Annotated in this window: 59 protein-coding genes; 36 read left to right on the top strand and 23 right to left on the bottom strand. The window is 45.1% G+C overall.

All coding sequences use genetic code 11. The features are described 5' to 3' along the window. Both E8M12_RS16355 and E8M12_RS05140 read left to right on the top strand, forming a co-directional pair. The coding region (locus E8M12_RS16355; protein WP_211244983.1) for a hypothetical protein at nt 1-194 on the top strand (194 nt) is incomplete at its 5' end. A gap of 193 nt (nt 195-387) precedes the next feature. Beyond that, a complete protein-coding gene (locus E8M12_RS05140) occupies nt 388-936 on the top strand; it encodes a gamma carbonic anhydrase family protein (RefSeq protein WP_136735016.1) in 549 nt (182 codons plus the stop codon). 18 nt (nt 937-954) lie between these two features. On the opposite strand, the gene E8M12_RS05135 is transcribed toward E8M12_RS05140, so the two are convergent. The 3 genes from E8M12_RS05135 to E8M12_RS05125 form a co-directional block, all read right to left on the bottom strand. Continuing rightward, on the bottom strand, nt 955-1194 hold the full coding sequence (locus E8M12_RS05135; protein ID WP_136735015.1) for a hypothetical protein: 240 nt from the start codon (nt 1192-1194) through the stop codon (nt 955-957). After that, nucleotides 1195-2022 (bottom strand): shikimate dehydrogenase, encoded by an 828-nt coding sequence (gene aroE / locus E8M12_RS05130; protein ID WP_136735014.1) that lies wholly within the window; start codon nt 2020-2022, stop codon nt 1195-1197. Nucleotides 2023-2140: 118 nt separating this feature from the next. After that, nucleotides 2141-2836, bottom strand: coding sequence for an OmpW/AlkL family protein (locus E8M12_RS05125; RefSeq protein WP_136735013.1), 696 nt, complete (start codon nt 2834-2836; stop codon nt 2141-2143). 280 nt (nt 2837-3116) lie between these two features. Between E8M12_RS05125 and E8M12_RS05120 the strand changes: the two genes are divergently transcribed. Genes E8M12_RS05120 through E8M12_RS05110 form a run of 3 tightly spaced genes read left to right on the top strand, consistent with a single transcriptional unit; the run spans nt 3117 to nt 6250 of the window. Continuing rightward, nucleotides 3117-3845, top strand: a complete 729-nt coding sequence (locus E8M12_RS05120; RefSeq protein WP_136735025.1) for a glycosyltransferase family 2 protein — start codon at nt 3117-3119, stop codon at nt 3843-3845. Then, the gene (locus E8M12_RS05115; RefSeq protein WP_136735012.1) at nt 3838-4542 is read left to right on the top strand and encodes a TVP38/TMEM64 family protein; all 705 of its coding nucleotides are present in this window, start codon (nt 3838-3840) and stop codon (nt 4540-4542) included. The genes E8M12_RS05120 and E8M12_RS05115 overlap by 8 nt, the downstream gene beginning before the upstream one ends. Continuing rightward, nucleotides 4502-6250: an ArnT family glycosyltransferase gene (locus E8M12_RS05110; protein ID WP_169303042.1), complete on the top strand. Its 1749-nt coding sequence runs from the start codon at nt 4502-4504 to the stop codon at nt 6248-6250. Before E8M12_RS05115 ends, E8M12_RS05110 begins: the two co-directional genes overlap by 41 nt. Here E8M12_RS05110 and hemF read toward each other — a convergent pair. Both hemF and tsaC read right to left on the bottom strand, forming a co-directional pair. Then, on the bottom strand, nt 6247-7161 hold the full coding sequence (gene hemF, locus E8M12_RS05105) for an oxygen-dependent coproporphyrinogen oxidase (protein WP_136735010.1): 915 nt from the start codon (nt 7159-7161) through the stop codon (nt 6247-6249). The genes E8M12_RS05110 and hemF overlap by 4 nt on opposite strands. Further along, the gene (gene tsaC, locus E8M12_RS05100) at nt 7158-7709 is read right to left on the bottom strand and encodes an L-threonylcarbamoyladenylate synthase type 1 TsaC (protein ID WP_136735009.1); all 552 of its coding nucleotides are present in this window, start codon (nt 7707-7709) and stop codon (nt 7158-7160) included. The genes hemF and tsaC overlap by 4 nt, the downstream gene beginning before the upstream one ends. Nucleotides 7710-7939: 230 nt before the next feature. Between tsaC and purE the strand changes: the two genes are divergently transcribed. After that, a complete protein-coding gene (purE, locus tag E8M12_RS05095; protein WP_136735008.1) occupies nt 7940-8425 on the top strand; it encodes a 5-(carboxyamino)imidazole ribonucleotide mutase in 486 nt (161 codons plus the stop codon). A 6-nt stretch (nt 8426-8431) separates the two neighbouring features. Further along, nucleotides 8432-9574, top strand: coding sequence for a 5-(carboxyamino)imidazole ribonucleotide synthase (locus E8M12_RS05090; protein WP_136735007.1), 1143 nt, complete (start codon nt 8432-8434; stop codon nt 9572-9574). A 69-nt stretch (nt 9575-9643) separates the two neighbouring features. On the opposite strand, the gene E8M12_RS05085 is transcribed toward E8M12_RS05090, so the two are convergent. Further along, a complete protein-coding gene (locus E8M12_RS05085) occupies nt 9644-10087 on the bottom strand; it encodes an energy transducer TonB (protein WP_136735006.1) in 444 nt (147 codons plus the stop codon). 223 nt (nt 10088-10310) lie between these two features. Here E8M12_RS05085 and E8M12_RS05080 point away from each other — a divergent pair, with 223 nt between their 5' ends. Together E8M12_RS05080 and E8M12_RS05075 are read left to right on the top strand one after the other, a co-directional pair. Beyond that, the gene (locus E8M12_RS05080; RefSeq protein ID WP_136735005.1) at nt 10311-10553 is read left to right on the top strand and encodes a hypothetical protein; all 243 of its coding nucleotides are present in this window, start codon (nt 10311-10313) and stop codon (nt 10551-10553) included. A gap of 203 nt (nt 10554-10756) precedes the next feature. Beyond that, a complete protein-coding gene (locus E8M12_RS05075; RefSeq protein WP_136735004.1) occupies nt 10757-11227 on the top strand; it encodes a hypothetical protein in 471 nt (156 codons plus the stop codon). A 485-nt stretch (nt 11228-11712) separates the two neighbouring features. On the opposite strand, the gene E8M12_RS05070 is transcribed toward E8M12_RS05075, so the two are convergent. The 3 genes from E8M12_RS05070 to dprA all read right to left on the bottom strand — a co-directional run bounded on the left by E8M12_RS05070 (nt 11713) and on the right by dprA (nt 13947). Continuing rightward, a complete protein-coding gene (locus E8M12_RS05070) occupies nt 11713-12264 on the bottom strand; it encodes a topoisomerase DNA-binding C4 zinc finger domain-containing protein (protein WP_136735003.1) in 552 nt (183 codons plus the stop codon). 105 nt (nt 12265-12369) lie between these two features. Next, nucleotides 12370-12843, bottom strand: coding sequence for a DUF494 family protein (locus E8M12_RS05065; RefSeq protein ID WP_136735002.1), 474 nt, complete (start codon nt 12841-12843; stop codon nt 12370-12372). Nucleotides 12844-12852: 9 nt separating this feature from the next. After that, nucleotides 12853-13947, bottom strand: coding sequence for a DNA-processing protein DprA (dprA, locus tag E8M12_RS05060; protein ID WP_136735001.1), 1095 nt, complete (start codon nt 13945-13947; stop codon nt 12853-12855). A 49-nt stretch (nt 13948-13996) separates the two neighbouring features. On the opposite strand from dprA, the gene E8M12_RS05055 reads away from it, so the two are divergent. Further along, entirely contained in the window at nt 13997-14251 is a 255-nt protein-coding gene (locus E8M12_RS05055) for a hypothetical protein (RefSeq protein ID WP_136735000.1), read from the top strand. A 1-nt stretch (nt 14252) separates the two neighbouring features. Here the strand turns inward: E8M12_RS05055 and E8M12_RS16530 are convergent, their stop codons facing one another. Both E8M12_RS16530 and E8M12_RS05050 read right to left on the bottom strand, forming a co-directional pair. Continuing rightward, nucleotides 14253-14381 (bottom strand): hypothetical protein, encoded by a 129-nt coding sequence (locus tag E8M12_RS16530; protein WP_281277704.1) that lies wholly within the window; start codon nt 14379-14381, stop codon nt 14253-14255. A gap of 50 nt (nt 14382-14431) precedes the next feature. After that, nucleotides 14432-15493, bottom strand: coding sequence for a LysM peptidoglycan-binding domain-containing protein (locus E8M12_RS05050; RefSeq protein WP_169303041.1), 1062 nt, complete (start codon nt 15491-15493; stop codon nt 14432-14434). 453 nt (nt 15494-15946) lie between these two features. On the opposite strand from E8M12_RS05050, the gene def reads away from it, so the two are divergent. From def to trkA, 4 genes are read left to right on the top strand one after another with little or no spacing between them, the layout of a single operon-like run. After that, nucleotides 15947-16462 carry a peptide deformylase gene (def, locus tag E8M12_RS05045; protein ID WP_136734998.1) on the top strand — a complete coding sequence of 172 codons (516 nt, stop codon included), beginning with the start codon at nt 15947-15949 and terminating at the stop codon, nt 16460-16462. Nucleotides 16463-16495: 33 nt separating this feature from the next. Continuing rightward, nucleotides 16496-17467, top strand: a complete 972-nt coding sequence (gene fmt / locus E8M12_RS05040) for a methionyl-tRNA formyltransferase (protein WP_136734997.1) — start codon at nt 16496-16498, stop codon at nt 17465-17467. Then, entirely contained in the window at nt 17468-18805 is a 1338-nt protein-coding gene (rsmB, locus tag E8M12_RS05035; protein ID WP_136734996.1) for a 16S rRNA (cytosine(967)-C(5))-methyltransferase RsmB, read from the top strand. A 22-nt stretch (nt 18806-18827) separates the two neighbouring features. Continuing rightward, entirely contained in the window at nt 18828-20204 is a 1377-nt protein-coding gene (gene trkA, locus E8M12_RS05030) for a Trk system potassium transporter TrkA (protein WP_136734995.1), read from the top strand. An 82-nt stretch (nt 20205-20286) separates the two neighbouring features. Here the strand turns inward: trkA and E8M12_RS05025 are convergent, their stop codons facing one another. The 4 genes from E8M12_RS05025 to E8M12_RS05010 all read right to left on the bottom strand — a co-directional run bounded on the left by E8M12_RS05025 (nt 20287) and on the right by E8M12_RS05010 (nt 25907). Further along, entirely contained in the window at nt 20287-21738 is a 1452-nt protein-coding gene (locus E8M12_RS05025; RefSeq protein WP_136734994.1) for a TrkH family potassium uptake protein, read from the bottom strand. Between the two features lie 112 nt (nt 21739-21850). Further along, complete coding sequence (locus E8M12_RS05020; protein ID WP_169303040.1) at nt 21851-22474, bottom strand: YigZ family protein; 624 nt, start codon at nt 22472-22474, stop codon at nt 21851-21853. 84 nt (nt 22475-22558) lie between these two features. Next, nucleotides 22559-23878, bottom strand: a complete 1320-nt coding sequence (pepQ, locus tag E8M12_RS05015) for a Xaa-Pro dipeptidase (protein ID WP_136734992.1) — start codon at nt 23876-23878, stop codon at nt 22559-22561. Nucleotides 23879-23957: 79 nt separating this feature from the next. Next, a complete protein-coding gene (locus E8M12_RS05010; RefSeq protein WP_169303039.1) occupies nt 23958-25907 on the bottom strand; it encodes a transglycosylase SLT domain-containing protein in 1950 nt (649 codons plus the stop codon). 215 nt (nt 25908-26122) lie between these two features. Here E8M12_RS05010 and tusA point away from each other — a divergent pair, with 215 nt between their 5' ends. Next, nucleotides 26123-26368, top strand: coding sequence for a sulfurtransferase TusA (gene tusA / locus E8M12_RS05005; protein ID WP_136734990.1), 246 nt, complete (start codon nt 26123-26125; stop codon nt 26366-26368). A gap of 71 nt (nt 26369-26439) precedes the next feature. On the opposite strand, the gene glyS is transcribed toward tusA, so the two are convergent. The 6 genes from glyS to dnaA all read right to left on the bottom strand — a co-directional run bounded on the left by glyS (nt 26440) and on the right by dnaA (nt 35787). Beyond that, nucleotides 26440-28506: a glycine--tRNA ligase subunit beta gene (glyS, locus tag E8M12_RS05000; RefSeq protein WP_136734989.1), complete on the bottom strand. Its 2067-nt coding sequence runs from the start codon at nt 28504-28506 to the stop codon at nt 26440-26442. 1 nt (nt 28507) lies between these two features. Next, nucleotides 28508-29434 (bottom strand): glycine--tRNA ligase subunit alpha, encoded by a 927-nt coding sequence (glyQ, locus tag E8M12_RS04995; RefSeq protein ID WP_136734988.1) that lies wholly within the window; start codon nt 29432-29434, stop codon nt 28508-28510. Nucleotides 29435-29709: 275 nt separating this feature from the next. Beyond that, complete coding sequence (gene gyrB, locus E8M12_RS04990; protein ID WP_136734987.1) at nt 29710-32145, bottom strand: DNA topoisomerase (ATP-hydrolyzing) subunit B; 2436 nt, start codon at nt 32143-32145, stop codon at nt 29710-29712. A gap of 81 nt (nt 32146-32226) precedes the next feature. Further along, nucleotides 32227-33306: a DNA replication/repair protein RecF gene (gene recF / locus E8M12_RS04985; RefSeq protein ID WP_136734986.1), complete on the bottom strand. Its 1080-nt coding sequence runs from the start codon at nt 33304-33306 to the stop codon at nt 32227-32229. Continuing rightward, nucleotides 33306-34409 (bottom strand): DNA polymerase III subunit beta, encoded by a 1104-nt coding sequence (dnaN, locus tag E8M12_RS04980; protein ID WP_136734985.1) that lies wholly within the window; start codon nt 34407-34409, stop codon nt 33306-33308. Before dnaN ends, recF begins: the two co-directional genes overlap by 1 nt. Nucleotides 34410-34422: 13 nt before the next feature. Beyond that, nucleotides 34423-35787 (bottom strand): chromosomal replication initiator protein DnaA, encoded by a 1365-nt coding sequence (gene dnaA / locus E8M12_RS04975; RefSeq protein ID WP_136734984.1) that lies wholly within the window; start codon nt 35785-35787, stop codon nt 34423-34425. A 595-nt stretch (nt 35788-36382) separates the two neighbouring features. Between dnaA and rpmH the strand changes: the two genes are divergently transcribed. From rpmH to E8M12_RS04880, 19 genes are all read left to right on the top strand, one after another. After that, complete coding sequence (gene rpmH, locus E8M12_RS04970; RefSeq protein WP_068547039.1) at nt 36383-36517, top strand: 50S ribosomal protein L34; 135 nt, start codon at nt 36383-36385, stop codon at nt 36515-36517. 27 nt (nt 36518-36544) lie between these two features. Next, nucleotides 36545-36901 carry a ribonuclease P protein component gene (gene rnpA / locus E8M12_RS04965; RefSeq protein WP_136734983.1) on the top strand — a complete coding sequence of 119 codons (357 nt, stop codon included), beginning with the start codon at nt 36545-36547 and terminating at the stop codon, nt 36899-36901. Beyond that, complete coding sequence (gene yidD, locus E8M12_RS04960; protein WP_136734982.1) at nt 36868-37116, top strand: membrane protein insertion efficiency factor YidD; 249 nt, start codon at nt 36868-36870, stop codon at nt 37114-37116. Before rnpA ends, yidD begins: the two co-directional genes overlap by 34 nt. A gap of 6 nt (nt 37117-37122) precedes the next feature. Beyond that, a complete protein-coding gene (yidC, locus tag E8M12_RS04955; protein ID WP_136734981.1) occupies nt 37123-38769 on the top strand; it encodes a membrane protein insertase YidC in 1647 nt (548 codons plus the stop codon). A gap of 168 nt (nt 38770-38937) precedes the next feature. Next, a complete protein-coding gene (mnmE, locus tag E8M12_RS04950; RefSeq protein WP_136734980.1) occupies nt 38938-40317 on the top strand; it encodes a tRNA uridine-5-carboxymethylaminomethyl(34) synthesis GTPase MnmE in 1380 nt (459 codons plus the stop codon). Nucleotides 40318-40876: 559 nt separating this feature from the next. Then, on the top strand, nt 40877-41320 hold the full coding sequence (locus tag E8M12_RS04945; RefSeq protein WP_136734979.1) for a flavodoxin domain-containing protein: 444 nt from the start codon (nt 40877-40879) through the stop codon (nt 41318-41320). Nucleotides 41321-41742: 422 nt separating this feature from the next. After that, nucleotides 41743-43632 carry a tRNA uridine-5-carboxymethylaminomethyl(34) synthesis enzyme MnmG gene (gene mnmG / locus E8M12_RS04940; RefSeq protein WP_136734978.1) on the top strand — a complete coding sequence of 630 codons (1890 nt, stop codon included), beginning with the start codon at nt 41743-41745 and terminating at the stop codon, nt 43630-43632. Nucleotides 43633-43704: 72 nt separating this feature from the next. Further along, a complete protein-coding gene (gene rsmG, locus E8M12_RS04935) occupies nt 43705-44340 on the top strand; it encodes a 16S rRNA (guanine(527)-N(7))-methyltransferase RsmG (RefSeq protein WP_136734977.1) in 636 nt (211 codons plus the stop codon). 29 nt (nt 44341-44369) lie between these two features. Next, a complete protein-coding gene (locus tag E8M12_RS04930) occupies nt 44370-45158 on the top strand; it encodes a ParA family protein (protein WP_136734976.1) in 789 nt (262 codons plus the stop codon). A 12-nt stretch (nt 45159-45170) separates the two neighbouring features. Further along, on the top strand, nt 45171-46055 hold the full coding sequence (locus E8M12_RS04925) for a ParB/RepB/Spo0J family partition protein (protein ID WP_136734975.1): 885 nt from the start codon (nt 45171-45173) through the stop codon (nt 46053-46055). Nucleotides 46056-46224: 169 nt separating this feature from the next. Beyond that, complete coding sequence (locus tag E8M12_RS04920) at nt 46225-46629, top strand: ATP synthase subunit I (protein WP_136734974.1); 405 nt, start codon at nt 46225-46227, stop codon at nt 46627-46629. Between the two features lie 3 nt (nt 46630-46632). Further along, nucleotides 46633-47460 (top strand): F0F1 ATP synthase subunit A, encoded by an 828-nt coding sequence (atpB, locus tag E8M12_RS04915; RefSeq protein ID WP_136734973.1) that lies wholly within the window; start codon nt 46633-46635, stop codon nt 47458-47460. 123 nt (nt 47461-47583) lie between these two features. Further along, nucleotides 47584-47805, top strand: coding sequence for a F0F1 ATP synthase subunit C (gene atpE, locus E8M12_RS04910; protein WP_089153031.1), 222 nt, complete (start codon nt 47584-47586; stop codon nt 47803-47805). 47 nt (nt 47806-47852) lie between these two features. Beyond that, nucleotides 47853-48323 (top strand): F0F1 ATP synthase subunit B, encoded by a 471-nt coding sequence (gene atpF, locus E8M12_RS04905; protein ID WP_136734972.1) that lies wholly within the window; start codon nt 47853-47855, stop codon nt 48321-48323. A 14-nt stretch (nt 48324-48337) separates the two neighbouring features. After that, nucleotides 48338-48871, top strand: a complete 534-nt coding sequence (atpH, locus tag E8M12_RS04900; protein WP_136734971.1) for a F0F1 ATP synthase subunit delta — start codon at nt 48338-48340, stop codon at nt 48869-48871. 14 nt (nt 48872-48885) lie between these two features. Next, nucleotides 48886-50427, top strand: a complete 1542-nt coding sequence (gene atpA, locus E8M12_RS04895; RefSeq protein WP_136734970.1) for a F0F1 ATP synthase subunit alpha — start codon at nt 48886-48888, stop codon at nt 50425-50427. A gap of 24 nt (nt 50428-50451) precedes the next feature. Next, entirely contained in the window at nt 50452-51312 is an 861-nt protein-coding gene (gene atpG / locus E8M12_RS04890; RefSeq protein ID WP_136734969.1) for a F0F1 ATP synthase subunit gamma, read from the top strand. Nucleotides 51313-51345: 33 nt separating this feature from the next. Then, on the top strand, nt 51346-52731 hold the full coding sequence (gene atpD, locus E8M12_RS04885) for a F0F1 ATP synthase subunit beta (protein WP_136734968.1): 1386 nt from the start codon (nt 51346-51348) through the stop codon (nt 52729-52731). A 17-nt stretch (nt 52732-52748) separates the two neighbouring features. Then, nucleotides 52749-53177, top strand: coding sequence for a F0F1 ATP synthase subunit epsilon (locus E8M12_RS04880; RefSeq protein WP_136734967.1), 429 nt, complete (start codon nt 52749-52751; stop codon nt 53175-53177). Between the two features lie 285 nt (nt 53178-53462). Here the strand turns inward: E8M12_RS04880 and E8M12_RS04875 are convergent, their stop codons facing one another. Next, on the bottom strand, nt 53463-54362 hold the full coding sequence (locus E8M12_RS04875) for a pepsin/retropepsin-like aspartic protease family protein (protein WP_136734966.1): 900 nt from the start codon (nt 54360-54362) through the stop codon (nt 53463-53465). A 163-nt stretch (nt 54363-54525) separates the two neighbouring features. After that, the gene (locus E8M12_RS04870; protein WP_136734965.1) at nt 54526-55425 is read right to left on the bottom strand and encodes an aspartyl protease family protein; all 900 of its coding nucleotides are present in this window, start codon (nt 55423-55425) and stop codon (nt 54526-54528) included. Between the two features lie 114 nt (nt 55426-55539). On the opposite strand from E8M12_RS04870, the gene glmU reads away from it, so the two are divergent. Next, nucleotides 55540-56898, top strand: coding sequence for a bifunctional UDP-N-acetylglucosamine diphosphorylase/glucosamine-1-phosphate N-acetyltransferase GlmU (gene glmU, locus E8M12_RS04865; RefSeq protein ID WP_136734964.1), 1359 nt, complete (start codon nt 55540-55542; stop codon nt 56896-56898). Between the two features lie 25 nt (nt 56899-56923). Then, nucleotides 56924-57172 carry a hypothetical protein gene (locus E8M12_RS04860; RefSeq protein WP_136734963.1) on the top strand — a complete coding sequence of 83 codons (249 nt, stop codon included), beginning with the start codon at nt 56924-56926 and terminating at the stop codon, nt 57170-57172. The last annotated feature ends 140 nt before the right edge of the window (nt 57173-57312 follow it).

The following is a 57312-nucleotide window of genomic DNA, read 5'->3' as shown; positions in this document are numbered from 1 at the left end:
TTTCAAATCTTGCCGTTTCGGTTTCGATTAACCGCTCACTTTGGAGTGGTTATCTTATCAAAACACTTCGTTGGGTTACCCCGTGGAAGTGGATGCGCATTTTAGGGATTTTCCGGAAGCCGTCAACTGTTTTTTTGAAAAAAAACGAAAAACCTGTTTGTTTGCACAATTTCCATACAGACCATATATATTAAGCGTTTTGATAAATAGCGCTAATTGCCATCACGCCGTTAGATATTCAAAGGACTCCTCACATAGAATCAATAACTTAATGGGGATTTTTAAGTTTCTGGGGTGAAAATGGTGATTTAGTTAACAATTTTTTTAACGTTTTACCCTTTATTTGTTAAATTTATACTCAAATCGTTAAATAAAGTAATTAACCTTATGCAAGCTAAACATCCTTCAACCCGCTCATACAAGACCATCAGTCCTTTATTAGGAGAAAATGTTTATATTGATTCTTCAAGTGTAATCGTTGGTGATATTCAAATTGGAGAAGACAGCAGTATTTGGCCTCTCGTTGCGGCACGAGGTGATGTCAATATCATACGTATCGGCAAACGTACCAATGTTCAGGACGGTACGGTTTTACACGTGACTCGAAAAACGCCGAACAATCCCGAAGGTCACCCACTTATTATCGGCGACGATGTAACCATAGGCCACAAAGCTATGTTGCATGGGTGCCAACTGGGAAATCGAATCCTGGTCGGCATGGGTACAATAATTATGGATGGCGCCAAAGTTGAAGATGATGTGATTATTGGCGCAGGCACATTGGTACCACCTAACAAGGTTTTGCAATCCGGTTGGCTTTACTTTGGTAACCCGATGAAAAAAGCCAGAGAGTTAAATGATGCTGAAATCCAGTTTTTGGCAAAATCCGCCGAGAACTACGTGCTATTAAAGGACGAATACCTCGCTGAGTCTTAATCTGAATAAAACGAAACGTTAATAACTCAAGCTGATCTCGGTGACATCATCGAGATCATTATCTTCCGTCCACTCTTCCACCAGTGCTTCCAAATCAAACTTTAACTCCTGGCTAATAGCACCAGGTTTCGGCAGTACATTCGGTTTGAACTTAACAACAATAACAACCTTTCGACCGGATGCCATGCCACTAAATCTAACCAGAGATTGATCAACAAGCACCTCAAAATCATCATTGAACAAAAGAGATTGGTTCATTTATTTACCCTGAATCAGCAAACGTCTCAGCTCTTCAATTACCGGTTCAATATCTGGCATCGCTGAGAACCAGATAGAAAAGCTTTTTGCCGCCTGCCCTACTAACATACCCAGACCATCAATGCATTGTCCGGCTCCATGGTCATGACACCAAACCAGAAAACCAGTAGGTTCAGCCTGATATACCATGTCATAGCAAATCGTTTTGGTGCCAATAATGGATGAATTCACATCTGGGCGCTGCCGGGCAAGACCCGCTGATGTTGCATTAATAATGACATCGAAACTACCAGCTAGTAGTTCATCAAACCCACAGGCGTGAATCCTTGGATCGCTAAAATAGTTTTGCAGATTATGAGCTTTCGATGCAGTACGATTGGCAATAGTCAAAGATTTAGGGGTTTCATTTAATAATGCAGGAATCACTCCCCTTGCAGCGCCGCCGGCACCTAACAACAAAATTTTTGCATCGATTAATTGCACCTGTTGTCGGTGTAAGTCTGCCACTAACCCAAAACCATCGGTATTATCACCGCAAATTTTATCCCCTTCTAAAAACAGCGTATTCACCGCGCCACTATCTTTAGCCGTTACAGATAACCGGTCACATAGTTGCCAGGCTTGCTCTTTAAAAGGTGCGGTTACATTCGCTCCTTCACCGCCAGCAGCAACAAACGCTTTAAAAGCATCAGCGAACCCATCCTCAGGAGCAAGCTTAGCCTGATAATCAATTTCGATATCTAGCTGGCTTGCAAATCGTTGATGTATCCAGGGGGAGCGCGACTGACTAATCGGATTGCCAAAGACGCAATATTGCCGGGGATTCATAATGTTACTTTATCGTTGAAACAGATTTCGATCATCCTATCGAATCCCGAAATCGATTGAAATAAAAAAAGCAGCGACGAGGCGCTGCTTTGCGTTGTTAAACATTTGTTGGTACAAATTAAAATTTATAACCAAGCATTATCGAATACACCATCGGATCAACACCAACGTCAGCAGAGCCGGCTATTTCTCCAATATTAAATGTCGCATCAGTTTCAATATCAATGTATCGGGCGGATGCATTAATCAGCCAGCTTTCAGAAAAATAAAAATCCAGGCCGACCTGAGCAGAATATCCCCAGGAATCGTCCAGTTCCAGGTCATTAAAACCCAAAGAACTGGGGCCTGATTTAAAACTTTCCTCAAAGAAAGTGGTGTAGTTTAGTCCTAGTCCTACATAGGGCTGGAAACTGCCTGCTGTGCTGAAATAGTAAAGGACACTTAATGTTGGTGGTAAGTGTTTAACTGACGCAAGTGTCGCTCCATCAACTGGAACACCAAAAATACCAGGGGCAATACCCGACGGGTCATTAATAATAACATCGTGCTCAAATGGTGTCGCCGCCAGCAATTCAAATGCCCAATTAGGGCTGAAAAAATACGCAAAGTTTAGGCCCAGCTGAGTATTATCGTCTACCGACACAGATAATGGAGTATCTCCGCCTAACGCTTCGACGTAAACACCGGAACTTCCACTATCAGGATCAACATTCGTAGCACCTGCACGAATGACCCAATCGCCAGCTTCATTAGCATGTACCATTGGGGTTAACAGAGCGGTCAGTACCGCCATTGTTACGATTTGCTTTTTCATACGTCTCTCCCTCAGAGAACAAATCACAAAATCGCCATTGTATGTATCATCTGGCTTCAGGCGTTCAAACTGAAGCTCCCTGCAATGGCACTACAAGTTTAGTCGATCAGTGTTGGCCTGCTTGTTGATTTGAATCAAACCTCAGGTGAATAATTCAGGATAAACGGCAAATTTCTAATCATTGTCTATAGTTAGGTTCGTTACATGGGTGGCGATATGGGTTCCAACAGGCACGTCACCACCTACCCTTTTCAGAGCTTTAAGATTACAACGCATGACTATTGAAATCTCGGTGGTAGTACCTGCAAAAAACGAACAAGAAAATATCCAACCGCTTGTCGAAGAGATCAATCAAGCACTATCGGGCAGGTATAAATACGAAATCATCTATGTTGACGATGGTAGTGAAGATGAAACCTATCAACGGCTAGTGCAATTGCGAAATAAACAGGACAATATCCGCATTATTCGCCATCGGCAAAGTGTTGGTCAAAGTACGGCGGTACGAAATGGTGTAAAGCAGAGTCAGGGTAGCCTGGTAGCGACATTAGATGCCGATGGTCAGAACGATCCTGCTGACTTGCCCGCAATGATAGACATTGCTATGCAACAGTCTCAATACAGTCACTTTTGCGTCGCGGGTTATCGCAAAAACCGGATTGGAGATAACTCCTGGAAACGCTGGCAATCAAAAGTAGCGAACAATATTCGGCAAGCCTTTCTCGATGACGATAGCCCGGATACAGGTTGCGGTATTAAGGTTATTCCCAGGGCGACATTTATGTCGCTACCCTACTTCGATCATATGCATCGTTTTTTACCTGCACTTATTAAACGTCGTGGCGGCCATATTGAAGTGGTAGAAGTAAACCATCGCAAACGATATTCCGGCCAGTCTAATTACTCGTTTAGAAATCGCGCATTTGTGGGATTGGTGGATTTACTTGGGGTGCTGTGGTTGAAGAGCCGCTACAAGCGAGCAGAAATAATCGAGACCAAACATGATTAGTGCGTTATCAACACCGGTCAAAAAGCATCTGTTGAAGGCCATACTGAGTTTCGCTTTGTTCCTGTCAATTGCGCTGATACTGCAAAATTATCTGTTCGAGGATATGTTTTCGACACCTTTTTGGCGACAACTGTCACCATCATCAATATCAGTACAAGTTGCTTTTATCGCCGTAGCAGCCATCACTACGATGTTCGGGTTTCCGCGCCAGGCAATAGCATTCGTCGCCGGCTACGGCCTGGGCTTCTGGCATGGAACTTTAATTGCTACATTTGCAACCCTGCTTGGAAGTGTACTTTGTTTTAGCTTTGCCACCAGGCTTTCAACGCATTATCAACTCGCCACTAGCTCAAAGCTGGTGAAGCGATTAAGTGCATTCCTCGCTAGCAATGTCTTTCAAAAGACCCTGATTGTTCGTCTATTCCCATTCGGCAGTAATCTTTTAACTAACCTTGCCGCCGGCATAAGCCAGGTCAATAAAGTCGCCTTTTTTAGTGCCACTCTTATAGGCTACTTACCGCAAATGATAATTTTCAGCCTAAGCGGCAGTGGTATAAACATGCAATCACAATGGCAATTGCTCCTGAGCGGGCTTTTGCTGTGCATCAGCCTGGGGCTTGGTGTTTGGCTATACCGTAAAGAACAGAAGCAAAAGAGTGAAAACCCATTCATTAGCCCTGGTCACGATGAACACTAATATTAAAGAAACAAGGGATTTAACAAATCAGCTACTGCTGCTTTTTTCCGGAATATTGGTTATTTCCCTGTTAGTCGGATTGTATCTTCCAGGGATCGACATCATTCCACTCTATCACGAAGAAACCCGTCGAGCCCTGGTCGCCCGCGAAATGCTCGCCAATTCAAGTTGGTTTACACCAACCATCAATCAGCAGGCATACTGGGCTAAGCCGCCCTTGTTCAACTGGTCCATTATAGCCGCCAGCCTATTAACTGACGGACACATAGATGAATTCGTAGCGCGACTGCCATCAATGGTATTCGCATTTATGATGGCATTGGCTTTATGGCTATTCAGCCGCCAAATTTTTGATCTTCGTATAAGAGCCTGGCTGGTTCTGATGTTTTTATTGACCCCGGAGTTGATCCGCAAAGCAACATCGGCAGAACTCGATACCGTTTTTATGGTCCTCGTTAACCTGTCATTATTCAGTTGGTTTTATTTCTGGCATAAGCAGCAGACAGCCCGAGCCTGGTATATGTCCATGACCTTTGTGGGACTTGCATATTTATGTAAGCGCGAAGCAGCTTTGCTGTGCTATTTCCTCACCGTAGTTGGCTATCTAACCTATTGTAAAAGCTGGTCAAAGGTAAATAAAAAAGAACTTTTTGGCGCCTTGTTGATTCCCTTCGTATGTGCCGCGATGTGGTGGATTCCGATGTTAGCAAAGTTCGGATGGCAGGCTTCTGTTGAGTTAAACCAGGCTGAAATTGCTGCCCGCCAATCCCAAGGCACTGCCTTGCAATATCTCAGCGGTGTCCTGTCATATCCAGTCAAAGTTTGGTTGGCGCTACTTCCCGCTGGCCTGCTCTTGCCATTGCTCATTTCTGGTCGCTATCGCCAACAACTCAATTCCAGATATACCAATCTCTACCCTTATTGCCTGATAGCGCTTATCAGCAATTTAATTCCCATCATGTTGATAGGCGACAGCAATGTGCGTTATTACCTGCCCATGTTTGTGCCGGCATTACTATTGACGGCGATGATTCTGCAAATAGCATACCACTCAGAACAGGACAACGTTGTTCAACACTGGCATGACAGATATTTGCAAACCCTGGGCAACACAGTGCCGATGCTGACTTACGGGGTAATAGCTTTGGCTTGCCTGCTACTGGCATTCATGGCGCCAGTATCGTCTAACAGCAACATCGGGTTAATGATCATTTTTATCTTTACGCTGTTTATCATTCTCGGACAATACCGAAGACCGCAAAGCTACAACACCAGTGATCACAGCAATGCTTTCGTGTTCTTTTCCGTGACCCTGGTACTATTATTGCGACTATTTGATATTAGCTACAGCATGCCCTACCGGTTAAAAAGCTTGTCTGAATATCGTGATATAGACGCTACCTTGAAGCAAATAAATCAGGAAGTTAAAAACAAAGCACAAGCAACAGGATCAGCCAAGCCCGTGCAGGTTTACGGCGATTACCGACTGCCACACGCCCTGTATTTTTATGATAACAAGAGTTTAATTCGCGCTACTGACTGTATCTCCTTCGACGAAAGCGAAGAGGCGACCTGGCTCTTCATCCAGCCCAGCGATGAACCAATAACAATAAAATCGGGCGATACTCTGCTTGCACAGTTTCCATTCTTCAAAAAGCACCGCCTGCACCTAATCAACACATCTCAACCCGGACTATATTGTCGTTAAAGCTCGTTAAGCCAGTCTCGAGGGGTTAAATAGGCCTGGAGTTTAGCCTCCTGAGTGTCGGACTCAGGCTGATAGTTATATTGCCATCTGGCTAACGGTGGCATCGACATCAGAATAGACTCTGTACGACCTCCGCTTTGCAAGCCAAATAAGGTACCGCGGTCAAAAACTAGATTAAACTCTACATAGCGTCCACGTCGATATAACTGGAACTGTCGATGCGTATCATCATACGGGTGATTCTTACGGCGCTCGATAATTGGCACGTAAGCATCAATAAACCCTTGCCCAACAGCCTGGATATAAGATAAACACTGCGCAAAGTCCCACTCATTCAGGTCATCAAAGAATAAGCCTCCGACACCACGGGTTTCATTACGGTGTTTCAGGTAAAAATAATCATCGCACCAATGTTTATGTTTGTCGTACACGTCATCACCAAATGGCTGACATAAATCATGGGCCACCTGATGCCAGTGTTTAACGTCCTCATCAAAAGGATAAAATGGAGTGAGATCGAAGCCGCCGCCGAACCACCAAACCGGTGCCTCTCCCTCTTTTTCCGCGATAAAGAACCTGACATTGGCATGTGACGTTGGGATAAATGGATTTTTAGGATGAATCACCAGGGAAACTCCACAGGCACGCCAGGTACGACCGGCAAGTTCCGGGCGATGTGCGGTAGCCGATGGAGGTAGCTTATTACCGCTTACTAAAGAGTAGTTAACCCCGCCTTGTTCAATAACGGCACCATCGGTTAACACCCGGGTGCGGCCACCGCCACCCTCCTCACGCTGCCATTTGTCTTCGACAAATTTACCTGAACCATCAGCTTGTTCCAGTTGCTGACAAATACGATCCTGAAGATCTGTTAAAAAATCAACTACGGGTTGAATATCTACCTGACTCATTGGCGAAAAGTTTCTCCGGTTAACGCATCGATGATTGTTGATGGTTTGGTAAAACCTAAGGTTTCACCCTTGATGATAAAATCTACCTGCTCACCCAGTCCCTGTTCGACCTGCTGCCAGGTTGTCGCTGGCGGCTGCCCTGTCAGGTTAGCACTGGTTGAGACGATGGGTTTGCCCGTTGCCTGACAAAGGGCGACCACATCGGGCTGACTGGTTACGCGTACCGCAATCGAGGTAAACTGGCCAGTCAACAACTCGGATAACCCCGGCTTTGCCGGCAGGACCTGGGTAATGCCATCGGGCCAGCGAGATAATACGCTAAACCGCTTATCCTGAGGAATCGCGTTATCATCAACATAGGGTAAGAGTTGCGAATAATTACCGGCCAACAAAATCAGCCCTTTTTCCTGAGGCCTTTGCTTCAAAGCCAATAGCTTTTTGATTGCCTGAGAATTGTCAGGGTCGCACCCCAGACCAAAAACCGCCTCAGTTGGATAAGCTATGATGCCGCCGTCAGCAAACACACTTGCAGCCGTTAATTGAGTCACACTTTTTCCTGAACACTTGTTAATAACTGACAATTTTAACAAGTCTTAAGCCCGACAAACAAACTTTGTGTCATGTTTTCGCAACAATTTCATCATCATTAGCCGATTAGCGGAGCGGAACGTTTTGGTATTGAGCTAAACCCGGGTATAATTGCCGCTTATTTTTCCAGCCTTATGGTACCCCCTTGGGGCTGAATCTTTTCATCATCGAAGATATATAGGCACGTAACATGAAAGTGGGCATTATCATGGGGTCAAAATCCGATTGGCCAACAATGAAACATGCAGCAGAAATGCTGGATTCTTTAAACGTTAGTTATGAAACCAAAGTGGTTTCAGCACACCGTACGCCTCACTTACTTGCCGAGTATGCGGAATCTGCCAAAGAACGCGGAATTAAAGTCATTATTGCCGGTGCCGGTGGTGCCGCTCATTTACCTGGCATGACCGCTGCCTTTACACCGCTTCCGGTACTTGGTGTGCCAGTCCAGTCAAAAGCCTTATCCGGTCAGGACTCGTTACTGTCTATCGTACAAATGCCAAAAGGTATCGCTGTTGGTACATTGGCGATTGGAACAGCGGGCGCAGCCAATGCCGGCCTGCTAGCGGCACAAATTCTTGGTACCCATGATGAAAAAATTATGACTGCCATTGAAGAATTCAGACGTGTACAGACACAAACCATCCTCGATAACCCGGATCCACAGGAGTCTTAATCGCTGATGAACGTTTTAGTGTTAGGTGCAGGCCAACTGGCACGAATGATGGCGCTGGCGAGTAAACCGTTAAATGTTGCGATTCGAGCCTATGATGTTGGCAGCAAGACGGTTGTCGATCCATTAGCGCCACAGTTAACCTTTGGTGATTTGGACCAAGGTATCGAATTTGCCGACGTAATCACCGCTGAATTTGAACATATTGACCATCAGACGCTGGCAGTATGCGAAGCCTCAGGCAAATTACGTCCTTCCAGCCAGGCAATCAAAACCGGCGGAGACCGTCGACTAGAGAAAGCTTTACTGGATAAAGCCGGCGTTGCCAATGCACCTTATAAGGTCATTGAACACAAAGAAGACCTGCTTTTAGCGATTGAAGAACTAAACGTACCTTTGGTTTTGAAAAGTGCTTTAGAAGGCTACGATGGAAAAGGCCAGTGGCGAATCAAGGCGGATAGCAATGTCGATTTGATTTGGGATGATATTGCATCATTTCTAGAACAAGCTAAAGGCCGTGTTCCTCAGGGAATCATCGCTGAGCAAATGATTCCTTTTGATCGCGAAGTTTCTATGGTCGGTGTCCGTGATATTCACGGCAACACCTTTGCTTACCCGTTAACCGAAAACCACCACAGCAATGGCGTTCTTAGTGTATCCCTGGCAACCGGTGAGCATCAGGGCCTGCAACAGCAAGCCGCTAATGCCTTTGCCAAAGTAGCCGATGCTTTAGATTATGTTGGTGTTTTGGCCATTGAGTTTTTCCAGGTCGGCGACAAATTACTGGTTAATGAGATCGCGCCACGGGTCCATAACTCTGGTCACTGGACGCAACAAGGCGCTGACACCTGTCAGTTTGCGAACCATATTCGTGCCGTCTGCGGATTACCTGTGGGAAGCACAGATTTAGTTCGCCCGACGGCCATGATAAATATTCTTGGCGTCGATTCGGTTCCCGTTGAAGTCCTGTCTGTTACAGGCACACAACTGCACTGGTACGGTAAAACGAAACGACCAGGTCGTAAGATGGGTCACATTAATGTTTGTGGTGCAGATAAAGCCGAGTTGTTAGCAAGATTGACAAAAATTACTGAGATATTGCCGGAGGATGACTTTCAGGGAGTTAAACAGTACGTCAACGACATTAGCTAAATAAAAAAGCGCCTTCCGGCGCTTTTTTATTGTCTATCGATCTGGTTTGCGTAGCAATGTAAAGTGAAACTAATTGCCTCTAACTTGAATTTTTTCAACATTGCTAAAGTTTGAGGTAGCTGGATTGTCAGTAAGAGCAAACTCTATGGCTACATAGTTATTACGAACTTTTTTGGCAGGTTTGGTGTAAACCCACCTTTGGACCCCTAAGATTGCACTCGCGTCAAACAACCCGTCTTGGTCTGACGCTGCAACTTGAATATCCGACACATTACCATCTTTCTCGATACTAAAGCTTATTAATACAGTGCCCTCAATACCATTTTTTACTGCATACTTGGGGTAATCTGGTAACGCCCTTTTAATGACTGATACTTCCGCATTGTTATCTGGAGCAGGTGTGGCCCCAATACTCTGGAAAGTCATTAACCCTAATGCGAGTAGTATCGTGGCAGGGAGAAAGTTCGTGATTTTTGCGAATCCATTTAGGAAACCTCTTAATCGTAGTCTCATGTATATTCCTTGTGATTACGTACGGTTTCAATTCCGACTTGATGTTTTCCTGTAAAGTTAACACTATCAGATAGTTATTGTTGATGCACGATGGTTTTAGAGGTATAAAAATGAATATATTTTGCAAGATTGCGACGGTAAGCCAGTTCCGGTAATTTCAACAAGTAGCCTCGTTTTGTAACGAGAGTTCAGCGGTCGAGGGATAGTAAGAAAAGGAAGCTTTATGCCAATAAAAAAATGGCTTTTTCAATATCTCATTGCGTTACCTGTAATTGCCCTTTTGCTATCAACTATTCAATACTTGAAAGGGAGAACAATAGAGTATTCAGTAGAGTTTGGTATTTTATGGGCTGTAATTTCAATCGGTATTTTCGCTGTAACGCGTGCATATAATTACAGAAAAAACATTCAATGTGATTTATGCAACGATTTACCCACCGATAAACGCACAAATGGTGATATGTAAACAAAACTCGAGCATCATGTCGTTCATAAAATCACAGGGACAAATACTCATTGGCTATTCCTTGAGCCAGCTAACCGCACGTTTGCGCCGGTCACAGTTATAGCTTAAGTTATTGATTGATAAGTGCAGTGGCCAACGGCCGTTGCGAGCGATCTACAGTCATTTATTCCAACTTCAAAGTATCTAAAATAGCGATTCAATTTATGAGATATATTCAAATTGTACTTTTAACGGTTTTGCTATTTTCGACCAAAGTTCATTCGGACAGTTGTTACACATTGCCTGACAACGACTTATTCAAAGCAAGATCAATTTACCGTATCGTTTCAGGCATAAATAGTAACCAAAACGAGACCGTCGCTGTTTTCGGGTATTTCTCAATAAAAGATAGAAAGATTATGCTCTATACCGATATGGCTTCGAAAAATAGCCAAGTCGAAGAAAATGCAGTACAGATATTGGTAGATGCGAATTTACTTGAGCAGGCCCAGGCATTTGATGGAGATTATGCAAGAGTATCCGGTAGACTTTTAAATTTTGAGGGAAAGCCTGCGATCGATGATGTATTTTTCTTGGATTTTGTAGGCAATAGATCATTTGTGTTCAATGAAGTAAATGGCTCAACTGAACTAAAGGTGTACCCTTTGTGCAAAACTGACATTGAAACCAAATAAAAATTAGTGGGCATAGAGCGCAGGAACCAAACCTTTATTTGATGGGTTAAGCTGTACTAGCCCAAACTCCTCTTATATTAGAAATTGCTAACGGGTTGTTCCTGGCACAATTCGGTCATTCAAGGTTGGCCAAGATTCCCTGTAGTATCAGGGAATGACACAAGGGCTTTTGCTTTTTGCTCGGAACAGCGTGTGCTCGGAGCTGATGACATCAGCGTGCTCGGAGTGGCATTTTCTGTCACGTACTCGGAGTATCGTTTACGATACGTACTGAGGGAGCTTTAACTCCCGTTACTGGCACATCAGAGACGTTCGGCTCTCGACCTAGATACCGTGTAGTATCACGGTATGACTCAAGGATTTTTGCTTTTACTAGGAACAGCGTGTACTCGGAGCTGATGGCATCAGCGTGCTCGAAGTGGCGTTTTCTGCCACGTTCTCGGAGGATCGTTTACGATACGTACTGAGGGCGCTTTAGCTCCCGCCTACTGAAACTTACCGCACTTTTTATTTGCGCACTGTAGCTTTTCGCCAGCAGCCATATTTCGCTTCAGCAACAGTGGGAAGCCACATTCTTTGCAATCCTGGGCAACAGGCGGATGATTGATGGCATATTTGCATTTAGGATATGTATCGCAAGCATAAAAGGTTTTGCCATAGCGGCTACTTTTTTCACGCAAATGCCCCTTCTTACAACTTGGACACTGCACATCCAGGGTTTCTTCCGGTTCGTGTTCGATATGATCGCAGGCGGGAAAGTTACTGCAGCCGATAAACAGACCATACCTTCCCTGCTTCACAGCCAAAGAGCCGCCGCATTTTGGGCATTCGCTTCCCGGTAGGATTTGCTCTTCAAACTTAGTAACTTCCTTTACCGGGCGAGTGTAATCACATGTGGGATACTGACTGCAGCCCCAGAAACTTCCAGCTTTAGAGTGTTTGATTTGTAATGACGCATTGCAGATTGGACAGGTTTCATTGGCTTGTTGCAAGGCGTGCTCGTGCAAAGAGAACAATGACTGATCGGATTTTGACATAACACCAAGCCCCTAATAGATTCAGGGGCGTATTATGACATAGTTTGTGATTTGTCCAAATCACTAAACGTAAGTAATGGAAATTACGATTGCTTTAAAAACCGCTTAGTGCAAAGGCCCTTCACACTCATCGAAGATTAAATCTTCCATTTGCGAGTAGGCAGATTCTTTGCCCGGCACATTAAACAACACCATTAATACCACCCACTTCAAATCGTCGATATTGAAATCTTTGGTGTCCAGTTCAAGCACCCGATCAATGACCATCTCACGAGTGGCGAAATCGAGCACATTAACGTTTTCCAAAAACATCAAAAAGCCCCGGCATTCAGTGTCCAGAAAGGTGGTTTCCTGAGACGTATATATACGAACCGATTGCTGAGGACGCTTAGTTAAAAAGTTATAAGCATCTGTATTTTGCAGATTGGCGAGTTTCTCTAACCAGGAAAGAGCTTTGTAGATTTCATCCTGGTGAAACCCAGCGCGCGTCAATTCATCGGTCAGGACATCATGATCGACCATTACCTCGGCTTCACTATGAATATAGTTCTCAAAAAGGTACATAAGAATATCGAACATAACTATCCCCTATTTTTGTTTTAGGTAGCCACCTGGCACCGCAGTTACCAGCCCTCTTAGCTCCAGAATGGTAAGCCGTGTTAACACTTCTTCTACGGGAAGTTTACAACGGGAAGCTACGACATCTGCGGAGGTAACTTCATAGTCCACACTAGCTAACAATGGGTCGAGAAACAAGCTTTGAGGTTCGTTTTTTTTGATTTTTTTAGATTTTTCTGGCACTTGTAAATTTGTGGTTAATGTGGGTAAATTTGCGGTTATATCATCAACACTGTCAACAAGATGAGCGCCCTGCTTTATCAGTTGATGACAACCTTTTGAATTCACGTTGTTAATTGACCCAGGAATCGCAAAAACTTCTCGGTTTTGTTCCATCGCCAGACGCGCAGAAATCAAACTACCACTCTTTAACGCCGCTTCAACCACTAAAGTGCCAAGGCTAAGGCCGGTGATAATACGATTGCGTTTAGGAAAGTTTGCTGCCCGAGGTGGTGTTTGCAAAAAATATTCAGAAACAATGACGCCGCCATTGCTCAGGATTTCATTACTAAGCTGGTCATTACGCCTGGGATAGGTTTGATCGAGTCCGGTGGCTACGACAGCGATGGTTTTACCTTTAACTTGTAAGGTACCGCGATGTGCTGCGCTATCAATACCGACCGCCAGACCCGACGTTATGGTCAGCCCCTTATCGGACAAGTTAGCAGCAAAGTCATTGGCAACATCCAATGCAGCATAACTGGCCATTCTTGGCCCAACAATAGCCAACTGCATCGAGCTAAGTAACGAGCAGTCACCACGAACGAACAGCAGTAAAGGTGGGTCAGCGATTTCTCTAAGTAACGGCGGGTAATGCCGATGTGAGATTGGGATACAGTGAATATCAAGAGCCTGGCATTGATGGTAATACTGCTCAGCGTCCGCTAGAGAAGCACTAATAAGCGAGCTTACTTGTAGGGAGGTCAGGCCGAGAGACTTAAGTGCCTGCGCATCCATATGCAGCAGAGATTCAGGCGATGCACATCTGAGTAATTGAAGTTTTTGTCGATGTGAGATACCCCTGAGCCTTGTAAAAGCCAGCCAATATAATATGTCTTGAGTCATACTACGCCTCCCTGTATTTGAAAGACGATGATATCAGGAACCGATTACGATGGTATCGAGTCAGTGTGTCCGTAAAAGCTCCGTACTTGCGACCAATCCTGGCAATACCCATCCTGTGATTGAGGGTACCTATATCCCTAAACGCACCTTCCCTCTAATCGATAGAATGTTGTCGGCAATTGAATCGATTGTCAGTTCCAGACACAATCGATATACCATCGTCCATGACGGCATCCATGCATTTTTGATATACACGCCTGCCCTGGCGATATCAGGGCATACATACATCCTTGCACACCCATGAATCAATCCATCCTGTGATTCAGGGTACTTACTTCCATGTAAGCAATAAACCCTCCCTTGCTACCATCCATGGTGCGGGAGGATAAGTACATCCATGTACATACCCGTACCGCATCCTGCTCTCCGGGCATACATACATCCTGGTAATAAAAAAAGGCCGATTGGCCCTTTTTCTAAACTGCTATGGGGCAGTTACGGTATCACTAATTCGCACCGATTTCTTCGTGGCTAGCACTACGGCAAAACTAGTTTTGTCCTGAACCTTAAAGACCATAAGCTGGCCAATGTTTTCGATTGGCATCTCATAGCGGTCTTCTGAATCATCGCCTTTTGTCAGGCGATACCAGCGTGAAGCATCCTCTTCGTAGATTGGACCATCTTCAGTATCGAGGACATCTGGACTCTGACGGTTTATCGCATAAATCTCACCCTGCTGAATATTAGCGTTGGCGCCTTTATTCAATAGGACGATCTCCAGCTTACCGAACTCACGAACATTATTGTGATTTCTGATAAACATCGCCTGCACATCTTTACCTTCAGCAAGACGCATTTGGTAGAATGCCGGTAATAGTTGTTCGGTGTTCACTTCAAGAATAACATCGCCAGCGCGGATTTCACGTCGAGAGTTTTCCAACATCAAAGACGCAGGGATACGATTGGCCATATTGCCGTCTCTTAAGCCTTTCGCGGTACCAGCCAAAATGGCGTAATAGCCTAAATGATCACCGGTCTCCGGATCCAATATCGGCTCGCCCTGCTTGTAAATCGCATAGCTCTTGCCTGCCTGCAAATCTCCTTTCGCGTACAGGATTGCGCCTTCCACATGAGATTTGTACTTTTCATCTGCGCCCATAACGGTGGCAGCATCAGCAAGGATGTCCTTAGTCAGCACGTTAGAATAATTCAGTAACGGCGCTAGCTCTTCCAGCGGTAATATCGTGATCGGATTGGCATCCTTCATTTTCTTACGGATTTGCGGTGACCATTTATATTCAGGTTTACCACTGGATTGGGCATTATCTTTTACCAATACAGGCTGTCCCTGATCATCAAACGTCAAACGCAACTTGTCTCCCGGATAAATTAAGTGGGGGTTATTAATTTCCGGGTTCCAACGCCATAATTTTGGCCATAACCATGGCTCTTCCAGGTACATCGCTGAGATATCCCAAAGGGTGTCCCCTTTTTTAACCACATAGGTTTGTGGCGCATCATCTTTAAGACTTAGCTGATCAGCCAAAACCATTGCGGAGGTCAGAATGCAGAAAGTGGTTATTAGTATTTTTTTTAGCATTTAGTTGGTTCCATATATAAGCAAAGCAAGTCGGCAGACTTACCAAGTTCCCCTACAAGTTGCAGACCACCTTGCTATGCCAAGAAAATACCAGAAGCTTGCAACCGGTGTTCGATTCATCGTGACCACCGCTTGGCATAAACTGGTATAAGACCTTATCTCAAAGGAAATAAAGGCTTATTAAACATATCACTGTCTAGGGCAAATGACTAGAGCCTGATATCACAGACCGTGCTAACACCTTCCTGAAAATGTGCACGCCCTGACTTTGCTTTGAAATTAATCCGCCATCAACAGCCGGCGTCCACAAGCACCTTAGAAATATCTTTTTAATCGGAAAAAGGCTAGAATTAGCGGTATTGTATTTTTCAAAAAATATAGCAATTCGCTTTAGGACCTATGACTATTTTAAATGTATTGAGATTTCCGGATGAACGCTTAAGAACCGTTGCCGAGCCGGTGACTGAAGTGACTGATGAAACGCGTAAAATCATCGAAGACATGTTTGAAACCATGTATGACGAGAATGGCGTCGGCCTGGCAGCAACCCAGGTAAACATTCACCAGCGTATTGTAGTTATGGATGTCAGTGACGATCGTTCGGAGCCCCTGGTGTTTATCAACCCAGAAATCATTGAGGCCAGCGAAGACATCATGATTAACGAAGAAGGTTGTCTGTCGGTGCCTGGTTGCTATGCCAAGGTGGAGCGCCACACTCAGGTAAAAGTAAAAGCTCTGGATAAAAACGGCGAAGAGTTCTCACTGGATGCGTCAGAGTTGCTGGCTATTTGTATTCAACACGAGCTGGATCACCTTAAAGGCGTGCTGTTTGTGGATTACCTGTCACCGCTTAAACGCCAGCGTATTAAGACCAAACTGGAAAAAGAAGCCCGCCTGCATCAGCGCGCCAGTTAACATCTCCTGAAACAACACAGTTGGAACACAACCTTGTCTTCACCATTAAAAATAATTTTTGCCGGTACCCCGGATTTTGCAGCCCGTCATTTACAAGGGCTGCTTGACTCAAACCATGAAGTTGTAGCTGTTTATTGTCCCATTGATAAGCCAGCGGGCCGCGGTAAAAAACTTACCCCGTGTGCCGTAAAGCAGTTGGCCTTGCAACATCAGATTCCGGTCGAACAACCAGTGAACTTTAAAGCAACTTCCGACCAGCAGACACTGGCCAGTTATGATGCCGACATTATGGTAGTAGTCGCTTATGGTTTATTGCTACCGAAAGTCGTTCTTGATACCCCGCGCCTTGGTTGCATCAATGTCCATGGTTCGATTTTACCCCGCTGGCGTGGTGCGGCACCGATTCAACGCGCTGTTGAAGCCGGAGATCCGCAGACCGGCGTGACCATTATGCAAATGGATGAAGGACTGGATACCGGCGATATGATAGCTACTGCAATTTGTGATATTGCCAGCGACGAAACCAGCAGCAGCCTTTATGAAAAACTGGCGGTATTAGGGCCGAAGGCTCTGGTAGAGACTCTGGATTTAATCGCCGGTCAACAAGCCAGCGCGACACCGCAGGATGATAAGCAGGCCACATACGCTCATAAGCTCAGCAAAGATGAGGCGATTCTCGACTGGCAACAAAACGCGGCAGTATTAGAGCGAAAAATTCGAGCCTATCAACCATGGCCGTTCGCGCAGATACACCTTGAAGATGACAAGCAACAGATTCAACGCATCAAAATCTGGCAAGCCCATATAAGCGAAGGCAAGCCGGGCACCGCTGCGGGCACCATCCTGGCAGCCGACAAACACGGTATTGTGGTGCAGTGTGCAGATCAGGCACTTTGTCTGACCCAATTACAGGCTCCCGGGAAAAAACCCATGTCGGTTGCCGATATTTTAAATGGCCGCGCAGAATGGTTTGTACCCGGCACCCCTATCACGGGGAAAAAATAAATGAGCCCTTCTGAAGCAAAAAAGTCAGAAAATAAAAAGACGCCAAACCTGCGCGCGTTGGCGGCAAAAATATTGTTTCAGGTGGTTGATAAGGGCCGCTCTTTAGCCGATGAGTTACCGGATGCCCAATTAAAGTTAACCAATCCAAAAGACAAAGGGTTACTGCAGGAAATTTGTTACGGGGTCTTACGCTACCTGCCGCAATTGGAATACCAGAGCAAAGAATTTATCAGCAAACCTTTGACCGGCAAACAACGGGTATTCCATTTTCTGATCCTGGTTGGTATTTACCAGTTACGTTACACCAGAATACCCGACCACGCGGCCATCAGTGAGACCGTTTCTGCCTGTGAATCACTGAAAAATCGTCATATGAAGGGCTTGACCAATGCGATACTGCGCAATATTCAACGTAATGGTAGCGATGATTTAGAGCAACTGTTTGAACACTGTGCAGATGCTATCAAATATAATCATCCGGGATGGTTGCTGAAAAAGCTGCAACTTGCTTATCCGGATGACTGGATAAATATCGTCAGTGCCAACATGCAGCGTCCGCCGATGTGGTTACGTGTCAATCAACAAAAAATCAGCGTTGCCGATTACCTTGAACTGCTGGCACAGGCAGGTATCGAAGTCGCTCATCAGGATAGCCATTCCCAGGCTTTATGTCTTGACCAGCCCAGGGATGTCTCCACCCTGCCCGGCTTCCAACAAGGCCTGGTCTCTGTTCAGGATGGTGCGGCTCAACATGCGGCTGTCTTCCTCAATGCCCAGTCGTCAGATAGCGTACTCGATGCCTGTGCTGCACCGGGAGGAAAAACCTGTCACATTGCCGAACGCACCCCAGGGATTGCAAAGCTGCTCGCCCTGGATGTTGAAGAACACAGACTACAACGAGTGCATGAGAACCTGCAGCGATTGCAGTTAAATGCACAACGGATATGTGCTGACGCCGGCGACCCGAATAGCTGGTGGGATGGACAGGCATTTGACCGAATTCTCCTCGACGCTCCCTGTTCCGGCACAGGGGTTATTCGTAAACACCCGGATATCAAGTGGTTACGACGAGCATCGGATATTGAACAACTGGTTTCGTTACAAGGTCGAATCCTTGCCGCCATCTGGTCGACGTTAAAGCCCGGCGGCAAGATGATTTATGCGACCTGCTCAATACTGCCAGAAGAAAATCGTCAGCAAATCGAAAGGTTTGTTGCACAAAATCAGGATGCCGAGTGGCTACCTTTAGGTGATGGTCATCAGCGAGACTGGCAAATATTGCCCGGACAGGACTCGAAGGATGGCTTTTATTATGCCAAACTAGGCAAAAAAGCGTAAATAAAAAGAATAAGTTAAGACGATGAAGATTATCATACTCGGAGCTGGTCAGGTTGGTGGAACGCTCGCCGAAAATCTTGTTGGCGAGCAAAACGATATCACGCTTATTGATTTAGACTCAGACCGGTTGCGAGAGCTACAGGATAAAATGGACCTGCAGGTCGTTACCGGTCATGGCAGCCATCCGGATGTATTAAGAAAGGCAGGAGCCGAAGATGCGGATATGCTAATCGCGGTGACCAGTGATGATGCGACCAATATGCTCGCCTGCCAAATCGCCTTTACTGTCTTTGATACGCCAACCAAAATTGCCCGGATTCGTTCTGAACAAATCCTCAAATATAAGAAAAAGCTGTTCCACAATCAGGATATTCCTGTTGATCACATTATCGCACCAGAACAATTGGTAACCCGCAACATCGCACGTCTAATCGACTACCCTGGCGCCTTACAGGTACGTGAATTTGCCGGCGGCAAGATTTCACTGGTTGGGGTTAAAGCCTATTATGGCGGCCTGTTAGTTGGCCATGCCCTGTCCACTATTCGTGATCACATCCCCAATATTGATACCCGGGTTGCGGCTATTTATCGTAATGGCAAACCCATTCGTCCATTAGGTACCACCGTTATCGAAGCCGATGATGAGGTATTCTTCCTGGCAGCGACTAAACATATTCGTGCGGTAATGAGCGAGTTACAAAAGCTGGAGTCTGCTTACCGACGCATAATGATTGCTGGTGGTGGCCACATCGGTGCTGGGTTGGCGCGAATGCTCGAAAATAACCATCAGGTAAAAATTATCGAGCGCAACCCTGACCGGGCTGAGCAGATTGCCAATGAGCTTGATGAAACCCTGGTTCTGGTTGGCGACTCATCCGATACCGAGTTGCTGCTCGAAGAGCATATTGATCAAATGGATGTATTTATCGCCGTCACCAACGACGATGAAGCTAACATTATGTCAGCCTTATTGGCGAAACGACTGGGTGCCCGGAAAACCATTGTTTTAGTACAGCGTGGTGCTTATCACGATTTGATCCATGGCAGCGAACTCGACATCGCCGTTTCGCCGCAACAGGCAACGATTTCGGCATTATTAACTCATGTTCGTAAAGGGGATATCGTTAATGTCTACAGCTTACGACGCGGTGCAGCGGAAGCGATTGAAGCGGTTGCCCATGGTGATGAGCAGTCATCAAAAGTTGTTGGTCGCGAAATCCAGGATATTAAACTGCCACCAGGAACGACCATAGGCGCGGTGGTGCGTGGTGATGAAGTGCTTATAGCTCACTCGACAACAGTAATACAATCTGATGATCACGTGATTTTATTTCTGGTAGATAAAAAGTATATCCATCAGGTTGAGAAGCTGTTTGCGGTCAGCGCCATCTTTTTCTAATACCAATCCCACTGCGTGCTTTTGCCACTCAGTGAGAATTTAATGGTATTAGTATAATCGCGATTAACGGATTAAAACCGGATTAATCGCGCCAGAACGATGGTAAGAATAACACCAGCAAGGTAAAGATTTCCAGGCGCCCAAACAGCATGGCTATAATCAGCACCCACTTGGCAAAATCATTGATGCTGGCAAAATTAGCGGCGACTTCACCAAGACCAGGTCCGAGGTTATTTAAACAAGCCGCAACCGCGGTAAATGCGGTAAATTCATCGATACCACTGGTGATCAATAACAACATGCAGATAATAAAAATTGCGGCATAGGCACTAAAGAATCCCCAGATAGCATCCACCACCCGATCCGGTAGAGCCTTACGACCCAGTTTTATATTAATAATGGCTTTCGGGTGTATCAGTCGGCTTAACTCACGTATGCCCTGCAAGTACAGCAGTATCACCCGCACCACTTTCATGCCGCCACCGGTACTACCGGCACAACCGCCGATAAAGCTGGCAAAGATCAACATTAACGGCAATATAATCGGCCATTCAGAGAAATTGGTGGTTGCAAACCCGGCCGTGGTACTAATCGATACGGCCTGGAACAGGGCTTCATCAAACGCCGTTTCGTAACTTTGTTGATAGCCTGAAGCGATCAGCACAATAAAACAAATCAGGGTAAGAATGACCTGGATCGAAATAAAAATTTTAAATTCAGGATCAAAGATATAGGTTCGCAAACTGCGATTCTGGATTGCGGCGTAATGCAATGCAAAGTTAACACCGGCGACAATCAGGAAAAATACGCACACCAGGTTAATCATAGGATTGTTGAAATAACCAATACTGGCATCATGAGTCGAGAAGCCACCAATTGCGATTGTCGAAAACGAATGGGCGATGGCATCAAAAGGCCCCATGCCGGCGAGCCAGTAAGCAACCGCACAGGCGACGGTCAGACTTAAATAGATGTACCAAAGGTGCTTCGCCGTATCAGCGATTCTGGGTGTCATTTTTGAGTCTTTCACCGGACCTGGTGTTTCTGCACGATACAACTGCATACCACCAACGCCGAGCATCGGCAGTACCGCAACCGCCAAAACAATGATCCCCATACCACCAAGCCACTGCAGTTGCTGGCGATAAAATAAAACCGCATGAGGTAATCCGTCAATGTGGGTGAGTATGGTAGCGCCGGTAGTGGTTAACCCGGAAAATGATTCAAAAAAGGCATCCGTAGTCGTCAGTGAAGGGTTGTCCAGCAACATTAGCGGTACCGCGGAAAAGCTCGCCAACACGGTCCAGAACAAAACCACGATGAGAAACCCTTCCCTGGCCCTGAGTTCGCCCTTCTGGTCCCGGTTTGGATACCAGAAAATAAATCCGGTGATCAGGCACAACACAAATGCCATTAAAAACGCGACACCACCACCGTCTCGATAGATCAGGGAAACCAATGCAGGAGGCAACATGGTAACACTGAGTATGGTTACCAGCAGGCCTAAGATTCGAATAATATTAAAATACTGCATGGCTTAATTGTTTTTCTTGTACGGCAATCACTTAGCGGCTATTTAAAGTGATTGTATGCCTAAGTTTGCTAAATAGAAAGGAGGAGGAGAACAATTGTTTTATGAAACGCTGCTATTCCTCTAAAAACTCTACCTGACCACTGGTAATTTGAACCACATCATTTTTAAATACGGCTATTTTATCCATGGGTAAAGATACGGTCAGATTTATCTGGGCGGCGAATTGCTGATTAATCACCTTACCCGTGTGTAATTTCAGACAGTGTTCGATATCGCTTAATTGTGGATAGCTGCAGCTCAATGACAACTGCTGGCTCGGTACAATACATTGTGTTGGCAGCTGCAATAAGGCTTCGCGTACACTGGCGCCATAGGCTCGTTGCAAACCACCGGTACCAAGCTTAGTGCCACCAAAATAGCGGGTGACCACCGCACAGATTTCACCGATTTCACTCCCCTGTAAAACCGCTAGCATTGGCCTGCCCGCGGTACCGCTGGGTTCACCATCATCGCTGAATCCATAACTCTGGCTATTGTCAGGTCGGTCATAAATAAAGGCTACGCAATGATGTGATGCATCCGGATACTTTGCACGGACGGTAGCGATGAAACTCTTACATTCGACAGAACTTTGACAGCGGGCTATGGCACAGATGAACTGGCTTTTATTAACCTCGATACTGTGCTCAATGTGGCCATCGGGAACCAGGTATGGAGAAGGGATACGCTCGCTCAATGTCGCCAGCCTTTATGTCTTGGAAGGTTTATCAGGTGCGAAATAACCCCGCACCTGATGGATGTCTAAACGAGAAAAGCTGAACTAAGCCAGCCCCAGGTCCCGGGTCATGTTTTCCAGGCGATCGTCATGAACAATGATGTTATCTTCAATACGGATGCCACCAAACTTCTTCATCTCTTCAATCAATGCCCAGTTGACAGCGTTGTTGAATTCACTATTCGATAAGTTTGTTAAAAACTCATCAATGAAGTAAAGACCTGGCTCGATAGTAAATACTTGCTTACCCTCTATACCACGGGTGGTGCGTAAAAATGGATGTTGCTCAGGTGCGGCAACCGTAGCACCGGTATCATCTTTCATAAAACCACCCATGTCGTGTACCTGAAGCCCCAGGTGATGGCCTAAGCCGTGCGGGAAAAAGTAACGCGTAATGCCCTGCTCAAATACCTGTTCGGCACTGAGATTAATGAAATTAAAGTCCACTAACAGTTGCGCTAACAATCGATGATTCTCAATGTGCAAATCCACATAGCTAGTGCCCGGTACCAAGCCATCAACCAGCTGCAGCTGCAAACGATTCATTGCCGAGATTAACTCTGCAAAACGATTTTCGGCAAAAGCGTAAGTACGAGTGATGTCGGCAGCGTAACCATGAAAACTGGCTCCTGCATCAATCAAAAAGGAATGGTGTTGTTGAGGAGCCTGCTTTTCTAACACGGTGTAATGTAAGATAGCGGCATTCTCATTTAACGCAATAATATTGCCGTAAGGGACATCATTCTCACCATGACCCGTTGCCTTCAGGTAAGCTAACTGAATATCAAATTCACTACCCTTATCGAAGAAGCAGTCTCTTGCAGCCATGTGACCCAGCACAGCCAGTTTATTAGACTCACGCATACAAGCGAGTTCATAATCCGTTTTATAAGCGCGATGATAGTGTAAGTAATCCAATACTGGCTGAGTATTGACCTGACTAAAACCATACTCCTTCGCCATATCCTGGTGGGCACCAATATAAACCGAAGATGAAAGATCCGTCGGTAACAGCGCTTTTACCTGGTCCGGCTTGCTGATCACTTTGATGTTAAAGCTGTCATTCCAGAAGTCTTGCGCCAACGGCGTCACTTTATGCCAGAAATCTAACGGCTGATAAAACACTAAGGTCGGTTTGTCTTCGCCATTAACGATTAACCAACAATGAGGGGTTTCGGTGACCGGTAACCAATGTTTAAAATGAGGGTTACATTTAAACGGATAATTCATATCATCCAAAAAAATGCGACCAGCATGACCGGAATGGATCACTAATGATGATGCTCCCTGTCGCGCTAAGATAGTCGCGGTTCTTTTTTGTAATTCAGCAATATGTTGTGGGTATAAGTCTGAAAATGATGACATGTAATTATTTATCCTGTTCTCTCTCTAATTCATTGGTCAGGGATGTTAACATAGCTGGCGCGCACTGTTAAATCACTGCCTATTCTATCGTCTGCAAAATAAGTTGCTGAAAGGCATTATTGCTTTTTTCCTGACGATGTCGATAAATCTCTGTGTAAGCCAAAACACTTTTCACGTAATTTCGTGTTTCCCGATAAGGGATGGATTCAACCCATACATCGGCAGGCAGCGACTGGTTGTCTTCAAGCCAACGCACCACTTTTTCCGGACCCGCATTATATGCTGCGGTAGCCAACAGTAAATTCTGATCAAAGCGTTGCATCAGGTAATTTAAATAGTTAAAGCCAATATCGACATTGGTATCAACATCCATTAACTGCCAACGATTAAAACTGGTCGCTGGTCGGCGCAGGAAGTTCGCCGTCATCGGCCTCACCTGCATTAATCCAAACGCTCCTGCGTGAGAAGCCGCATCGCTCATAAACAAACTTTCCTTACGGGCGATTGCATAAGCCCAGGATTCATCTACCTCATATTGTTGAGCCGCCTGTTCAAATACACTGGCAAACGGCATCGGGAAGCGTATTTCAATATCGTTTAAACTGCCCAGTTGTGACAATGAATAAATGCTACGATCATACCAGCCCTGCTCATACGCTATTCTTGCGGCGATCAGCTTTTGCTTTTCATCCAGGTCCCGCATCCAGTAATACCATTCCCGCCGTGCAAGTATGTATTGTTCGAGGTGAAATAGCTCCAATGCTCGTTGCCCGGACTTATCCAGCAATAATTCAAGCTTTTCATTATCGTCAATATTCAGTGGCTGATGGTTTATCTGACTGGAATTACCAAGCCGAACAGCCGCCAGGAAACCATAATAGCTTCGTTTTCTGGCGAGCTCCCGGTAAATGATTGTCGCCTCCCGGTCTCGCTCCAGCTCCTGGAGGCTTCGTGCCCGCCAATACTGCCACTGGTTTTTAGCCTGGGTCTCAGGCGTTAATAACTCGAGTTCATCGATGATACCCTGGTAATTTTGACTACGCAGTAAATAAGCAATGCGCCATTGTAACGCCCCATCATGAATATATTGCCTGTCCAGGTTGGCATACCAGATACCGGCATCCTGACTGTCAGAACGCGCCAACGCAGTTACTAATGGATTAAGAATCAGCTTGCGCTGATGTTCATTTAATCGTTGCTGTTCGTCGGCACGCTTAAACAGCTCCATGGCTTTCACTTCATCATCCCAGGCCATCCGCGTCAGGGCATAAACAATGATGTCTCCCTCCTGCTCATTACGCTCGGGAAGTTTCGCCATATCCGCAATCGCGCCGGGGTTTCTTTTGACCATGTTGAATACCTGTTTCAGGTATTGCTGCTCATCGCTGAGTTGTCGCTGCAAGTATGCCGATAGTTGCGATTGAGCGGCATCTTCTGCCAGTAATATGCGCTGCCAAAGCAATTTATCCGTTCGATATCCCTGTTGCTCCCAAACTTTAAACAAGGGGTCGCATTCCTTAGGTTGTGACCGCCCTTTTAACCAAAGTGGTTCGACATTGGACAATACGTTTTTTGTATCAACACCGAGCTGTAATTGAAATCGATAATAGTGACATGACAGCGTCGCATCGCTGGTAGGACGGAAATACTGCACGTATTTTTTCCCCTCGCCTTTTTTGGCAAGGTACTTCAACCAGGCGCGTCGCAAACTCCAGTCCAATGGCGTGTGCTGGTGCTCATCCAAAAACGCCGCAACATGGACCTCATTGTCTAAAGTCAGATTTTTTCGTAACTGGTTGCGCACAAAATAAGGCTGCAATGGATAATCATCTAACTTCGTCAGTGCGTTTTGATATTCGCTTGAACCAAACTCAAATGTTTGCTTAATCAGGCTTGAATAGGTTTCTCTTTGTTCAGTCCAGTCAGGACTGACCGTCGAATTCGATGCCTGAACAACACCGGTAGTTGACATTAAAAAGGTAAAACTAAAAACGGGGATCAGGGGAAAATATTGAGATAAAGATTTCATACTACAGACACGCCAATTACAACTCATCACCGGGGCCGGAAAAATACATAGCCCATTGGTCTACGAAACACCACAAGACTAGTTCAGAACTCATTAACAAGGTAGAGGAAGTTGTAAATAACCTGAGCTAATCTGAATTAATAGCAAACAGCAGGTGCATTCGTTTCAATAACTATTACAATACCTCAATTCGTATGGTTTAGTATCATTAAATTATGACAGAATCAGATTTTGACAACGCCAATCACACATTAGATGCACTCGGTCTCCGTTGCCCTGAGCCGGTAATGATGGTGCGGATGAATATTCGCAAAATTGAAACGGGAGAGACCTTATTAGTCATCGCCGATGACCCTTCTACAACCCGGGACATACCAAGCTTTTGTGAATTCATGGAGCACGAGTTGGTTGCCAAAGAAGTTGAAGGTGCACCCTACCGTTATTTGATTCGCAAAAAATAACGGTTCAAAAAATTGTCCGAACATAAAAAAAGCACCTTAAAGGTGCTTTTTTCAATTCTGTAATATCGGATTTATTGTAGCAACGAAATATCTGCGATATTAAAGAAGCTGGCGCGGATCTGACTCAATAAGGTCAAACGATTCACTTTTATCGCTTCATCATCTGCCATCACCATTACGTTATCGAAGAAAGCATCAACCGGCTCACGTAAACCCGATAAAAGCGTTAACGCTTGCTGGTAGTCCTTATCAGCAAATAACGTGGTTAATTGACCATTCAGAGCGTCAAATTCCGATGCAAGAGCCTGTTCCTGACTTTCGCTGGCAAGTTCGGCTTTAAATGCCGGATAGAGTTCACCGTCAAACTTGGCCAGGATATTTCCAACCCGCTTGTTAGCTGCAGCCAGGGCAGCGGCCTGTGGCAAGGTTTTAAAGTGACTTACTGCTTTAATGCGCTGTTCAAAATCCAGTGGCGACGTTGGTTTTTTCGCAAGTACCGACTGAATTACGTCAACACCGATGCCCTGCTCCTGATAGTAAGCACGGAAACGACCCATAATAAAATCAATCACATCAGCGGCAGTATTTTCATTAACCAGCTTATCACCGTATGCAGCAATGCTATCTTCAATTAACTCCTGAATGTCCAAGGTTAATTGTTTTTCTATGATAATGCGGATTAATCCAATGGCAGCACGGCGCAATGCAAACGGGTCTTTATCACCTTTCGGTGGCTGGTTAATACCGAAGATACCAACCAGGGAATCCACTTTATCGGCAATCGCTACGCAGCAACCGGTGACGCCTTCGGGTAACGTATCACCCGCAAATTTAGGACGGTATTGATCTTCCAGGGCCTGAGCAACACCTTTTGCCTCACCATCATGGCGAGCATAGTATTTACCCATGGTGCCCTGCACTTCCGGGAATTCTAAAACCATTTCGGTCATCAAATCGGTCTTACTTAACAGACCTGCACGAAATGCTTCGTCGCCATTAGCCTGAACCTTTTCAGCAACGGCACGGCTTAATGCTGCAATTCGCTCAGATTTATCTTTTAACGTCCCCAACTGTTTCTGGAACAAAACATTTGCCAAGCTTTCAAGACGAGACTCAAGACTTACTTTCTTATCGGTTTTGAAAAAGAATTCGGCATCCGCTAAACGTGGACGAATGACTTTTTCATTACCTTTAACAATCTCTTGTGGCTGCTTCGATTCGATATTGGTCACGAAAATAAACTTGTTAATGAGATTGCCGTCTTTATCCTGAACCGGGAAGTATTTCTGATGATCTTTCATTGAGTAAATTAAAGGCTCAGCCGGAACCTGCAAAAACTCTTCATCAAATGTACCAATAAGTACCGTAGGCCATTCATTAATGGCGGTAACTTCATCAAGCAAGTCGTCATCTAGCAAAGCTTCAGCATCCATATCTGACGCTGCAGCAAGGATCTGACTGGAGATAACATCACGGCGAGCGTCAAAATCCGCAATCACATAAGCGGATTCCAGGGCCGACAGATAATTGTCTGCGCTATCTAACGTCACTAAGCCCTGATGGTGGAAACGATGTCCCAGCAATTGGTTTGACGATGAAACACCAAGAACGTCACCCGGGATAACCTCACTACCATACATCATAGTAATGGTATGTACAGGACGAATAAATTGAATACGGCTGCTTCCCCAACGCATAGGCTTGGGAATAGGAAGTTTACTTACCGCCTGGTTCACCATCGCAGGAATTAGCTCCTGAACGGGCTTACCTGGTTGGCTTGCAACATGCAATAACCACTCACCTTTATCGGTAGTCAGGCGCTCAGCCTGGTCAACGGTAATGCCATTAGAACGTGCCCAACCTTCCGCTGCTTTGGTCGCATTACCATCTGCATCAAATGCTACATTAACGGCAGGTCCACGCTTCTCAACGGTTTTATCCTCCTGTTTGTCAACAAGGCCAGCAACCTGTACCGCAAGACGGCGAGGTGAAGCAAACCATTTAGCATCATCAAAAGATAGCTCAGCGGCATTTAACTGCTCAGTGATCTGCTCGTAGAAAGCGGTAGCCAGTTTTTTTAGTGATTTTGGTGGTAACTCTTCGGTTCCCAATTCAATCAGGAGAGTATTAGTAGACATATTATTTCTCCTCCACTGCTTGCGCATTTTTACATAATGGGAAACCAAGCGCTTCACGAGCCGCGTAATAAGCTTCTGCACAAGCTTTCGCTAATGTACGGACTCTCAGGATATAACGCTGGCGTTCGGTCACAGAAATCGCATGACGGGCGTCTAACAGGTTAAAGGCATGGCTCGCTTTCATTACCTGCTCATAAGCCGGAAGAGGAAGACCTAATTCAATCAGTTTTGCACTTTCACGCTCACATACATCAAATTGATTGAACAGCGCATCCACATCAGCGTGCTCGAAATTGTATGCGGACTGCTCTACTTCGTTCTGATGGAAAACATCACGATAGTAAACTTTACCCATAGGACCATCGGTCCAGACCAGATCGTAAATACTGTCAACGTTTTGGATATACATAGCCAGGCGTTCAAGGCCATACGTGATTTCACCAGTAACTGGTGCACACTCTAAACCACCGACCTGTTGGAAATAGGTAAACTGGGTGATCTCCATGCCGTTTAGCCAAACTTCCCAACCAAGCCCCCAGGCACCCAGCGTTGGTGATTCCCAGTTATCTTCTACAAAACGGATATCATGCACTAATAAATCCAGGCCCAATTCCTGTAAAGAGCCAAGATATAAATCCTGGATATTCTTCGGAGAAGGTTTTAGAACGACCTGGAACTGATAATAATGCTGCAGACGATTCGGGTTTTCACCATAACGACCATCGGTCGGACGACGGCACGGTTGCACATAAGCACTGCTCATTGGCTCAGGACCAATTGAGCGTAAAAATGTCATGGGATGAAATGTCCCTGCTCCAACTTCCAAATCCAGCGGTTGTACAATGACGCAACCTTGTTTAGACCAATATTCCTGAAGCTTCAGAATTAGTCCCTGGAAAGTTTTGATATCAAATGTGCTTGTGCTCATGTATCCAGAAAACCTATATAGAACGTTTAGTATTTGAAAATGGCGGTAATTATAACGGTATGCCACCAAAAGGCCTAGGGCTGTCGCCCTTTTCTAGACAATTTTTGTTCAATAATCGGGGTAAAGGTAAAATAAGGCAGAGAAAAGAAACTTTATTCAGTTTATACGACAGATGGAATTATTCGAACCATTCACCGTATTAATGAGTTTAATGATAGTAATGACAAAAAAGCCCGGAAATCCGGGCTTTAATTTAACCTGTTTTGCAGTCGCAACTACACGTCCAGGTTTGCTACGTTAAGGGCATTATCTTCGATAAAGTTGCGGCGCGGTTCAACGTGATCCCCCATCAAGGTGGTAAATAGTTGATCGGCTGCGATAGCGTCTTCAATGGTTACCTGCAGCATGCGACGGGTTTCCGGGTCCATCGTGGTTTCCCATAGCTGCTCTGGGTTCATCTCACCCAAACCTTTGTAGCGTTGGATGTATTGACCACGCTCAGACTCTTTCAGCAACCAGTTACGCGCTTCAACAAACGATTTCACCGGCTGAACTTTTTCACCACGCTTCACATAAGCGCCCTCTTCCATTAAACCATTAATTGCCTTGTTCAGGCTCATAATGGCTTTAAATTCAGAAGAATGTATCACGTCATAACCTAGGTTATAGACATTATCGATACCATGCATGCGTACGGTGATCGAAGGATAGTAAATATTGCGCTCATTATCCTTCATCACTTCGGCACTATATAAGGAACTGCTATCGCCATCTTCTTCAAGAAGTTCAATCAGCTTATTGGTCCATTCCTCAACCTGAGAACGTTCGGTAAAATCCGACTGTTCGACGGCCGGTGCATAAACCAGCTGCTGCAAAATCGCTTCCGGCAAATGACGGGATACGCGATCGATAACTTTCATCGTGTCACGATATTGATTAAACAATTGTTCCAGTGCAACTCCAGACAATCCAGGTGCAGACTCATTAACATGAATCGACGCATTCTCTAATGCCAGGGTCGTGAAATACTCTTCTTTCTGAGCATCGTCTTTCAGATAGCGTTCCTGTTTGCCTTTTTTCACTTTATAAAGCGGCGGTTGTGCAATATAAATATAACCACGTTCGATAACTTCAGGCATTTGGCGGTAGAAGAAGGTCAACAGCAAGGTACGAATGTGCGAGCCATCGACGTCAGCATCGGTCATGATTACAATCGAATGGTAACGCATTTTATCGGGGTTGTACTCATCACGACCAATACCACAACCCAATGCAGTAATCAGCGTGCCAACTTCCTGCGAAGAAATCATCTTATCGAAGCGTGCTTTTTCAACGTTCAGGATTTTACCTTTCAATGGCAAGATTGCCTGATTTTTACGATTACGACCCTGCTTGGCTGAACCACCCGCAGAGTCACCCTCCACAATATACAGTTCAGAAAGTGCCGGGTCTTTTTCCTGACAATCTGCCAGTTTTCCTGGTAGTCCGGCAATATCCAGAGCACCTTTGCGGCGAGTCATCTCACGAGCCTTACGAGCCGCTTCACGAGCACGGGCCGCATCAATAATCTTCATAATGATGGTTTTTGCGGTAGTTGGATGCTCAAGCAGGTATTCGCTAAGCTTCTCACCCATCGCCTGTTCAACCGCCGTTTTCACTTCTGATGAAACCAGTTTATCTTTGGTTTGTGAAGAGAATTTAGGATCAGGCACTTTTACCGATATTACCGCAGTCAGACCTTCACGGGCATCATCACCGCTGGCGCTAGTCTCACCACCGCCCTTGGCTTTTTTATTCAAACCCTCTTTGGTCATATAACTGTTCAGGGTACGGGTCAGAGCGGTTCTGAAACCACTTAAGTGAGTACCACCATCACGCTGTGGGATATTGTTAGTAAAGCAGTAGATATTTTCCTGGAAACCATCATTCCACTGCATTGCAACTTCAACCACAATGCCGTCATCACGGGCTAAATCAAAGTAGAATACTTCTTCGTTAACCGGCGTTTTATTGGTATTTAGATACTCAACGAAGGCCTGTATACCACCTTCATAAAAGAAATGGTCTTCTTTACCATCGCGCTCATCCACCAAACGGATGGAAACACCTGAGTTTAGGAATGATAATTCACGGATTCGTTTTGCAAGAATATCGTAATGAAACTTAGTGTCACTGAAGGTTTCCGAGCTTGGCCAGAAGCGTACCTGAGTTCCGGTTTTTTCCGTTTCTCCGATAACCTTAAGTGGCTCATCAGGTACACCCATCGTATAAGACTGCTCATGGACCTGACCATTACGGCGAATGGTTAATTCCAGCTTTTCACTAAGGGCGTTTACAACAGAAATACCTACACCGTGCAAACCACCAGAAACCTTATAACCAGAGTCTTCACCACCAAATTTACCACCAGCGTGAAGCACGGTCATAATAACTTCGGCAGCCGAAACACCCTCTTCCGGGTGAATATCGGTTGGAATACCACGGCCGTCATCTTTAACAGATACTGAGTTGTCACCATGAATGGTTACGACAATATCACTACAATGTCCGGCCAACGCTTCATCGATAGAGTTGTCCAAAACCTCGAATACCATATGGTGTAAACCGGTACCATCATCGGTATCACCGATATACATCCCTGGTCTTTTACGTACTGCATCCAGGCCTTTTAAGACCTTAATACTGGACGAATCATAACTGTTTTCTGTCATTCTAATTGCCTATGTTATCGCCAGGGCTACTGCTCTGGAATTTCGTAGTGTTCGAACTTAAATTACCGACCGTCTCGGTGTTTAAACTTCGCTTATTATGCCATGTTTCACGTGAAACATTTTATATTTATTGTGCTTCGGAATTATCGGTTCCAGTGCACTTTTTTCAATGGCCGTGATAAACACCTGACATTGTAATTGTTCGATAGCAGCAGCTAATCGCTGCCTTGAATCTGTATCTAACTCAGCCCCAATGTCGTCGATTAATATAATCGGCCGTACCTGCTGCTGATTAAAAATTAATGTTGCCTGAGCAACGGTTAATGCCATTAAAAACATTTTTTGCTGTCCACGAGACAACACTTGATCAATGGACATTTTTTGATAGTGAAATTTCACATCAAATTTTTGTGCGCCATAGCTACTGTAGCCATACTGGCGTTCTTTGTCTTCACAATCGCGAAGCAACTCTGTTAACTGGTGCTTTTCGCCCCAGCCTCGACTGTACTGTAATGCAATTCCCTCAGACAACTCTGGTAACAAAATGGCCAACCAACGTTGTAGCTCTTCGCTAAGTTGCACAACGTACTGTTTACGTAAAGCCGCCAATATTTCCGATTGCTGAACAAATAGCTCTGTCCAGTACTCGTATTGCTGTCCCCTGACCCCGGTTCGCAAACAGGCATTTCGCTGCAGAAGCACTCTGCGAAACTCACGCCATAACTCTGCAAACTGATGTTCCACGTGAAACATGCCAAGATCAACAAAACGTCTTCGTTCTTTAGGCCCTCCAAAAAACAGCTTAAACGTCTCTGGAGTAATAATCTGTACCGCTACATGCTTTGCCATCTCAGACAATTTGTAAGCGGGCGCGCCATTCAACTTAATGGTGCATTTGCCATCATTATGACGACTAATGCCTAGTTGTGAATCCCGGTCATCTTTTATGGCAACGGTAAATTTATCCGCCTCGCGATTAACCAGGTTTTCCAGTTTTGTTGTTCGGAATGACTTTCCATGTCCGAGAAAAAAAATACTTTCTAGTAAACTGCTTTTACCGCTACCGTTGTCGCCGAGGATAAAGTTCAGAGCGGGATCAAACTCACTGTTATGAATCGTTAAATTGCGAAAATTATCGACATACAGTTTTTGAATACTCATTACAGGCGCATAGGCATAATCACGTATAGCGCTTCGCCGGACTCTTGCCCTTCTATCACCACGCTGGAGTTCGCATCCGATAACGTAAATTTAATGCCTTCCTCTTTTACCGCATTTAATACATCGAGGATGTAACTTACGTTAAAGCCGATCTCCAGAGGCTCATAAGGAAACTCAATTTCCAGGTATTCTTCAGCCTGTTCCTGCTCAGGGTTATTGGCGGTGATCTTTAATTCATTACTGCCAAAGTTTAATCGAACACCTTTAAATTTCTCATTCGACAGGATTGATGCACGCGACAACACTTGCTTTAGTTCATCCCGTTGCGCCAACAATACCTTGTCACCATTTCTTGGCAACACACGGCGATAATCCGGGAATCGGCCATCGACTAACTTAGAGGTAAAAGAAAACTCCGTATCGACAATACGAATATGATTTGAACCCAGGTAAATTGTCACCGGTTCATCAACCGGATCAAGCAAGCGAATAATTTCCAATATTCCTTTACGTGGCACTATCACCTGTCGGGTAGGTAGCTGTAGGTTGTCATCGGCAATCTTACAAATCGCCAGTCGGTGACCGTCAGTCGCCACAGAGCGTATTTCATTGCCCTCGGTTTCAATTGACATACCGTTCAGGTAATAACGTACATCCTGGTTCGCCATCGAAAAATGCGTACTTTCGATTAAGCGTAATAGCTGCGATTTATTGAGTCTAAATTCAATATCGCCCTGCCATTGTTCAATGTTGGGAAAGTCATGAGCAGGAAGGGTCGCTAAAGAATATTTGCTGCGTCCACAATGAATAATGATATTTTCGTCTTGTAGCTCAAAAGTAATAAGGGATTGTTCAGGCAGGCTTTTGCATATATCGAGTAATTTTTTCGCCGGTATGGTTACTTTACCATCACCCCCCTGATTATCGACCTGGGTTTGCGCTACCATCTCAAGTTCTAAATCCGTAGCCACCAAGGTAAGTGATTGCCCACTTACCTCAAGAAGGATGTTACTAAGGATAGGCAAGGTACTTTTGCGTTCCACGGCCCCGGAGACCAATAACAATGGTTTAAGCAATAAATCTCGATTTAATGAAAACTTCATTCTGATCTCCCTGCTACGATGATAGCGTTCTTATTAAATTTGAGTAGTCTTCTTTTATATCATGACTTTCATCACGAAGGGACTTTACTTTACGGCAGGCATGCAACACCGTTGTATGATCCCTTCCGCCAAAGGCATCGCCAATTTCTGGCAAGCTATGGCTGGTTAATTCTTTTGCCAGTGCCATGGCTATTTGCCTGGGCCTGGCCACCGAACGGTTGCGGCGTTTAGACAGAATATCTGCAACTTTAATTTTGTAGTATTCCGCTACGGTTCGCTGAATATTGTCTATGGTAACCAGTTTATCCTGTAATGCCAGCAAATCTCTTAAGGCTTCACGAACAAAATCAATGGTAATTGGTCGGCCGGTAAAATTGGCGTTAGCGATCACCCGATTAAGGGCGCCTTCAAGCTCCCTGACATTAGAACGCAAACGTTTAGCGATAAAAAATGCCACCTCATCTGCCAGATTGATTTGGCTTTCCTGAGCTTTTCGTTTCAGGATAGCTACCCGGGTTTCCAATTCTGGCGGTTCTATCGCCAGGGTTAACCCCCAACCAAAGCGTGACTTTAACCGGTCTTCAACGCCAGTGATCTCCTTAGGGTAACGATCACTGGTCAAAATGATTTGCTGGTTGCCTTCTAATAACGCGTTAAAGGTATGAAAAAACTCTTCCTGAGTACGTTCTTTATTGGCAAAAAACTGAATATCATCGATCAGCAATGCATCGACGCTACGGTAATACTGCTTAAATTTCTCAATTTCATTATTTTGCAGCGCTTTTACCATATCCTGAACAAACCGCTCTGAGTGCATATAAGCAATTTTGGCATTCGGTTTGTTCATCAAAATACCGTTACCCACTGCATGTAATAAGTGAGTTTTACCTAGACCGGTACCACCATATATAAACAGTGGGTTGTAAGCCTGACCGGGGTTATCGGCGACTTGCGAGGCAGCGGCGCGAGCCAGCTGGTTCGATTTACCTTCGACGAAGTTATCAAAGGTGTATTTGTCGCGTACATTGGTCGATTTAGGAATATTGGGAACCACATTGCTAGGGGCACCATCATTTTCCCGAGTTTGACGCATCGAAGCGGCAACATCTGGAGCAACTTCTCGTTTGGCTACGGCAGGCTTACTGCCCACATCGAAGCGCACTTCCGGAGGATTGGGATTTTGTAAGGCCACTAACTGAGTGATCCGACCCAGATATTTTTCGCGAACCCAGTCCAGTACAAACCGGTTAGGCGCGTACAGCGTCATCACATTGCCAGCGACTTCACACTGCAATGGACGAATCCACATACTAAATTGTTGGGCTGGTAATTCTTCTTCTAGAATCGACAGACAGCTTTGCCAGAGGGAATCTTCCACTCAATACTCCTGGAAATTAAGGGCTACAATCCGATGTATTAAAGGGTAACGAACAGAGAAGGTAGCAAGATTATCCTGTGAATTTTTTTAATTATCGAGCCATTATCACCTCACTTATCCACAAGTGCAACATAAGCATTGGGATAATTTTAAAAAATTATCCCCTTTTTCACTAAGCAACCATTTTTACTGGCTTAAAGAGGTAAATTGGGCTGTAATAATTCGCTAAAACTGAGCGAAATCTCCCTGTTGCAATGCCCGCAGCAGTGCTGCACATTAGCTTTTGTTATAAAACTGTGGATATGAAGACCATTTTCTTATACATAAGCACTGATATAAGCAAAGATCCTACCTGGATCGAATTAGCGATCAAAAACCGGTTCCTGAGGGTCTTGTTTACCCGTTTTCGACCTACTCCTATACTTTAGTGAAACCATGTTGTGGCAAAGGATCCAAAAAAGGATCCTTTTAAAACTCTTTTTATGAATATCGTTGACTTTATCACCTATTCTATTTAGAATTCGGCCTCATTTTTTAACACAGTGCTCGAAAACGTTTGTTTTCGCATAGCAAACAAACTTAACGGGATAGCGTAATGAAAAGAACATTTCAACCTAGCGTATTAAAGCGTAAGCGTAACCACGGTTTCCGTGCTCGCATGGCAACTAAAAACGGTCGTGCGGTAATTGCACGTCGTCGTGCTAAAGGTCGTGCTAAGCTTAGCGCTTAATCCTTTTCGATAAGGATTATTACCCACATGGGTACCTACAGCTTTAATCGGGAGTCACGTCTGTTGACTCCCGGTCACTTCCAACAGGTTTTTGACCACCCTTCTCGATATGGCTCCAGCCATTTCACTATATTAGTTACTTCCAATAAAGACGATAAAAACCGTTTAGGCATGGCGATTGCTAAAAAACGGGTCAAACTTGCTGTACAAAGAAATCGAATAAAACGTCTGGTTCGGGAAAGTTTTCGCTTAAATCAGCATAAACTGCCTGCCGTTGATTTGGTTGTTATGGTAAAGTCAGGGATTGATCAACTCGAGAACGAAGCGATTAATCAGCAATTGGAAAAAATATGGCGAAAAATCAATCAGCGGCACAAACGCTAGTCATTGCTCCAATAAAAGCTTACCAACGCTGGCTTAGCCCGCTGTTGGGAAACAATTGTCGCTTTAATCCTACCTGTTCCAGTTATGCGATAACGGCAATAAATCGCTTTGGTGTCGTAAAAGGGTGTTGGTTAGCAATTAAACGTATATTAAAATGCCACCCTTTGCACGCGGGTGGTGATGACCCCGTTCCTAAATCTAAACAAGAGAATTAACACATTATGGAATCACAACGCGGTTTGCTATTTATCGCATTACTGGTAGTTAGTTTCTTACTGTTTCAACAGTGGCAAATGGACAATGCACCGCAACAACCAGTAACAACGGAGGCTGCTGCCCCGTCTGAACAGCCATCTGAAGGCGCTGATTTTATTCCTCAGGCCAGTGAACAAACGCCAACCATGGAAAATGCCACAAAAAAAGGCGGCATTATTACTCTGGCATCTGATGTTCTGGAACTAAAAGTCGATACCCAGGGCGGTGATATTGTTGCCGCGAAACTACTGCAGTTCGAGACCGAACAAGGCAGTGGCCAGGCGATGCCTATTCTTACTTCCGATGGTTACACCTACGTAGCACAATCAGGATTGATTGGTGCTCAGGGTGATGCAACCAATAAAGGGCGCGCAGTATATGCGACAGAAAACAGTAATAATCAAATTTCTGGCGATGAGCTAACAGTAGATTTAACTTACAACAACAATGGCATCAACTACATTAAGCGCTTTACCCTGAAGCGTGGTCATTATGATGTTAATGTTGAGTATATTATCGAGAACACCAGCTCAGATGTTGCCAATGTGCAACTTTACGGCCAGTTAAAGCAAGACACTTACATCGAAGATGATGGTTCCATGTTTATGCCAACTTATCGCGGTGCGGCATACTCTACCAGCGACAGTCGCTATGAAAAACTGCCGTTTGATGACATTGAAGATGCGAACCTGAAAACCAAGACCAAAGCTGGCTGGGTCGGTATGTTGCAGCATTATTTTGTCAGTGCCTGGGTACCTAATCCAAGCACTACCAACGAGTTATACACTAGCTACCTGGACAGCAAAGGCCAGGCGGTCATAGGTTTTAAACAACCTAGTGTATCTGTTGCGCCAGGCAGCACTGAAACGCTGGCGGCAACCTTTTATGTAGGTCCGAAAGATCAGGATTCACTGGCCAAAATCGCCAATGGTCTGGATTTGACCGTCGATTACGGCATTTTATGGTTTATCAGCCAACCACTGTTCTGGTTACTGATTCAAATTCAAAGCATCGTTGTTAACTGGGGTCTGGCGATTATCTGTATCACCATTGTGGTGAAAACCCTGATGTATCCGTTGACGAAAACTCAGTACACGTCAATGGCGAAAATGCGCAAAATCCAACCGAAAATGCAGGCACTGAAAGAGCGTTATGGTGATGATCGCCAGAAGATGTCGCAGGCAATGATGGAGTTGTACAAAAAAGAAAAAGTTAATCCAGCCGGCGGTTGTTTACCGTTATTGGTTCAGATGCCTATCTTCCTGGCGCTGTACTGGGTATTTATCGAAAGTGTCGAATTACGTCACGCACCATTTGCATTATGGATTAATGACCTGTCATCCATGGACCCATACTATGTGCTGCCACTATTAATGGGTGCGTCCATGTGGTTGATGCAGAAGTTACAACCAAATATGGCAACTGACCCAATGCAACAGAAAATGATGCAGTGGATGCCGGTGTTTTTCACCTTCTTCTTCCTGTGGTTCCCTTCAGGGTTGGTACTTTACTGGTTAGTTTCTAACGTAATTACCATCATCCAGATGCTGATTATCTTCCGTTCGATTGAAAAGGCGGAAGAGCAAGGTAAGGCGAAGGCCGTGAAGAAGTAATACTTTTCTACTTTTTAATAAGAGGCCTGCAATTGCAGGCCTTTTTTATCAGCCATGGAAAATTTACGTTAACCTATTAAGCCTTATCCAATTTCCCGCTTTATGCTTACTCAAGGCCGGTAACTCGTTTATAATTCATCCCATAATTAAATGAGTTAACGTCAGTTTATGTCCGAAAAGAGTTTAAGCAATACCGAAACCATTGCCGCCCAGGCAACGCCTCCCGGTCGCGGGGGTGTCGGTATCATTCGAGTATCCGGCCCATTAGCCAGTCGTGCCGCAGAAAAGCTGTTAGGCAAAATACCGAAAACCCGTTATGCCGAATACTTATCATTTTATGATCAGGACCAGGAGGTTATCGATCAGGGCATAGCCTTATTCTTTAAAGGCCCCAACTCTTTTACCGGTGAAGATGTGCTGGAGCTACAGGGACATGGCGGCCCGGTTATCCTCGACATGCTGCTAAAACACATTGTCAGCCTGGATAATATACGCATGGCCAAACCCGGTGAGTTTTCTGAACAGGCATTTTTAAACGATAAGCTGGATTTAACTCAGGCTGAAGCCATTGCTGATTTAATTAACTCAAGCTCAGAGCAGGCAGCAAGAGCCGCCCTACACTCTTTGCAGGGGGATTTTTCCAAACTCGTTCATCAGTTAGTTGATGATGTGATTCATTTACGGATGTACGTGGAAGCGGCTATCGATTTTCCCGAAGAAGAAATAGACTTTCTTGCCGACGAAAAGGTCAGTTCATCACTGAACGGGCTAATAGAACAGGTTGCTGACGTACTTGCTAAGGCCCAGCAAGGTGCCATTATCCGCGAAGGTATGCGGGTTGTGATTGCCGGTCGCCCCAATGCGGGTAAATCAAGCTTACTGAATGCGCTTAGCGGCCGCGAATCAGCCATCGTCACCGATATAGAAGGTACCACCCGGGATGTGCTGTCTGAACAAATCCATATTGATGGTATGCCGCTCCATATTATCGATACAGCCGGACTTAGGGAAAGCCCGGACAAAGTTGAACAAATTGGTATTGAACGAGCCTGGAAAGAAATTAAACAGGCTGATCGGGTATTACTGATGATCGATTCACAGCAGGATGATCGTGTTGATCCCACTGAATTTTGGCCAGATTTCTTTAATCAATTACCAGATAACATGGGATTAACCATCATCCGTAATAAAGCTGACATCAGTGGTCAAAGCTGTGGTTTTAAGTTATCCCATGACAAACCTACCATAACCCTTTCGGCGAAAACTGGTGACGGTATGACAGCATTAACGGATCACCTGAAACAATGCATGGGTTATGAAGGTAATGCCGAAGGCGGCTTTATGGCACGCCGCCGTCATATTCAGGCACTGGAATCCGCCCAGCACCATCTGTTAACTGGCCAGGAGCAGCTTTTATCCTTTATGGCCGGCGAGATTCTCGCCGAAGAGTTGCGCATTACCCAGCAAGCGTTGAACGAGATCACCGGTGAATTTACCAGTGACGATCTGCTTGGCCAAATATTCTCTTCATTCTGTATTGGTAAGTGACGAGGCTCCCGCCCCGTCAGGTAGGGTGCCGAGTCATCCCGGCGGAGGCCGGGATCTTCCTTCTCTTACTGAGCCTTTATTTATCTACCCACTTAAATCTAAACCTTAGATTCCGTGCAGTATCACGGAATGACCCTTACTTTTTGCGTCATCCTGTTGAAAAACGGGATCTCAAGACAGTGTGGGTGCCGAATCATCCTGGCCGAGGCCGGGATCTCCCTCCTCTTGCTGAGCCTTCATTTATCTACCAACTTTAATCTAAGCTTTAGATCCAGTGCTGTATCACGGAATGACATTTATTTTGTGCAGTATCTTTAAACAATGTCCTGGAGTCACGCTTTTAGCAACCGGCTAATACCAGAAACGTCCCAAGCCACTTCCGAAAACCACATAATACCGGGTACATCGTCGTTATTGCTTGGTCAATAGCCTACAAACGTGGCAGGATAGCGAAATTAACACACTAGCTTCATACTACAAGCCACAAGCGATAAACTACTTACCGCTTACAGCTTATAGCTTAAAGCTCGTAGCAAAATTCAACCAACCGAGTTCCCATATGTCATCATTTCAAATCATCGTCGGTAGTATGCTCGGCGGAACGGAATACATTGCTGAAGCCGTAGAGTCCGCTTTAACATCCGCAAATCACCACTGTGAACTGCACTTTCAACCGAAATTTTCAAAAATCAGACAGAAACAACAAACCTGGATTATCTGTACATCCACACATGGTGCAGGCGATTACCCGGAAAACATTGAAAGCTTTGTCGAAGATCTCTGTGCATATGATCAACCAATGAGCGATCTCAATTTTTTAGTGATCGCCGTAGGTGATAGTAATTACGACACCTTTTGCATGGCAGGAAAAAACATAAGAAACAACATGTTAGATAAAGACTGCAGTGAAATAATCGAGCTTTTATGTATCGATATGGATGAGGATATAGATCCAGAAGTGATCGCCGAACAATGGATTCGCGATCATTTGGATCAGTTATAAATAACTTATACACAGTTTACGATCTGAATTAACGCTATTGTGAATAAAACAGTGATCAACCCCTTAATTATCACTTATTACTCAGTGCACAATAAATTCAAAAAGATCTGCTGTGGATAAACAAGACTTTTGATCAAAGGAAATACATGATCAGATCCAACCTTGATCACAGGATCTGATCTTAGCCAATAGACTATAAAATAAAGCTTTTTTCAGGTTATCAACAGAAAAGGCGATCCTTAATAAATAATAATAATAAGATCTATATATAGATCTTTATCTTTTATTAACGATCCCGCGTTCGATCTTTTAACACTTTGATCATTTCACTGCCCGGTAATTAAAGGTAGAATATACAACCTTATTTAATACCGACTGGTATAAGGTCAATTTCCTTTTTCATTAACCGAGGTTTTTCGTTTATGTGGTATCAAGATTCCTTTGACGTCATTGTTGTTGGAGGTGGTCATGCTGGTACAGAAGCCTGTCTGGCAGCGGCTCGCATGGGTTGTAAAACACTTTTACTGACCCACAACATTGATACCCTGGGTGCGATGTCATGTAACCCGGCTATTGGTGGCATAGGTAAAGGTCACCTGGTAAAAGAAATTGATGCGCTAGGCGGATTAATGGCTGAGGCCATTGATCATGGTGGGATCCAGTTTCGCACCTTAAACTCTTCAAAAGGCCCTGCCGTGCGCGCCACGCGAGCTCAGGCAGATCGCTTATTATATAAGGCATATGTCCGTAACTATCTGGAAAACCAAGAAAACCTGACGATATTCCAACAGCCTTGTGATGATCTGATCCTGGAAAATGATCAAATTATCGGTGTTTCCACACAAATGGGCCTGAAATTTAAAGGCAAAACCGTAGTATTAACGGTGGGAACTTTCCTGGCCGGACAAATTCATATTGGCCTGAATAATTATCAAGGTGGTCGTGCCGGTGATCCGGCATCGGTTAACCTGGCTAGCCGTTTACGAGACATGCCATTTCGTATCGAGCGCCTGAAAACCGGCACTCCGCCACGTCTGGATGCACGTACCCTGGATTTCAGTGTCATGCAGGAGCAACCAGGTGATACTCCGGTACCGACATTCTCATTCATGGGGAAAGCGGAACATCATCCGCAGCAAATCCCTTGTTATATCACGCATACCAATGAGCAAACCCACCAAGTGATTCGTGACGGTTTGGATCGATCGCCGATGTATACCGGCGTGATTGAAGGTGTTGGCCCGCGTTACTGTCCTTCTATTGAAGATAAAATCATGCGATTCGCTGATAAAGCATCGCACCAGATTTTTGTTGAACCAGAAGGGCTAACCACCCACGAGGTCTACCCTAACGGTATATCGACCAGTCTTCCTTTCGATGTGCAAATGGATCTGGTGCGTTCGATTAAAGGCTTTGAAAACGCTCATATTACTCGTCCAGGTTATGCGATCGAGTACGATTATTTTGATCCTCGCGATCTAAAACAAACCCTGGAAAGCAAGTTTATCAATAACCTGTTCTTTGCCGGTCAAATTAACGGTACCACCGGTTATGAAGAAGCGGGTGCACAGGGCCTTGTTGCCGGTATGAATGCCGCTTGCCGGGTGCAGGACAAAGAAGGTTGGACACCAGGACGTGAACAGGCCTATATGGGCGTGTTGATCGACGATCTTTCTACCTTAGGTACCAAAGAGCCATACCGGATGTTTACCTCTCGAGCGGAATACCGTTTATTGCTGCGTGAAGATAATGCCGATATTCGTTTAACCGAGAAAGGCCGTGAATTAGGTCTTGTTGGTGATGAACGCTGGCAGCGTTTCTGTGAAAAAATGGAAAACATTGAACTTGAACGGCAGCGTCTACGTGGCCTGTGGGTACAAAAAGACCACGAGGCAACGGAAAAACTGAATCCGATGCTAAAAAATCCAATTTCCCGAGAGGCTAACTTAGAAGATCTGCTACGTCGTCCGGAAACCCGCTATGAAGATCTGATGTCGATCGAAGCCTTTGGTCCGGGCCTTGCGGATAAACAGGCTGCCGAGCAGGTCGAAATTCAAATTAAGTATGCGGGCTACATCGAACGTCAATTAGATGAAATCGATAAGAAAAAGCGTCATGAAGATACCTTGATCCCTGCTGATTTCGATTTTGCGCAAATCTCTGGTTTATCGAATGAGGTCGTGGCCAAACTAACCGATGCCAGACCTGAAACCTTAGGTAAAGCATCGCGGATTTCCGGAATCACACCAGCGGCAATATCCTTGTTGCTGGTTTATCTGAAAAAACACGGTCTACTCAGAAAAACCGCTTAACCTTAGCAACCAGACCGGCGATAATAGCCGGTCTTTGTTTATCAGTCCCTGCCCTTTGGAACGCAAAAACCGATGACTAACCTAAAATCCCGATTAACTGATTTAATTTCTCAGTCCGACATAGCTGTGACCGAGCATCAGATTGATTTGTTAGTGGCTTATGTTGAGCTTTTGCATAAATGGAACAAGGCTTACAACCTCACCTCGGTTCGTGATCCTGAGGAAATGTTGGTAAAACATATCCTCGACAGTATCGCCAACGGGCCTTTTTTGCATGGTGAACGATTTATCGATGTCGGTACAGGACCTGGCTTGCCGGGTATTCCCCTGGCAATTTTGTATCCGCAAAGAAATTTTGTATTATTGGATAGCTTAGGAAAACGCATTACCTTTTTACGCCAGGTGGTATTCCAGCTCAAGCTTTCCAATGTAACCCCGGTACTAAGTCGGGTAGAGGAATATCATCCGGAACACCCATTTGACGGGGTATTGAGCAGAGCCTTTGCATCTTTGTTGGATATGGTAAGCTGGTGTCAGCATCTAATTGATGAAAATGGTCGTTTTTTTGCACTAAAAGGTGTTCTTCCTGAGCAAGAACTGCAACAATTGCCTGCTGGTATTGAGTTGGTCACTTATCATCGAATTCAGGTACCGGCTTTAGAAGGCCAAAGACATTTAGTTGAACTAAAAAAAACGAACGCTAGTTAATCGTCATATCGAATTTTTGCGGGGACGCTGTGGGAAAAATAATTGCAATCGCCAACCAGAAAGGTGGCGTCGGTAAAACAACGACATCGGTGAATCTTGCCGCTTCCCTGGCGGCGACCAAACGAAAAGTCCTGCTGATTGATTTAGACCCGCAAGGCAATGCTACGATGGGCTCTGGCGTTGATAAATACGAAGTTCACGCCACCAGTTATGAACTCCTGATTGATGAACAACCGTATGAGCAGGTCATCGTTAAAGATACCATGGGACATTATGACCTGATTGCGGCTAATACCGATGTTACGGCCGCTGAAATCAAGTTAATGGAAGTTTTTGCCCGCGAATTGCGATTGCGCAATTCCCTGAAGGACGCCCGCGAGTACTATGATTTTATCATCATTGATTGCCCGCCTTCCCTCAACATGTTGACGGTTAACGCCATGGGGGCTGCGGATTCTGTGCTGGTCCCCATGCAGTGCGAATATTATGCCCTGGAAGGTCTGACAGCATTGATGGATACCATTGCCAAGCTCGCTGATGTAGTTAATAAAGACCTGCATATCGAAGGGATCCTGCGCACCATGTATGACCCTCGTAACCGTCTTGCCAATGATGTTTCCGAGCAATTGAAGCGACATTTTGGCGATAAGGTTTATCGAACCGTGATCCCTCGCAATGTTCGCCTGGCAGAAGCGCCAAGTTTTGGTGCACCAGCAATGTATTATGACAAATCGTCTACCGGAGCTAAGGCCTATCTTGCTTTGGCGGGTGAATTACTTAAACGGCAGCAGTCTGCTGTCAGTGAAGAATTAGTTTAGGCAGGAAAATCAATGAGCACATCTAAACGTCGGGGATTGGGTCGAGGCCTGGATGCATTACTAACCACAGCACCGCGACCTGCCGCTGATGGAGGCAACGCACCGCAAGCGGGTAAAAAAACGGATAGCGACCTGAAGATGTTGCCTGTAGATACTTTACAACCGGGGAAATACCAGCCCCGAAAAGACATGTCTGAAGAAGCCCTGGAAGAATTAAGCCATTCGATTAAAGCCCAGGGGATTATCCAGCCGATCGTGGTTCGCCCGGTATCCTCACAAACTTATGAAATCATTGCCGGTGAACGTCGCTGGCGCGCGGCACAGCTGGCAAAAATTGATGTGGTTCCCTGTATTATCAAAGATGTCGCCGATGAAGCCGCCGTTGCGATAGCCCTGATCGAAAATATTCAGCGTGAAGATCTTAATGCCATGGAAGAAGCCATTGCCCTGGAACGGTTACTCAGTGAATTTGAACTGACTCACCAGGAAGTCGCTGAAGCCGTTGGTAAATCTCGTACTACGGTGACGAATTTATTACGCCTGAATAGCCTTAACAGCGAAGTGAAAACCTTCCTGGAAAATGGCGATATCGATATGGGTCATGCGCGTGCCTTGCTGGCTCTATCTGGCGATGTACAAACCACGACTGCCAGAACCGTCGCTGCCAAAGAACTCACCGTTCGCGAAACCGAAGCCTTGGTGAAAAAAGTGTTAGAACCCGTGGCACCGAAAGCGCCTAAGGAGAAAGACGCCAATACCCTGAAGCTCGAACAGGAACTGGCGGAGCGAATCGGTTCTTCTGTGGACATCCAGCACAATCGCAAAGGTAAAGGCAAGATGGTGATCAGCTATGCATCCCTGGATGAGCTGGACGGAATTTTGGCAAAAATTCATTAATCTTGTTGGTCGTTAAACAGGCGCGAGAAATTGCACATTTTTAGCGCGTGATATGCCTCATAAAGTTGCAAAATAAACCTAAATCAGTATACTTGCGCTGGCTTTTGGCGAGAAAAAAATCAGACTCAAATCAAAAGTTCGATTTGTGATGATTTCTTAGGAGTTTCGGGTGCAAAATAAATTGGCACAGCCCGGCAGAAAATACGCATATAAACAAGTACTTCTGCAGTTTTTGTTAACGCTCCTGAGTTTTATAATTTGTTTTTTCGGTTGGGGATTCACTGCCGCGACATCAGCATTAGCTGGTGGCATGGTCAGCGTAATCCCTAATTTTGTATTTGCACATAAGGCTTTTAAATTTGCCGGTGCACGCGCTGCCAGACAGGTAGTTGATTCATTTTATGGCGGCGTGAAAATAAAATTGGTTTTAACAGCGATTCTTTTTGCCTTGTGTTTCAAGTTTCTCGACCTTTCGTTGTTGGCCTTTTTTATTACGTATTCAATAACAATGCTGGTTCCATGGGTGAACGCCATTGTTAACAGGTTTCATTTTAATCAACAAAAATTGGGATAAAAGATGGCTGCAGATACAGGCTCTTATATCAAACACCATTTGACTAACTGGACGATGTGTTCAACCGACAGCGGTATTGCTTTTAACAAAGCGTGTACTGATGCCGGTTTCTGGACATTACACGTTGATACCTTAGGTTGGTCAATTGTTCTTGGTTTGATTTTTCTTCTTACATTCCGCTCCGTTGCTAAAAAGGCATCGACGGGCGTTCCAGGGAAATTACAGTGCGCGGTAGAGATGGTTGTCGACTTCGTCGACAAGAGCGTTAAAGAAACCTTCCACGGTAAAAACGCACTAATCGCCCCACTTTCACTGACCATTTTTGTCTGGGTACTTCTGATGAATGCCATGGACTGGGTGCCAGTTGACTGGATCCCTACCGTTGCCGGTCTTATTGGTCAGTATGGTTTGGGCATGGATCCGCATGACGTTTACATCAAGTCTGTACCTACCACAGATATGAACATGACCTTCGCGCTAAGTATTGGTGTGTTCTTCTTAATCATTTATTACTCAATCAAAGTAAAAGGTGTTGGTGGTTTTATGAAGGAATTGACCCTTCAGCCATTTAATCACTGGGCCTTTATCCCGGTTAACTTCATCCTCGAATCCGTTACCCTGATTGCACGTCCGGTGTCATTGGCACTGCGTTTGTTCGGTAACCTTTACGCTGGTGAGTTGATCTTTATTTTGATCGCAACCATTGGTTTATTCCAGTTGCCTGTACATTTCCTATGGGCGGCTTTCCACTTACTAGTTATTCCGCTTCAGGCCTTTATCTTCATGATGTTGACCATCGTGTACTTAAGCCTGGCGCACGAAGATCACTAAGACTCAGGATGAGCACTGGCGAATAAAATCGCTGGTGAGTGAGGCAAGGAAGCCGGAATATTTTTAAATTTTTTAACTTTTAATTTTTAACTTTAACTAACTAAAAAATAACTGGAGATACACATGTTATATATTGCTGTTGCTCTACTAATCGGTTTAGGTGCATTAGGTACTGCGATTGGTTTCGGTCTATTAGGTGGCAAATTCCTTGAGTCTGCTGCTCGTCAACCTGAACTGGCTCCACAGCTACAAGTGAAAATGTTCATCGTTGCTGGTCTTATCGATGCGATCGCAATGATCGGTGTTGGTATCGGTCTATATCTACTATTCGCTGTTGGTGCTTAATTAACTACCGAACCTTTGCGAATTAATTAGATATAGGAGCTACGAATATGAATATTAATGCTACTTTAATCGGTGAATCGATAGCATTTATCGTATTTGTTATTTTCTGCATGAAGTTCGTATGGCCACCGATCATCGGTGCCATTGAAGAGCGTCAAAAGACCATCGCTGATGGCCTTGCTGCTGGTGAGAAAGCTGAGAAAGATCTTGAGTTAGCTCGAGATAACATCAAAGCACAGCTGAAAGAAGCGAAAGCTCAAGCTGCTGAGATTGTTGATGCTGCGAAAAAACGCGAAGCTCAACTTATCGAAGAAGCCGCAGATAAAGCAAAAGCCGAGCGTGAGAAAATCATCGCTTCCGGCCATGCAGAAATTGAATCAGAGCGTAACCGCGCACGTGAAGAATTACGTCAACAAGTTGCCGTACTTGCTGTTGCCGGTGCCGAGAAAATTCTTGAGCGCTCTATCGATGCCGCTGAACATAGCGACATCTTAGACAAACTAGTTGCTGAACTTTAAGAGAGGATTGAGCTATGTCTGAATTGACAACCATTGCTCGTCCTTACGCGAAAGCAGCGTTCGAGTATGCCGTTGAGGCTAAATCTGTTGATGCCTGGTTAGAGATGCTTGTATTTGCATCCGAAGTTAGCCAGAACGAAACCGTTGCCGGTTATATAGCTGGCGGCATGGGCGTTGAGCAGATAACAGATTTGTTCCTTAAAGTATGTGGGGAGCAACTCAACGACAAAGGCCAGAATTTCATTAAGATCCTGGCAGAAAACGGACGCTTGTTGGTGCTACCACAGATCGTCACTCAATTTGCTGAATTAAAAGCAGAGTATGAGAAAGAAATATCTGTTGATGTAGCTTCTGCGGTTGAATTAAGCGCAGAACAAGTTACTTCATTGAGCGCCGCGCTTGAAAAGCGTCTGGCTCGTAAAGTTAAGCTAAATTGCACAGTAGATGCCAATGTTGTATCCGGCCTTGTTATCAAGGCAGGTGACACAGTTATCGACGGTTCTGTCCGCGGTAAACTGGATCGTTTGGCTAACTCAATGCAATCCTAATCGGGGAAAAGAGCATGCAATTGAATTCCACTGAAATCGCTGAGTTGATCAAATCTCGAATTGATCAATTCGACGTTGTTAGTGAAGCTCGTAACGAAGGTACTATCGTTTCTGTAACTGACGGTATCATTCGCATCCACGGTCTTGCAGATGTAATGCAAGGTGAGATGATTGAACTTCCTGGCAACCGTTATGCTATCGCCTTGAACCTTGACCGTGATTCGGTAGGTGCGGTAGTTATGGGTCCTTACGCGGACCTTGCTGAAGGCGTAAAAGTTAAAGGTACTGGCCGTATTTTGGAAGTACCAGTAGGTCGCGGTCTTCTTGGCCGTGTTGTTAACACCCTGGGTGAGCCAATCGACGGTAAAGGTCCTATCGAAAGCGATGGATTCTCTCCTGTTGAAGTTGTTGCACCAGGTGTTATCGACCGTAAATCAGTTGACCAGCCAGTTCAGACTGGTATCAAGTCAATTGACTCTATGATTCCAATCGGTCGTGGTCAGCGTGAGCTAATCATCGGTGACCGTCAGGTTGGTAAATCTGCGATCGCACTAGATGCAATCATCAACCAGAAAGATACAGGCATCAAGTCAATCTACGTAGCGGTAGGCCAGAAGGCTTCTACGGTTGCTAACGTAGTACGTTCTCTTGAAGAGCACGGTGCACTTGAAAATACTATCGTAGTTGTCGCTTCTGCTTCTGAAGCAGCTGCACTGCAATACCTGGCGCCATACTCTGGTTGTACTATGGGTGAATACTTCCGTGACCGCGGTGAAGATGCCCTAATCGTATACGATGATTTGTCTAAGCAAGCTGTTGCTTATCGTCAAATCTCACTACTACTTCGTCGTCCTCCAGGACGTGAAGCATTCCCAGGTGACGTTTTCTATCTTCACTCACGTCTACTAGAGCGTGCTGCTCGTGTAAACGAAGAGTATGTAGAGAAGTTCACTAACGGTGAAGTGAAAGGTAAGACTGGTTCACTAACTGCTCTGCCTATCATTGAAACTCAAGCGGGTGACGTATCTGCGTTCGTTCCTACTAACGTAATTTCAATCACCGATGGTCAGATTTTCCTTGAGTCTAACCTATTCAACGCTGGTATCCGTCCTGCTGTTAACGCAGGTATCTCGGTATCTCGTGTTGGTGGTGCAGCTCAAACCAAGATCATCAAGAAGCTTGGTGGTGGTATCCGTCTAGCCCTTGCTCAGTACGCTGAATTAGCAGCGTTCGCACAGTTCGCATCTGACCTTGATGATGCTACTCGTGCCCAGCTTGAGCACGGTCAGCGTGTAACCGAACTAATGAAGCAAAAGCAATACAGCCCTCTTTCTGTGGCTGAAACTGCAGTTTCTCTGTTCGCGGCTGAAAAAGGTTATTTAACTGACATCGAAATCAACAAGATTGGCGATTTCGAAGCAGCGTTATTAGCCTACGCCAGTAACGAGCACGCAGAGCTTATGGCTACCATCAACGAAACTGGTAACTATGATAAAGATATCGAAGCGGGTCTGACTAAATTGCTTGAAACATTCAAAGCAACTCAAACCTGGTAATTATTAGTTTCGGAGACAACAGTCATGGCCGGTGGTAAAGAAATTAAAGACAAGATCGGAAGTGTTAAAAATACACAGAAGATCACCAGCGCAATGGAAATGGTTGCGGCATCGAAAATGCGTCGCGCGCAGGATTCGATGGCTGCCACTCGTCCATACGCTGAGAAAATCAGAAACGTGATCGGTCACATTGCATGCGGTCAACTTGAATATCGCCATCCTTATTTGGAAGAGCGTGAAGTTAAGCGTGTAGGCTATATCGTTATTTCTACCGACCGTGGTCTTTGTGGCGGCTTAAATGTCAACTTGTTCAAGTCTGTATTAAAAGACTCTGCCAAATGGCAGGAACAAGGCGCCGACGTGGAATTTGCATTAATCGGCTCGAAAGCAGCCGGTTTCTTTTCCAGTTTCGGTGCAAACATTGTTGCCCAAAAATCCGGTTTAGGCGACCAACCTTCCGTAACCGATTTAATCGGTTCTGTTAAGGTGATGTTAGACGCCTACGACAAGGGTGATATCGACCGACTTTTCGTAGTGTACAACAAGTTTGAAAACACTATGAGTCAAAAGCCGACTATCGATCAAATGTTACCTTTGCCTAAGTCCGATGATGACAACATTACCCATCGCTGGGACTACATTTATGAACCAGATGCGCAAGTACTACTTGATCAGCTGTTGGTTCGCTTTATTGAGTCCCAGGTATACCAGGGCGTGGTTGAAAACCTCGCCAGTGAGCAAGCCGCGCGTATGGTAGCGATGAAAGCCGCTACCGATAACGCAGGTAACTTAATTGACGACTTACAATTGGTATACAACAAAGCCCGTCAGGCGGCGATCACTCAAGAGCTGAGTGAGATCGTTGCTGGTGCGGCTGCGGTATAGGCAAAGAATTAATTAAAGTTTAGAGGAATAAACATGAGTGCAGGTAAAATCGTGTCAGTTATTGGCGCAGTTGTGGACGTAGAGTTTCCACAAAATGCTGTACCTCAGGTATATGACGCATTAACTATCACCGAAGGTGATCTGGCTGGTCGCGTACTCGAAGTACAGCAACAGCTAGGTGGTGGCATAGTACGTACTATCGCCATGGGTTCATCTGACGGTTTGCGTCGTGGTCTGAATGTAGAGAACTCGGGTAATCCTATCCAGGTACCAGTTGGTACTGCGACACTTGGTCGTATCATGGATGTATTGGGTAACCCAATTGATGAAGCGGGTGACATCGCCACAGAAGAGCGTTGGACGATTCACCGTGAAGCGCCTTCTTATGAAGAGCAATCAAACTCCAACGAACTGTTAGAGACTGGTATCAAGGTTATCGACCTTGTTTGTCCATTCGCTAAGGGTGGTAAAGTTGGTCTGTTCGGTGGTGCCGGTGTTGGTAAAACCGTAAACATGATGGAACTTATCCGTAACATCGCGATCGAGCACAGCGGTTTCTCTGTATTCGCTGGTGTTGGTGAGCGTACTCGTGAGGGTAACGATTTCTATCATGAAATGAGCGAATCTAACGTACTTGATAAAGTAGCGCTAGTTTACGGTCAGATGAATGAGCCACCGGGTAACCGTCTTCGTGTTGCGATGACCGGTCTTACCATGGCAGAAAAATTCCGTGACGAAGGTCGTGACGTTCTGTTCTTCGTAGATAACATTTACCGTTATACCCTGGCGGGTACTGAGGTATCGGCACTTCTGGGTCGTATGCCATCTGCGGTAGGTTACCAGCCAACTCTTGCTGAAGAGATGGGTGTTCTACAGGAGCGTATTACGTCAACTAAGACTGGTTCAATCACTTCAATCCAGGCGGTATACGTACCTGCGGATGACTTGACTGACCCATCTCCAGCAACCACCTTTGCTCACTTGGATGCAACGGTTGTACTTTCTCGTGACATCGCTGCCCAGGGTATCTACCCGGCAATCGATCCACTAGATTCTACTTCTCGTCAGTTGGATCCACTTGTTGTTGGTAACGAGCACTATGACGTGGCTCGTGGTGTTCAATCAACACTACAACGTTACAAAGAGCTGAAAGACATCATTGCGATCCTGGGTATGGACGAGCTTTCTGAAGAAGATAAGCAAACCGTTGCCCGTGCTCGTAAGATTGAGCGTTTCCTTTCTCAGCCGTTCTTCGTTGCAGAAGTATTCACCGGTTCTCCTGGTAAGTACGTTTCTCTGAAAGACACGATTGCTGGCTTTAAAGGAATCCTGGCTGGTGAATACGATGAACTACCAGAACAAGCGTTCTACATGGTTGGTTCTATCGAAGAAGCCGTAGAAAAAGCTCAGAAAGCTTAATTGGCTTAGGAGAGAATATGGCTGCCATGACGGTTCATTTGGATGTAGTAAGCGCCGAAGAAAGCTTATTTTCGGGTCGCGTAGAATCATTGCAAATTACAGGTAGTGAAGGTGAGCTGGGTATTATGCCTGGTCACGCTCCTTTACTGACTGCTTTGAAACCAGGTATGGCGCGTATTGTTAAACAACATGGCGGCGAAGAGGTGATTTACCTTTCCGGCGGTATGTTGGAAGTTCAACCAGGTAACGTTACCGTATTGGCCGATGTGGCTGTACGCGGTGACGACCTGGATGAGCAAGCTGCTTTAGAAGCCAAGCAACGTGCAGAAGAGCACATTGCAAACGCATCTGCTGACGTTGATTACGCAGAAGTTGCTGCAGAGCTAGCCAGAGCGGTAGCGCAATTACGTGTTATCCAGGAAGCAAACAAATTTAAGAAGAAGTAAATACGTTTACTTACTCTGATTTTAAAGGCGCCATTCGGCGCCTTTTTTGTACATGGATGTACTTATCCTCCCGGACCATGGATGGTAGCAAGGGAGGGTTTATTACACGGATGTAAGTATGCCCGGTGAGCAGGATGCGGTACGGGTATGTACATGGATGGTTGCATACAAGGAAGTATGTATATCGAATGTGTCGGGAGCATTCATTCGATTAGAGGGAGGGTTTATTGCTTAAAGTAATAAACCCTGCACCACAGGAGGATTCGCTTGCTGAGTAAGAGCTTGTTATTGAGCTATGATATGAGCACGGTAGTTCTCGTAATCAATGGTTAATAAAAAGTGTTTAAGAATGTCATAACCGAGAATGCCCTTGGTTTTTATACCGCGTTTGAGCCTTGAGCCGGTAGGCGCAGATTCATTATTTTTTCCAAGGTATGTTACCGCACCGTCAACTGGAACGGTCATTTTCACATTTTCAAGCTCATAAGGGCCAAATTTCAAGGAGTTTACCGAGAAGTTCTCAGTATCCATTGAGCTGTTAATACCCTCGACAGTACTGCTTATTAATTTAGTCTCATCCAATAATCCATTTTCTTCGGCCCAGCCACGTTTTATATAAATGCCCGAGTTATTGCCCGTATCCAGGGTTAACCAGACTTTTTCACCATTAATTTCTACCTGCACAGCAGGAAGGCCGCTACCTAATGCCCGGCGCATCGGTAAATTGGCATGTTTAGCTAAATCGACTGCCTGCTGCGGGAGTAATTGCATTTTTGAGTTTGGGTAGTCAATCTGGACGATAATATTTTTAAAAAAACTATTACCGAATAAGAAATCTATATTATTAAGCTCTCCGCCAACGACTTTATTAAGTTCAAATTGAGCACCAAATACTTCAATCGGTATTTGATTGTAAAGGGGGAACTTTTGTTTACTATTCACTCCTTGAACCTCTATATGTCCAGTTCTGGTAAAGTCTTCACCATGTTCATCAACGAATGCCTGATTGATCATGTGAATATTTGCACCTGAGTCCAACATTGCTTCGGTACTCTGTCCGGCAAGGGTTAAATCGATGAATATATGATTATTTTTAAGTGTGAAAGGAACCCATTCAGCATTGGCTGGAAGGCTTGGAAAATAGGTGCTTCCGACCAGAAATAAAGCGACTGCTTTTTTTAACATCTGTTGTCCTTAGATGATTATTATTTTAGCGGCGATTGATTCTAATCGCTAAGCGAGGGTACAACAATTCGTAAAAATAGGATGGCTTTCGAGACTAAAATTCACCGGGCATCATGCTCAATACCCGGCAGAATGTTTAATTTTTGGTGATGTTATGGCGTTACTATTGAGCCCATAAGTGAGCCCGGTAATCTTCATAATCTATGGTCAGGATAAAGTGTTTTAACACGTCATATCCCAGGATTCCCTTGGTGACCACCCCTTTAGCTCTTAAACGGGAGAAGTCTTTGGTCTCGCCTCTTCCCTGGGCCAGGTTTGTGTCAACTCCCTCTTCAGGAATGCTGGCGGGAATGCTCTCCAGTTCATAAGGGCCAATTTTTAAGGTATTGATGATAAATGACTCAGTGCCTATGGTTTCGACAACTCCGGCCACATTGGATTCAGTGGTCGCACTATCGATAATGCCATTTTCGAGAACAAAATTACGCTTTAAAAAAAGACTGCCATTGTTTCCTGTATCGAGCATTAACCAGGTTTTCATGCCATTTAGTTCTACTTCTACCGCCGGCATGCCAGAACCACGCTCTTCACGCATGTTGATATTGGCCAGCTTTTTGAGGTCAACTGCCGATTTCGGTGCTAATTGAATTTGTTTGTTAGGGTAGTCAATCTGGACAATGATACCCTTAAAAAATCCGGAACCTAAAATCAGGTCAACGCCAAGATCAAGCGCTGCTACCTCCGGTAAATCGAGATCCTGACCAAACATATGTAGATTTATATCTTTATAAATGGGGTAGTCTTTGCGCCCACTGACACCTTCAATGGTTACCTTGGTTCTGCTTTTCTTTAAATGCTGACCATGGGCCTCAATAAACGTCTGGGAAATCGCATTAAGGTCGGCACCACTGTCTAGCAGGGCTTTTGCAGGCTCCCCTTCAATGGTTACATCGATCATGATAAGGCCGTTGTTAAGTTCAAATGGAACCCACTTAGCGTAAGATGAAAAGCTAATTAAGGTTATCAAAGCTAACAATAGGGCTTTAAAACTGAAGTTTTCCATAAAATTCCCTTTATTATTAATTAAATTGATTGGTTTGGAACTCGTATGATTACCATTCAATTTATCGGGAAATACACGTAAAATAAAGCCAATGTAAAAGTTAATGGAAAAGCTATGTCACTTTCTGTCGTTATTCTTGCTGCGGGTAAAGGTACTCGTATGCGTTCAAAACTTCCCAAAGTTCTCCACCCTGTTGCTCACAAATCCATGGTTGAGCATGTTATCGATTCTGCCCGAGCATTAGATGCGCAACAAATTAATCTGGTTTATGGCTTTGGTGGCGAGTTATTAAAAGAAGCGGTCAAAGGCGATGACTTAACCTTTGTTGAACAGGCTGAGCAACTGGGTACTGGGCATGCAGTCGATCAGGCTCGGGAATACATCAAAGACAATGAAGACGTGTTGGTTCTTTACGGTGATGTGCCGTTAACCCAGGTATCAACGTTAGAGCGTTTGTTAGCGGCCAAACAGGACAATTCGATGGCGCTGCTAACCGTAGAGTTAAGCGATCCGACTGGTTACGGTAGAATTGTTCGCGATAATGGCAAGGTTGTTGGCATTGTAGAACAAAAAGATGCGAACGCTGAGCAGCTGCAGATTACCGAAGTGAATACCGGCATCCTGCTGGCTAATGGTGGTGACTTAAAACGTTGGTTAGGCAATCTATCCAATGACAATGCTCAGGGTGAATATTACCTGACTGACATTATCGCTATGGCTCATGGTGAAGGTAAAACCATCCACACCGCCCATCCAGATACTGCCATTGAAGTAGAAGGTGCGAATAATCGTATGCAACTGGCCACGCTGGAGCGAGCCTACCAGGCACGACGCGCTGAACAGTTAATGATTGCCGGTGCCAGTTTACGCGATCCGGCGCGCATTGATATCCGCGGTGAATTGTCGATTGGTGAAGAAGTTAAAATCGATATCAACTGTATTTTTGAAGGTGACGTTTCCCTTGGTAATAACGTTGAGATCGGTGCTAACTGTATCTTGAAAAACTGTCAGATCGGCGACGACGTTGTGGTAAAACCTAATACCATTATCGAAGATGCGGTTCTGGAAAATAAATCCAGTGTCGGTCCATTTGCACGTATCCGCCCAGGTTCGGTATTAAAAGAAGATGCGCATGTTGGCAATTTCGTGGAAATGAAAAAGTCGACTTTAGGACCAGGTTCGAAAGCTGGCCATTTAACTTATTTGGGTGACACTATTGTTGGCAGTAAAGCGAATATTGGCGCTGGCACTATTACCTGTAACTATGATGGTGTTAACAAATCCCAAACTATTATCGGTGATAACGCCTTTATCGGCTCTAATGCATCCCTGGTGGCGCCGGTGACGATTGGCAATATGGCCACGACAGCAGCTGGTTCGGTAATTGTTAAAGATGTGGAAGATGATAGCCTGGCGGTAGCCCGTGGCAAGCAGCGGAATATTAGTGGTTGGAAACGCCCAGCTAAAAAATAACCGTTAATTAATCAGAGACAGCCCAATGACTGAAGCAAAATTAATAACCCTGTTAAAAATTGCTATCGGCATTGGGCTTTTTTTATTGGTGACCGGTTATTCCATGCTTCACGTATTTTACCTGCCGGAAAAAATGGGTGTCGCAGGTATGGTGTTAGGCGCCGCCTGTATCGCTTTGGGGCTGATCTTTTCTCTTCCTACCAAGATGTATCTGACCTTTTTACTGGTAAAGCGTGAACAAGAGCGCAAAAAACAAAAGTCTGATAATGGTTGAGGCATTCCCTGCCCCAGTTATGCTGGTGTATTTTTCTGCCTGATTCGATGGCTGTTCTTCAGCCTTTTGATTCCCGTTTTCTCTTTAATGTCAAACGTCATCCCGAACTTGATTCGGGATCTCCTGACGTGTGCTGTGGT

Origin of the sequence: Thalassotalea mangrovi (assembly GCF_005116735.1) — a bacterium.
GTDB lineage: Bacteria > Pseudomonadota > Gammaproteobacteria > Enterobacterales > Alteromonadaceae > Thalassotalea_A > Thalassotalea_A mangrovi.
The sequence above is the reverse complement of the archived record's forward strand: the minus strand, read 5'-3'. Positions and strand labels throughout refer to the sequence as shown.

Excerpts from the sequence above, each read along its gene's own strand:
- atpG (WP_136734969.1), top strand. The coding sequence starts at position 50,452 with ATGGCCGGTGGTAAAGAAATTAAAGACAAGATCGGAAGTGTTAAAAAT.
- E8M12_RS04945 (WP_136734979.1), top strand. The coding sequence starts at position 40,877 with ATGTCATCATTTCAAATCATCGTCGGTAGTATGCTCGGCGGAACGGAA.
- recF (WP_136734986.1), bottom strand. The coding sequence starts at position 33,306 with ATGAGTATTCAAAAACTGTATGTCGATAATTTTCGCAATTTAACGATT.
- atpF (WP_136734972.1), top strand. The coding sequence starts at position 47,853 with ATGAATATTAATGCTACTTTAATCGGTGAATCGATAGCATTTATCGTA.
- atpH (WP_136734971.1), top strand. The coding sequence starts at position 48,338 with ATGTCTGAATTGACAACCATTGCTCGTCCTTACGCGAAAGCAGCGTTC.
- E8M12_RS05025 (WP_136734994.1), bottom strand. The coding sequence starts at position 21,738 with ATGCAGTATTTTAATATTATTCGAATCTTAGGCCTGCTGGTAACCATA.
- E8M12_RS04875 (WP_136734966.1), bottom strand. The coding sequence starts at position 54,362 with ATGTTAAAAAAAGCAGTCGCTTTATTTCTGGTCGGAAGCACCTATTTT.
- atpD (WP_136734968.1), top strand. The coding sequence starts at position 51,346 with ATGAGTGCAGGTAAAATCGTGTCAGTTATTGGCGCAGTTGTGGACGTA.
- E8M12_RS05090 (WP_136735007.1), top strand. The coding sequence starts at position 8,432 with ATGAACGTTTTAGTGTTAGGTGCAGGCCAACTGGCACGAATGATGGCG.
- E8M12_RS05065 (WP_136735002.1), bottom strand. The coding sequence starts at position 12,843 with ATGTTCGATATTCTTATGTACCTTTTTGAGAACTATATTCATAGTGAA.
- rnpA (WP_136734983.1), top strand. The coding sequence starts at position 36,545 with ATGGGTACCTACAGCTTTAATCGGGAGTCACGTCTGTTGACTCCCGGT.
- E8M12_RS05135 (WP_136735015.1), bottom strand. The coding sequence starts at position 1,194 with ATGAACCAATCTCTTTTGTTCAATGATGATTTTGAGGTGCTTGTTGAT.
- atpB (WP_136734973.1), top strand. The coding sequence starts at position 46,633 with ATGGCTGCAGATACAGGCTCTTATATCAAACACCATTTGACTAACTGG.
- E8M12_RS05010 (WP_169303039.1), bottom strand. The coding sequence starts at position 25,907 with ATGAAATCTTTATCTCAATATTTTCCCCTGATCCCCGTTTTTAGTTTT.
- purE (WP_136735008.1), top strand. The coding sequence starts at position 7,940 with ATGAAAGTGGGCATTATCATGGGGTCAAAATCCGATTGGCCAACAATG.
- E8M12_RS04925 (WP_136734975.1), top strand. The coding sequence starts at position 45,171 with ATGAGCACATCTAAACGTCGGGGATTGGGTCGAGGCCTGGATGCATTA.
- E8M12_RS05115 (WP_136735012.1), top strand. The coding sequence starts at position 3,838 with ATGATTAGTGCGTTATCAACACCGGTCAAAAAGCATCTGTTGAAGGCC.
- aroE (WP_136735014.1), bottom strand. The coding sequence starts at position 2,022 with ATGAATCCCCGGCAATATTGCGTCTTTGGCAATCCGATTAGTCAGTCG.
- gyrB (WP_136734987.1), bottom strand. The coding sequence starts at position 32,145 with ATGACAGAAAACAGTTATGATTCGTCCAGTATTAAGGTCTTAAAAGGC.
- glyQ (WP_136734988.1), bottom strand. The coding sequence starts at position 29,434 with ATGAGCACAAGCACATTTGATATCAAAACTTTCCAGGGACTAATTCTG.
- E8M12_RS05140 (WP_136735016.1), top strand. The coding sequence starts at position 388 with ATGCAAGCTAAACATCCTTCAACCCGCTCATACAAGACCATCAGTCCT.
- yidD (WP_136734982.1), top strand. The coding sequence starts at position 36,868 with ATGGCGAAAAATCAATCAGCGGCACAAACGCTAGTCATTGCTCCAATA.
- E8M12_RS04880 (WP_136734967.1), top strand. The coding sequence starts at position 52,749 with ATGGCTGCCATGACGGTTCATTTGGATGTAGTAAGCGCCGAAGAAAGC.
- mnmE (WP_136734980.1), top strand. The coding sequence starts at position 38,938 with ATGTCCGAAAAGAGTTTAAGCAATACCGAAACCATTGCCGCCCAGGCA.
- tusA (WP_136734990.1), top strand. The coding sequence starts at position 26,123 with ATGACAGAATCAGATTTTGACAACGCCAATCACACATTAGATGCACTC.
- atpE (WP_089153031.1), top strand. The coding sequence starts at position 47,584 with ATGTTATATATTGCTGTTGCTCTACTAATCGGTTTAGGTGCATTAGGT.
- E8M12_RS05055 (WP_136735000.1), top strand. The coding sequence starts at position 13,997 with ATGGTATCGAGTCAGTGTGTCCGTAAAAGCTCCGTACTTGCGACCAAT.
- glyS (WP_136734989.1), bottom strand. The coding sequence starts at position 28,506 with ATGTCTACTAATACTCTCCTGATTGAATTGGGAACCGAAGAGTTACCA.
- dprA (WP_136735001.1), bottom strand. The coding sequence starts at position 13,947 with ATGACTCAAGACATATTATATTGGCTGGCTTTTACAAGGCTCAGGGGT.
- E8M12_RS04860 (WP_136734963.1), top strand. The coding sequence starts at position 56,924 with ATGACTGAAGCAAAATTAATAACCCTGTTAAAAATTGCTATCGGCATT.
- E8M12_RS05075 (WP_136735004.1), top strand. The coding sequence starts at position 10,757 with ATGAGATATATTCAAATTGTACTTTTAACGGTTTTGCTATTTTCGACC.
- rsmB (WP_136734996.1), top strand. The coding sequence starts at position 17,468 with ATGAGCCCTTCTGAAGCAAAAAAGTCAGAAAATAAAAAGACGCCAAAC.
- rsmG (WP_136734977.1), top strand. The coding sequence starts at position 43,705 with ATGACTAACCTAAAATCCCGATTAACTGATTTAATTTCTCAGTCCGAC.
- pepQ (WP_136734992.1), bottom strand. The coding sequence starts at position 23,878 with ATGTCATCATTTTCAGACTTATACCCACAACATATTGCTGAATTACAA.
- hemF (WP_136735010.1), bottom strand. The coding sequence starts at position 7,161 with ATGAGTCAGGTAGATATTCAACCCGTAGTTGATTTTTTAACAGATCTT.
- rpmH (WP_068547039.1), top strand. The coding sequence starts at position 36,383 with ATGAAAAGAACATTTCAACCTAGCGTATTAAAGCGTAAGCGTAACCAC.
- E8M12_RS05085 (WP_136735006.1), bottom strand. The coding sequence starts at position 10,087 with ATGAGACTACGATTAAGAGGTTTCCTAAATGGATTCGCAAAAATCACG.
- mnmG (WP_136734978.1), top strand. The coding sequence starts at position 41,743 with ATGTGGTATCAAGATTCCTTTGACGTCATTGTTGTTGGAGGTGGTCAT.
- dnaN (WP_136734985.1), bottom strand. The coding sequence starts at position 34,409 with ATGAAGTTTTCATTAAATCGAGATTTATTGCTTAAACCATTGTTATTG.
- atpA (WP_136734970.1), top strand. The coding sequence starts at position 48,886 with ATGCAATTGAATTCCACTGAAATCGCTGAGTTGATCAAATCTCGAATT.
- yidC (WP_136734981.1), top strand. The coding sequence starts at position 37,123 with ATGGAATCACAACGCGGTTTGCTATTTATCGCATTACTGGTAGTTAGT.
- trkA (WP_136734995.1), top strand. The coding sequence starts at position 18,828 with ATGAAGATTATCATACTCGGAGCTGGTCAGGTTGGTGGAACGCTCGCC.
- E8M12_RS16530 (WP_281277704.1), bottom strand. The coding sequence starts at position 14,381 with ATGCCCGGAGAGCAGGATGCGGTACGGGTATGTACATGGATGTACTTA.
- E8M12_RS05125 (WP_136735013.1), bottom strand. The coding sequence starts at position 2,836 with ATGAAAAAGCAAATCGTAACAATGGCGGTACTGACCGCTCTGTTAACC.
- glmU (WP_136734964.1), top strand. The coding sequence starts at position 55,540 with ATGTCACTTTCTGTCGTTATTCTTGCTGCGGGTAAAGGTACTCGTATG.
- E8M12_RS05080 (WP_136735005.1), top strand. The coding sequence starts at position 10,311 with ATGCCAATAAAAAAATGGCTTTTTCAATATCTCATTGCGTTACCTGTA.
- E8M12_RS04870 (WP_136734965.1), bottom strand. The coding sequence starts at position 55,425 with ATGGAAAACTTCAGTTTTAAAGCCCTATTGTTAGCTTTGATAACCTTA.
- def (WP_136734998.1), top strand. The coding sequence starts at position 15,947 with ATGACTATTTTAAATGTATTGAGATTTCCGGATGAACGCTTAAGAACC.
- E8M12_RS05070 (WP_136735003.1), bottom strand. The coding sequence starts at position 12,264 with ATGTCAAAATCCGATCAGTCATTGTTCTCTTTGCACGAGCACGCCTTG.